The organism is Curtobacterium sp. YC1 (assembly GCF_016267665.1).
Lineage (GTDB): Bacteria > Actinomycetota > Actinomycetes > Actinomycetales > Microbacteriaceae > Curtobacterium.
The window spans coordinates 225,113-281,351 of the sequence record NZ_CP066341.1; the positions used below are offsets into that span (position 1 = coordinate 225,113).

The following is a 56,239-nucleotide window of genomic DNA, read 5'->3' on the forward strand; positions in this document are numbered from 1 at the left end:
GTGGGGCGCGTTCGCCGACAGCAGCGACGTGCTGAAGCGCTACCCGTGGGCCTCGACCATCGGCAACCACGACGTGGGCGGCAAGGCCTACGAGCAGCACAACCAGGTGCCGAACTCGCTCAAGGTGCCGGACTTCTACCCGGGCGGCAACAGCACCGCGAACTCGGGCGGTGACTACTGGTACATGTACAAGGGCGTCCTGTTCATCGACATCAACTCGAACGCCTACACCGCCGGTTCGGACGGCTCGCACGTCAACTACGTGCGCGACGTGATCAACCGCCACGGCGACGACGCGAAGTGGACGACGCTGGTCTACCACCACTCGATCTACTCGCCGGCCGACCACGCGAACGACCGTGACAACCAGCAGCGCCGGTTCGACTTCACGCGGGCGTTCTCGGACATGGGCGTCGACCTCGTCCTGCAGGGCCACGACCACTCCTACTCGCGCAGCTACGCGATCAAGAACGGCAAGAAGGCCAACGTCAACGAGCAGCCCGCTGCTCCCGAGGTCTTCTCCGGCCCCGGCGGCGTCATCTACATGACCGCGAACTCGGCCTCCGGCTCGAAGTACTACGACCTCACCACCCCGGACGCCACCCAGGGCGGCTACGGCGCGGACCCGCTCGACCCCACCGGTCAGCGTCACTTCGCCAACTCGGTCGAGAACCAGGAGCACGTCCGCACCTTCGTGAAGGTGTCGGTCACCGACGAGAAGCTGGCCATCGAGAACATCCGCGCCAGCGACTGCGCCACGCTCAACTCGGCCGTCCAGCACGGCAAGGTCGACAGCTGCGGTGTGACGCTGCAGCCGACGGCCTCGGCCGACCCGGCGCCGATCGGTTCGACGGTCGACCAGTTCGACCTGCACGCCACGCTGCCCGCCACCACGACGACCCTGTCGTCGTCGGCCGACGAGCAGACCTACCGCACCGCGAAGCCGGTCACGGTCACCGCGACCATCGCCGGCGGCATCGGCGTCCAGCAGGGCACCGTGACGTTCAAGGACGGCGCGAAGGTGCTCGGCACCGCTCCGGTGAAGGACGGCGCGGCGAGCATGACGCTGCCGAGCACGCTCGCCATCGGCAAGCACGCCCTGACCGCGCAGTTCGTCAACGCGGACTCGACGTACTCGGGGACCGACTCCACGGCGAAGGCCATGACGGTCACCGTCGAGAAGGCCCCGTCCCGCACCGCCATCAAGTACAGCGGCGGCAAGGCGACGGTCCAGGTGAAGGCCACCGGCTTCAGCGTCGACGGCACCGCCCGGATCTACCAGGGCTCGAAGCGCCTCGCCACCGTCACGGTCAAGGACGGCGTCGTCACCGCGAAGCTCCCGCTGAAGAAGGGCCCGCACAAGCTGCACGCCGTCTTCGCCGGGACCTCGGAGCTCACGACGAGCACCAGCCCGACCATCTCGGTCGTCATCAAGTAGCACCGCACACAGCGAGGGCCCTGCGACTCCGGTCGTGGGGCCCTCGTCGTGTCGGAGCCGGCCGGCGGACCCGGCGGGGTACGTGCGCACCGACCGACTGCCAGGTTCGCCCCGATGTCCGCGGATCCCTAGGTGGCTGCGGGATCCGGGCGCATACTTCGAGTCACCGAGAATGCGCGCTCGTCTCCGACGAACCCTCGCCTCTCCCAGCAGGCAGAGGCACACCGTGCACACACCCCGCTCCGTCCGAGCACCCTTCCTCGCCGTCTCGATCGCCGCCGTCGCCGCGGTGATCACGTTCGGCAGCGCCGGCGCGGCATCGGCCGAGACCGTGATCGACGGACCCGTCGACCTGGGCACCGCGTCGACCTACGGCGTCCTCGGCGCGAGCGCGGTCACGAACACCGGCCCCTCCGTGATCAACGGCGACCTCGGGTTGTCGCCGGGCACGTCCATCACCGGCTTCGGCGGCGCACCGAACGGCGTCGTCAACGGCACCACGCACCAGACCGACGCAGCAGCCGCACAGGCCCAGCGCGACACCACCACCGCGTACGACGTCGCCGCGTCGCTCTCCCCGACCCAGACCGGTCTGACCGAGCTGAACGGCCTCTCGCTCTCGCCCGGCGTGTACTCCGGCGGCGCCCTCGCCCTGGCGGACAACGGTGCGCTGACCCTGGCCGGCAGCGCGGACTCCGTGTGGGTGTTCCAGGCCGCGTCGACCCTGACCATCGGGTCCGGCAGCCAGATCGTGATCACCGGCGGTGCGAGCTCGTGCAACGTGTTCTGGCAGGTCGGCAGCTCCGCCACCGTCGGCACCGGCGCCGCGTTCCAGGGCACCGTCCTGGCGCAGCAGTCCGTGACCGCCACCACCGGCGCGACCGTGCAGGGCCGACTGCTGGCCCGCACCGGCGCGGTCACCCTCGACACGAACACGATCACGGCCTCCGACGGCTGCCCCGCGCCGGGCACGCCGTCCGAGTCGCCGACCATCACCTCGGGGACCCCGTCCGACGGCACCGTGGACGTGCCGTACTCGTCCACCGTCACCGCGACCGGCACCCCGAACCCGACCTTCACCGCCACGGGCCTGCCCGACGGCCTGACGATCGACAGCACCACCGGCGTCATCTCGGGCACCCCGACCACCCCGGGCACCTCGACCGTGACGATCACCGCATCGAACGGCACCAGCCCGGACGACACCAGCGTCGTCACGATCACCGTCCGCGCCCCGGCTCCGGTGCCCACCGCGACGCCCACCCCGACCGCACCCGCAGTGGTGCCCACCGACACCCCGAGCGGCCCCGCGACCGCGGTCGCCGGTGGCGGCACCGGCACCGGGAGCGGCACCGCCCAGCCCACGGGCGAGCTCGCGTTCACCGGTTCGGACCCGACCGTCCCGCTGAGCATCGCCGCCGCGCTCCTGGCAGCGGGAGCCACGCTCCTCGTCCTGCTCCGTCGCCGCCGCACGGCCGGCCGGATCTGACCGACCAGCACGTCCGACGGCCCCGCGACCCCGGTCGCGGGGCCGTCGTCGTGCGCGCTCCCCGGTCGCCGTTCCGGTGAGGACCCTCAGGGTCGGCGGGCCGACCTCATCCTCCAGGGTGATCCGCCCCGCCGTCGGCGCTCCCTACTGTGGCGACGGAGCGTGCGGGGCGCACGACCGCAGCACCAGGGGAGACCACCGTGAACCGTTCGCCGAGACGACGATCCACCACCGCACTGCAGATCGCGTGTTCGACACTCGTGGCCGGGGCGCTGGTCGTCTCCGGCGCGATCGCCGCGGTGCCCGCCAGTGCGGCACCGGGCAACGCTCCGGCCGCGACGACGATCACCACCGCCGGGACGCCCGTCGCGCAGGGCGACGGCTGGACGGTCACGCCGACCGACGGCGGGTTCACCGTCGTGCTCGACCTCGACGAGCCCCTGCCCCTCCGTGCGGCGGCCCCGGTGCTGCTCGTCGACGGCACGGACATCGGCGCCGCGCAGACGAGCCTGGACCGGCGACAGCTGACGGTCACGACGGCCGACCCCGCGGTCGCCGACGCCCGGAGCGTCGAACTCGGGTGGTCGGGCGACGCCGACCTGCGGGGCAACCGGCAGGCGCCGACCGCGCCGCAGACGACGGCTCCGAGCGACGAGGCCGCGCCGCTGACCGAGGACCCCGCCGCGGCCGGACAGTACCGGGTCGCGCGCGCCGACTACGACCTGGGTGCCGAGGCCGTCGCGCTGAAGGGCTTCGGCCGCAAGGGCGAGATGCGTGCCGCGGTCTTCGTGCCGGAGGACGCACCCGGCGAACGGCCGGTCGTGGTCTTCCTGCACGGCCGCCACGAGGCGTGCTACGGCGGGACGCCCAACCCGCGGGCCTGGCCGTGCGGTCCGGGGCAGACCGACATCCCGAGCCACCGCGGCTACGACGCCGCGGCGACCGCACTCGCCAGCCACGGCAACGTCGTCGTGTCGATCTCGGCGAACGCGATCAACGCCCTGGACGGCAGCTACGCCGACGACGGCGGGGCGGTCGCCCGCGGACAGCTCGTGCTCGACCACCTCGCCCTGCTGCAGCGCGCCGACGCCGGCCAGGAGCCGCGCCTGTCCCCGCTGCTCACCGGCAAGCTCGACCTGCAGGACGTCGGGCTCATGGGCCACTCGCGCGGTGGCGACGGTGTCGTCCGCGCCGCCCTGCTCAACATGCAGCGGACGAGCCCGTTCGGCATCCACGCGGTGCTGCCGCTCGCCCCGACCGACTTCGGCCGCATGACCCTGCCGGACACGAACACGGCGGTCGTGCTGCCGTACTGCGACGGCGACGTGTCCGACCTGCAGGGCCAGCACTTCTTCGACGACTCCCGCACGGCCTTCGGTGACGACGTCCTGCGGTCGTCGGTGCTGGTGATGGGGGCGAACCACAACTTCTTCAACACCACGTGGACCCCCGGCAAGTACGCCAAGGCGTCGTCCGACGACTGGTGGGACCAGTCCGATGCGGTCTGCGGGGCGAAGGGGAAGCGGACCACCCGGCTCTCCGCCGACGCGCAGGACGCCGTCGGCACACGCCTGATCAGCGGGTTCTTCCGCCTGACGCTCGACGGCGACCAGCAGTTCCTGCCGATGTTCGACGGCACGAACCGCCAGCCCGCGGCGCTCGCCGACGCCGACGTCCGCGTCAGCGCGTCGCAGCCCGGGGCCGCTCGTCGCGACCTCGCCCGGTTCGACACCGCCGACCGCGCGATCACCACGACCGGTGCCCTCCGCGCGACGAACTGTGCGAGCACCGACTTCCTGCCGGCCAAGCAGTCCCTGCCCGCGTGCGTCTCGATGATGTCGAACGCGCCGGACTTCACGCCGTCCTGGTTCGCCGCGTCCGTCCCGGCGACCCCCTCGCTGCACGTCACCCCGACCGCTGCGGCGACCGGCGGTCAGGTGCACGTGCCGGTCGCGGCCGCCGCCGGTGACCTCTCCGGGTTCCAGGCGCTCTCGCTCCGGCTGACCCCGGACGACACCGCGACGAAGAACGTCGACCTGTCGATCACGCTCCGAGACGCCTCCGGCGCGACCGCCACCCGACGCATCGCCGACGTCAGCCGTGCCGGGCAGGTCATGCCGGGCACCCGTGACGCCCCGCGCAAGACCCTGCTGCAGCAGGCCCGCCTGCCGCTCGCCTCGTTCACCGGCGTCGACCTGGCAACCGTGCGCGAGGTGACGATCGACGTGCCCGCGAAGACCGGCGGCGTGCTGCTGAGCGACCTGTCGGCGCTCCCCGCCGCGACGCTGGGCAGCCCGACGGTCACGGACCGTCCCACTGCCCGCATCGCCGACCGCTTCGTCGACGAGGGCCGTGGCCGCACGGTGGTCCGCGCCGCGGTCGTGCTGTCCCGCCCGGCCGAGCAGGCCACCACGGTGTTCTTCGACCTCGACCAGGCCTACGACGAGCGCATCCGACCGGCCGTCAAGCCGATCACGTTCCAGCCCGGCGAGGTCTGCAAGGCGGTCGCCGTGTCGGTGAACGGCGACCGCACGCCCTCGTCCTCCCGGCTCGTCGACTACCCGATGACCGTCAGCAACACGCAGGGCGGCTCGGTCATCGGCGACTCGATCGGCACGATGCGCATCCGCGAGGACGACGGCGTGCGGAACGAGTGGGATCGGGCCGTCGCGTCGGCGCCGGCCGTCGGGACCCCGGGTGACGCCTGCGCCGAGGCCCAGGCGACGAGCACGACCATCGCGGTCACCCCGACGAGCGTCCGGAAGGGCGGCAAGGTCGCGATCTCGGCGACCGGCTTCCGTGCCGGCGAGTCGGTCACGGTGAGCGTCGACGGCCGACGAGCCACCCGCACCACGGCGAACGCCGACGGCAAGGTCCGGCTGAAGATCACGGGGACCGTGGCGTCGCTCGGCACCGGCACGCACGTCGTGCACGCCCGCGGGTACGGCTCCGACCAGCGAGCGAGGGGCGCCTTCACGACGACACGGTGACCGGGGTCGGTCGAAGTGCGGACTGGTGCGACCCCGGAACGGGGGGTGAAGATGACCCATCAGTTGCACAGAGCAACTGGCAGGTGCTTCACCGACAGAGGAGTCGTCATGAAGAAGTCCATCGCAGCCGCGTTCGCCGCGGTCGCCGTCGTCACCGCCGGCGTGTTCGCCGCCTCGCCCGCCTCCGCGCTGCCCGTCAGCACGAAGGTCGTCGGCGGCGAGAAGGCCCCCACCACGTCGTGGGCCGTGCAGCTCGAGGCATCCGGCGGTTCCATCCCGTCCGGCTACGTCAGCACCTGCACCGGCGAGCAGCTGAACGCCTCGTGGATCCTCACGGCCCGGCACTGCATCGACGGCATCGGCGCGATGAACGTCTACCACTCGAACTCCACGGTCAACCGCGGCTCCGCCGTCGCGGTCGACCGCGTGAGCACCTCGCCCGCCGGCGACATCGCACTCGTGCACCTGCGCAGCTCGTACGCGCTGTCCAGCTACGCACCCCTCGACCTGACCGCGACCGCGAAGTCGAGCGGCACCGGCACCATCCAGGGCTACGGCCTCCGCGCGAACGCGACACAGTCCGACGGCCTGTACCAGGCCACGGTCTCGCTCACCGGTGCCAGCACCGACGCCTTCGGCGGTCGCGCCCAGCACCTCACCGGGGTGACCGGCGCGTCCAACCACGGTGACTCCGGTGGCCCGCTGCTCGTCAACGGCAAGGTCGTCGCGGTGTGCTCGACCGGCGACAGCGCCGACCCCGGCGCGAACACCCGGGCCGGCTCGAACTACGCCCTGCTGTCGCAGGCGTCGTCCTGGATCCGCACCACGGCAGGCGTCTGAACCAGCTGACGGACGGGAGGCGCGGTGCGGGCCCGCACCGTGCCTCCCGTCCGTCGTCCAGCCGTCTTCAGGGACCCGGCTCGCCCACCTGGGGCGGGTCGCAGACGACGCTGGCGGCTCCCACCTTGTCGAGGGTGCCGGGGAAGTTGGAACGGGCGAACGTGCCCTCCGGGTCGTGGCGACTCGACGGCCGGGTGATCGGCGAACCGGCGATCAGGGCGAGCAGCGCCGCTCGGCGCTCGCCGGTGATCGCGGCTTCCCGGCCCTCGCGGACGAGCAGGGAGATCTTGCGTCCGCGACGCCTGCCGAACCGCAGCGAGAGCATGTCCGGTTCGTTGTTCGTGATCGGGTCGAGCTCGGCCACGTCCACGTCGGAGAACGCGAGCGTCCGTCCGCGGATCCGGACCCGCTGTCGCCCGACGTCGATCGCGAAGGGACGCGTCTGGAGCAGCACGAGGCCCCACAGCGCCGCGAGGAACAGACCGGTCCCGGCGAACCAGATCGGCACGGCGATCCACCCCCACGTCTGGAAGGGGGTCTCGCCGCCCCGCGAGAGGAACGCGCTCGCCGTGCCGATGACCAGGACGAGCGGAACCGCACGGCGGAAGCGTGCGCGGAAGACCCGACGCTTCGGCTCGTCGTCGAACTCGACCCACTGCGCCTCCGTCACGCCCTGCACCGTACCCCGGTGTGCCAGTGGATGAGGAGTCCTCGTGGGTACGGTCCGGGTCATGATCGCCCTCGTCGTCGTCGGTGCCGTCCTGCTCGTCTCGATCGTCGTGATCGTCATCGAGGCCCGTGTCATGCGCAAACCACAGGCCGAGCGGTCCGAGCGGGAGCAGCGGTTCCTGCGCGCCGACCGAGCCGTCGCTCGTGGGTACCAGACGTACGGGCGCTCCGTGGCCCCGTGGGTCGCGGTCGGCGGTGCCGTGCTGGGCCTGCTCGTCACCATCCCGTTCTGGCTCGAGGGCCGGGTCGGTCCGGCACTGGGACTGACGGTGCTCTTCGTCGTCCTCGGTGGCGGCATGCTCCTGTTCTGGGCGACCGTGCTCCGCCACCGAGGGCCCGGCAGTGCCTGGCGCCAGCGCGAGGACGAGCGCACCGCCGAAGCCGACGCCGCCGGCCGGCCGCGCTGGTTCGTCAGTGTCAAGGCCGGGTGGTGGCTGTCCGGTGCGATGACCGCGTTCGGCCTCGTGTTCCTCGTCACGCCGATGGCCACCGGCGGCGAGGCCCCCGTCGCCGGGATCATCGTCACCGCCGTCGGGCTCCTGTTCCTCGTGCTCACCGTCGTCCAGCAGCGCGCCGAAGCGCGACGCTGAACACGCGTTCACGAACGACGACGACAGTGGCCCCATGAGCCAGTACGACAAGCGCGATCCGAACACCCTCTACCCCGCACCGCCGTACCCGAAGCAGGAGCAGTCGCTGCCGGGTGCCGCGTGGAAGATGGACCCGAAGCCCGACCACGGTGAGGACAGCTACGTCGGCAAGGAGCGGCTGACCGGCTACCGCGGCATCGTGACCGGCGCCGACTCCGGCATCGGCCGTGCCGCCGCGATCGCCCTGTCGCGCGAAGGTGCCGACCTGGTGCTGTCGTACCTGCCCGACGAGCAGGAGGACGCCGAGCAGGTCCGCGACCTGCTCGAGTCCGAGGGCCGTCGCGCCGTGCTGTTCCCCGGTGACATCGCCGACGAGCAGTACTGCAAGGACCTCGTGCAGAAGGGCGTCGACGAGCTCGGCGGTCTCGACACGCTCGTCATGGTCGCCGGCCGCATGGACAGCAACGACGACATCCTGACGCTCGACACCTCGATGTTCGACTCCACCTTCAAGACGAACATCTACTCGCTGTTCTGGCTGACCAAGGCCGCCGTGCCGCACCTGGAGCCCGGCTCGACCATCGTCACCACCGGCTCGATCCAGGCGTCGACCCCGTCCGCTGACAAGATCGACTACGCCGTCTCGAAGGGCGCGATCAAGCTCTTCACCGAGGCCGTCGCCCAGCAGCTCGCCCCCAAGGGCATCCGCGTGAACTCGGTCGCCCCCGGCCCCGTGTGGACCCCGCTGCAGCCCGGCTCGGACGACGCCCAGACCGTGGCGCACTTCGGCGAGGGTTCGCCGTTCGGCCGCCCCGGCCAGCCCGCCGAGCTCGGTGCCGCCTACGTGCACCTGGTCAGCCCGGAGTCGAGCTACCAGTCCGGCTCCACCATCACGATCGCCGGCGGCACCCCCGCCTTCTGATCTGGTCGGTCGGCCGGGCGCTCGTCCGGCCGACCGTCCGTCGCCGGTTCCTTCGTCCGTTCATCGTCTGTCAGAGGAGATCACGTGTCCGCAGTGACGCACGTCGTGCTGGTCGAGTGGGACGGCGAGGACCGCTCGTCCGAGGCCTCGGCGCTCGCCCGAGACCACCTGACGCGCATCGACGGTGTCGACTCGGTGCAGGCCGGGCCCAGCGTGAGCACCGAGGGCAAGGAGGGCGGCTTCCACTGGATGCTCGTTGTCCGGTTCCTGGACCACGCGGCGCTCGACGCCTACCTGCCGCACCCGGAGCACCGGCCGGTCGCGGAGTTCATCGGTGGGGCCAGTGCGCGGGTCGTGGTCTTCGACGTGCAGGACGCGAGCGGCGCCCCGACCCTGCCGTGACCGATCGACCGTCTCCTGACGCTCGTCCTCGCCGGCCCGGCAGCCCGGGCGGAGGAGACGTGCACAGGATCGACGCTCCCGTGCAGCTGCGGGTGCTGCTCTCGGTCATCACCGGGATCTGCTGTGTCGCGATGCTCGTCGTCGCAGCCGTCCCGCCGCTCGACGGCCTCCGGATCGGGATCGGTCTCCTCGCTGCCGTTCCGTGCGGCATCGCCTCGTGGCGGGCAGCACGTCTCCGGTACGAACTGCGCGCAGACTCGATCTCCAGCGTCGGACTGATCGCGACCCGGAAGGTCCACCGCAGTGCGGTCGCCCGTATCGAGGCACCTGCGGCGATCGAGCTCCGCTCGGGCGAGGTGGTCGTCAACTGGGGCTTCCACGCAGATCGCCTCGTCGACGAGGCGGTGTCCGCGCAGACCTTGCACGTCCTGCGGAAGTGGCTCGAGGACGACGCCGTCAGGAGCGCGGAGTGAGGAGCGAGTCGGGACGGGGACCGTGACGCGACCACTGCTGCTCGGGTCTCGGTGGAGGTCGAGCCGACGAGTCGCATCCGGTCCTGACGGCTACGTCGTCCGGGCAGTCGCCGTGTCGTCCTCAGCGGCCAGGAGACCGAGGAGCGCCAGCGCATCGGCATCCGGAGATCCCGGTGGTGCCGTGTAGAGCACGAGGTACTGGTCGCGGTCGGTCAGCGCCAGACTGTCGCAGTCGACCGTCACCGACCCGACGGTCGGGTGCCGGAACGTCTTCGTCAGGACCGGGGCGACCTGTACGTCGTGCCGGTCCCACAGCCGAGCGAACTCCGCGTTGCCGGTGCGGAGCTCCTCGACGAGCTCGGAGACCTGCTGGTCGTTGGGGTACCGGGTCCGGCTCGTCCGCAGCTGCATCACGACGTGTCGGCGGAACTCGGCACCGTCCGAGATGCCGTACGGCGGCGGTGCCTCGTCGACCGTGTCCGGCGGGAACGCTCGACGTGCCAGGTTCCGTTCCGCTGGGGCGAGCCGGGCGAAGTCCTCCATGAGCGCCGATGCCAGCGCGTTCCAGGCGAGCACCTCGAACGCGGCCGACAGCACGATCGCCGCGGTCTGCGGCAGCCGCTCGACGAGCGCGAGGATGCTCGGCCGGACCGCTCGCTCGACCCGGCCCGTCTGCAGCGGGGCCGTACCGGCCAAGGCGTGCAGGTGGTCCGACTCCGCCGGGGTCAGCAGGAGTGACCCGGCGATGCCCGCCAGGACCTCCGCCGACGGCCGGGGCGCACGGCCCTGCTCGAGTCGGACGTAGTACTCGGTGGAGATGTGGGCGAGCACCGCGACCTCTTCACGGCGCAGGCCCGGCGTGCGGCGGCGGGGTCCGGCTGGCAGGCCGACGTCCTCGGGGCGCAGCCGTTCCCGTCGCGAGCGCAGGAAGGCGGCGAGTTCCGGCTTGTCCATGCCACGAGTCTCCACCGCCTGCCGTCGCGCACCCTGGTACCGCTCGTACCTGTATCCGTCGCGAGGTGCGGCCCGACGCTGTCGTCATGACCAACCAAACCGCATCCACCCCCATCGGCCTGCTCTCCGACAAGGTCGTGCTCATCACCGGCGCGAGCCGCGGCATCGGCGCGGCCGCAGCACGGCTCTTCGCCCGGGAAGGCGCCCGGGTCGTCCTCGCCGCCCGCAGTACCGAGGCACTCGAGGCGGTCGTCGCCGACGTCCGCGGCTCCGGCGGCACGGCGGACGCCGTCGCGCTCGACCTGGCCGACCCGGACAGCATCCGCGCCGCGGTGGCGCGGGTCGACGAGCTGCACGGTCGACTCGATGCCGCCTTCAACAACGGCGCCACCATCCAGCAGCCCGGACCGCTCGACACCACCAGCGACGAGGACATCGACACCCAGTTCGCCGTGAACTTCCGCGGCCACTGGGTCGCGATGACCGCCGAGGCGGCGCTGATGCGTCGCTCCGGAGGAGGGGCGATCGTGAACACGTCGAGCATCGGGAGCCGTCGGGCGAATCCGGCACTGCCCGCGTACGGCGCGATGAAGCGGGCGCTGAACAGCATCACCGAGACGGCGGCCGTCACCTGGGCGCCCGAGCGGATCCGGGTGAACGGCATCGCCCCGGGCGGCACGGCGACGGAGATGATCGAGGCGTGGGAGGCGGCGACCCCGGGCGTCACCGAGCAGATCAACGCGTCGGTACCGCTGGGCCGGATGGCCGAACCGGTCGAGGTGGCCGAGGTCGCGGCGTGGCTGCTCAGTGACCGGGCCGATCGTCCCCGTCGACGGGGGCGCGGGGGCCTGACGCCGGCGCTGCGCACAACCGAAGTGCAACGGAACCGGACGAGCGCGCGGTTCCGCGTCACTTCGATTGGGCGAAGCGCAAGCCCGCCACGACCGCGCGACCGCACGACAGCAGCCACCCGCCCTCACCCCACCAACGCCTGCGTCCCCACGACCACCGCGAGGGCGAGCCGCTCCGCGTCCGCCGTCCCCGGCTCGGCCGTGTAGGCGAGGATCCGCAGGTCCTCCGGCCCGACGACCAGGGTGTCGCAGTCCAGCGTGATCAGGCCGACGTCCGGGTGGTCGATCACCTTGCGGCGGGCGGTCTCGCCCAGGGCGGTCGCGCCCGAGTCCCACAGCTCGATGAACCGGGGGCTGGCCGCACGCAGGTCGCGCACGAGCTGCTGCAGCTGGCGGTCGAGCGGGTAGCGGGCCGCGGTCATCCGGAGGCCGGCGACCAGGGTCTCCTCGAACGCGGCCTGCTCGTCGGGCGTGTGCACGGCGCGGCTGCCGGAGCCGACCAGGTGCCGCCAGGTGGTGTTCCGCTCGTGGCCGCGGAGCGCGGCGATCGGTCCCATGAGGGCGTCGTAGGGGGCGTTCGCGACGAGCAGGTTGCCGGCGGCGTCGAGGACCGCGACGGGGGTGTCCGCCAGCCGGTCGAGCAGCCGCTGCACGCTCGGCGGGATCCGCGTCGGCACGACGTCGGCGCCGGGGACGGCGTGGCCGGCCAGGCGGTAGAGCAGCTCGCGGTCGGCGTCGGTGACGCGGAGCGCCCGGACGAGCGCCTCGACGACCTGCGCCGACGGCGAGGTCGCCCGCCCCTGCTCGAGCCGGGTCAGGTAGTCGGCGGAGATCCCTGCCAGTCCCGCGAGCTCTTCCCGCCGGAGCCCCGCCGCTCGTCGACGCGGTCCGACGACGACGCCCGCAGCGGCCGGGGAGACGTGGTCGCGCAGCCGCCGCAGGGTGTGCCCGAAGTCCGTGTCCGCCATGTCCCCAGTCTGCGCGCGCGGCGGCCCGCGAGTCCTGGCCCCGCCAGTCCTACGACAACCGGGCGACTCCCTGCCCGACGGCACGAGGGCGACGCTGGGGCCATGACAACGACACTCATCACCGGGGCCACCCGCGGCCTCGGCAAGGAAACCGCCCGCCAGCTCGTCGAGGCCGGTCACACGGTCTGGATCGGCGCCCGCGACGCCGAGCAGGGAGCGGCGGTCGCCGCCGAGATCGGCGCCCGCTCCGTGCAGCTCGACGTCCGCGACGACGCCTCGGTCGCCGCCGCCTTCGCGCACGTCGCGGCGAACGGCGGACTCGACGTCCTCGTGAACAACGCCGGCATCGCCGTGTGGGGGCAGGACGGCCCCCAGGCGCTCGCCGTGTTCGACACGAACGCCGTCGGCACGATCCGCGCGACCGAGGCCGCGTTGCCGCTCCTGCGCCGCTCCGCGAACCCGATCGTGGTGAACCTCTCGAGTGCGCTCGGCTCGTTCACCGCCACCCACGACCCGTCGAAGCCCGCGTTCACCGTGCCGGCCGTGGTCTACGGCGCATCGAAGGCAGCCGTCTCGATGCTGACGGTGCAGTACGCGAAGATCGCACCCGAGGTGCACTTCGTCGCGGTCGAGCCCGGCTACACGGCCACCGAGTTCGGGGGCAAGCCGAACCCGCACGGTCGCCCCGTCGAGGTGAGCGCCGCGACGATCGCGGCCGCCGCGAGCGCCGGCCCGGAGGGCCCGACCGGCGTGTTCCTGGAGGACGGCCAGCCGCTCGGGTGGTGACGCCGTGACGGACGGGAGGCCCGTGGCGGCGTCGCCACGGGCCTCCCGTCCGTCATCCGGTCGCGTCTACAGCAGCTGGCGCGCGTTGGTCGACGCGAGGTCCAGCAGCTCGTCGCCGCGACCCGACAGCACCGTGCGGATGGCGTAGAGCGTGAAGCCCTTTGCCTGCTCGAGCGTGACGGCCGGGGGCATGGAGAGCTCCTGCCGGTTCGCGCGGACCGACACGAGCGCGGGGCCGTCGTGCGCGAGCGCGGCGGCCATCGCGTCCTCGAAGTCGTCGGACACGTCGACCCGGAAGCCCTTGATGCCCATCGCCTCGGCGACGGCGGCGAAGTCCGGGTTCGTCAGCTCGGTGCCGTAGTTCACGAAGCCGGCGGCCTTCATCTCGAGCTCGACGAAGTTGAGCGACGAGTTGTCGAACACGACGATCTTCACCGGCAGTTCGTTCTGCACGATCGTGACGAGCTCGCCGAGCAGCATCGTGAGGCCGCCGTCACCCGCCATGGCGATGACCTGCCGGTCCGGGAACGCCGTCTGCGCGCCGATCGCCTGCGAGACCGCGTTCGCCATCGACCCGTGCCAGAACGACCCGATCAGTCGACGCTTGCCGTTCATGGTGAGGTACCGCGACGCCCACACGACCGGGGAGCCGACGTCGGGGATGAACACGGCGTCCTCCGCGGCGAGCCGGTCGAGCACCCGGGTGACGTACTGCGGGTGCAGCGGCTTGTGTCGGCCAGCGGGGACGGCGAGGTCGTCGAGCTTCTCGCGGGTCTTCCGGTAGTGCTGCAGGGAGTCCTGCAGGTGCTTCGACGGGTGCGACCCCGTGAGCAGCGGGATGAGCGCGAGCGCGGTGTCCTTCACTGTGCCGACCAGCCCGATGTCGACGGGGTGCCGGCGTCCGAGCTGTGACCCGCGGATGTCGACCTGCACGTGCTTCGCCTGCTCGGGGAAGAACTGCGGGTACGGGAAGTCGGTGCCGAGCATGAGCACGACGTCGGCGTCCTCCATGGCGCGGTAGCCGGACGAGAAGCCGAGCAGCCCGGTCATGCCGACGTCGTACGGGTTGTCGTACTCGATGTACTCCTTACCGCGCAGGGCGTGCACGATGGGGGCCTGCAGGCGCTCGGCAAGCGCGACGACCTCGTCGTGGGCGTCGACGACACCGGCGCCGGCCAGGATCGTGACCTTGTCCGCCCCGTTCAGCAGGTCGGCCGTCTTCTGCAACTCGGCGTCGCTCGGCACGATGCGCGGCGTGGTGCGCTCGATGCGGGAGACGCGGTCGCTCTTCGCCTCGGCGAGCAGCACGTCGCCGGGGATGACGAGCACAGCGACCCCGCGCTTCTCGACCGCCTCGCGCATCGCGATCTCGAGCAGGCGGGGCATCTGCACCGGGTCGGCGACGTACTCGACGTACACCGAGCACTCGCGGAACAACTCCTGCGGGTGGGTCTCCTGGAAGTAGCCGGTACCGATCTCCGCCGTCGGGATGTGCGCCGCGATCGCCAGCACCGGCACGCGGGAGCGGTTCGCGTCGTACAGGCCGTTGATCAGGTGCAGGTTGCCGGGGCCACAGCTGCCCGCGCAGACGGCCAGCTCCCCGGTCAGGCCGGCCTCGGCACTCGCGGCGAAGGCAGCAGCCTCCTCGTGCCGGACGTGCTCCCACCGGATCGTGCCGTCCCGGCGCAGGGCGTCCGTGAAGCCGTTGAGGGAGTCACCCGGCAGGCCGTAGACGCGCTCGACGTCGTTGGCGCGGAGGGTGGCGACGATGTTCTCAGCGACAGTTGGCATGCATCCTGTCTACTCCCGCGCGCCTGCGCTGAGTGCTTTCAGAGGCTCGTGGCGGACCCGACCGCAGGCGGCCCTGGGACGATGGTCGGATGACCGCCGACGCGCCGCTCCTCCGCTCCCGCCGCCCGGAACCCGCCGGGTACGGGATCCTCGAGCGCTCGCCGTACCCGCTGGTCTCGGTCGTGGCGGCCGTCGTCGCGGTCGTGGTCATCACCCTGGTCGGGTTCACCCTGGGCACCGTGGACCTCGGACTGTCGAAGGTCCTCAACGCGCTGCACACCGGCGTCGTCGGCGGCTTCAGCGACGCCGTCTACCACGTCATCAGTCCCGCGCCGGCGATCGGGATCACGGTCGTCGTCGTGGCGGTCGTCTGGTGGCGGACCCGCGACCTGCGGCCGGCCATGGCGTTCGGCGGCACGATCGCGATCACGTGGGTGCCGTCTGCCGTCGTCAAGGAGATCGTGCACCGTGCACGACCGGACGTGTCCGTGCTGCCGCACCCGTTCCCGGTGCAGCCCGACCCCGGGTACCCGAGCGGGCACACGGTCTACATCACGGCGTTCGTCATCGCCCTGATCTGGCTGCTCCGCGAGACCCGGTGGCACCGCCTGGCGCTGACCCTGGGGGTCGTCGCGATCGTGGTCGTGTTCTTCGCGGTGTCCGTCGCCGCGGTGCACTACCCGACGGACGCCGCCGCCTCGATCCTGTGGGCGCTCGCCGTGGCGCCGGGCGTCCGGGTGGTGTGGGTGGACTGGGTCATGCCGCGGGTGCCGTTCCTGCGGCCGCGGCGGTGACGCGGGGCGGGCGGGCCGGGCTGACGCGGAACGACACTGTCGATGTCGTGCGACGTCGACAATGTCGTGTGGCGTCAGCCGCCGGTGTCGTCCGGCGTCGTCCGGGTCAGCGGCGCGTGCTGGTCCGGCCCCGCGCAGCGAGCAGCGCCACGACGGCCACCACGGCTGCCGCGAGCATCACGATCGCCAGCGGCGCCGCGGTGTCCGACCCGCCGATGCTGACCAGCGGGGACACGAGCGCCGCGAGGCCGAACTGCAGCGCACCGAGCACGGCCGAGGCGCTGCCGGCAGCCGACGGCACGGCACCGAGGGCGAGCGCCGTGGCGTTGCCGAGCACCAGACCGAGCGAGCCGACCGCGGTGAACAGCGGCACGGCGAGCCAGACGACCGGTGCTCCGGAGGCGACGAGCAGCGCGAACGCGACGGTCGACGCGAGCACCAGCACGATGCCGAGCGACAGCACGCCCGTGACCGAACGGGTCGCGGTGAGCTTGGCGGACAGGATGCTGACGCCCATCAGCGCCAGGGCGTTCAGCCCGAAGGCCAGGCCGTAGCCGACCGTGCCGAAGCCGATCATGTCCTGGTACAGGAACGGCGACGCGGAGATGTAGGCCATCATCACGGCGAACGCGAAGCCGAACACCGCGGTGTAGCCGAGGAAGGTGCGGGAGCGCAGGGCACGCAGGGCAGATCCCGACCCACGGCGTTCCTCGCGCAGGGCGTCGCGGTGTTCCCGCAGGTGGGTCTCTCGGATCACGGCGAGGACCGCGATGAGCATGACGACCGACAGGCCGAGCACGATCGACAGCAGGCCACGCCAGCCGATCGGACCCGTGAGCAGACCGCCGAGCAGCGGTGCGACGACCGGGGCGACCCCGCCGACGATCATCATGAGCGAGAACGCGCGGGCGGCGGACCGGCCGGTCGCCAGGTCGGAGATGACCGCACGGCTGATCACCATGCCGGCCGCACCGCCGAGTCCCTGCAGCAGGCGGGCGGCGATGAGCACGCCGATGTTCGGCGCGAGCACCGCGGCGATGCTGGCGAGCACGCACAGCGCGGCGCCGGCGATGAGTGGGGGCACGCGGCCGAACCGGTCGGACAGCGGGCCGAACACGAGCTGGCCCGCGGTCACGCCTACCAGGAACGCGGTGAGGGTGAGCTGCACGGCGGTGGCGCTCGCCCCGAGCTCGGTGGTCATCTGCGGGAACGCCGGCAGGTACAGGTCGGTGGCGAAGGGGGCGACGGCGCTGAGCAGGCCGAGCACCAGGAGCAGAGCGGTCGTGATGCCCTGTCGGTCGGTCGTGGGTGTCGCGGTCGTCGCGCGGATGGTTCCGGTGTCCGTGGTCATTGTTATGAAAGCATAACTCATTGCCCGAGGTCGGTACAGTACGGTCATGCCCTCCGCCGTGTCCGACAGCGTCCTCGCCGAGTTCGCGGACGTCCTGCTCCGGATCGCACGCGACATCGACCCACACGGCTCCGAGACCCTCGACATCGTCCCACTCACCGGCACCGAGGCGCTCGTGATGCGCTGGATCAACCGCAACCCGGGCACCTCGCCGAGCGCCACCGCCGAGGCCACGGCCCTGCAGCGCAGCAACCTCAGCGTCGCGGTCCGGTCGCTCGTGGCGAAGGGCATGGTCGAGCGACGCCAGGACCCGGCCGACGCCAGGACCGTGCAGCTGCACTCGACCGCCCTGGCCCAGGAGAGCGTCGACCGGCTCTACCGGCACTGGTCCGGCAGGCTCCGCGCCGCGCTCGGTGGCGACGAGCGGGGTGCGGCCGAGGCGCTGGAGCTGCTGCAGCGGATCGACGACGGACTCCGCGGCAGCCCCGCCTAGGCGACGGCGTCGTCGTCGGCTGCGTCGTCCTCGATCGGCAGCAGCCGCCTGGCACCGTGCCCCTCGTCGCCCAGGGTGTCGCCCGGGTTGACGACCGAGCACGCGCCGAGCGAGACGCACCCGCAGCCGATGCACTGCGTCATCTCCTGCTGCAGGCGCTCGAGCTCGAGCTGACGGGCCCGCAGCCGTGCGCGCCACCGCTCGTGCAACCGGCTCCAGTCGCGCAGCGAGGGCATGCGGTCGGCAGGCAGGGCCTCGAACTGCTCGGCGACCTCGCTGAGCGGGATGCCGAGGCGTCTGGCCACCTGGATGATCGCGATCCGTCGCTCGACGTGCCTCGGGTACATGCGCGTGCCGCCGACGGTGCGCTCCGGGTGGATCAGGCCCTTGCGTTCGTAGAAGTGCAGCGCCGAGGCCGCGACACCGGTGCGTCGCACGACCTCCCCGATGGGCAGCAGGTCCGTCGGTCGCGGCGGCTGGATCTCGACCATGGTGGAGATCCTAGGACGCCGTCCTACCGCTGCTGCAACGACTCCCACAGCAGGAACCCGGTGAACAGCACGAACGGCGTGCACGCCAGCACGTTGAGCCAGCGGTGCTCCACGACGACCGCCACGAACTCCCGCAGGAACGCACTCGGCACGTAGTAGGCGGCCGTCCGCGCCCCGACGACCTGCGCCGGCAGGTCGAGTCGGCGGGCCAGGGTCGCGGCGCGGAGCACGTGGTAGTTGTTCGTGACGACCACGATCTGCCCGTCACGGCCGGCCGCGGTCTGCACGTCGCGCGACAGGCGCAGGTTCTCACGGGTGTTCCGCGACGCGGTCTCCGGTGCGACGTCGTCGGGGTCGGCACCGTTCGCCACCAGGTACTCCGCCATCGCGGTGCCCTCGGGACGGGGCTCGTCGTCGCCCTGGCCGCCCGAGGGGATCAGCAGGGGACGGCGCCCGGCGTCGCGTTCGGCGCGGTACACGGTGAGTGCGCGGTCGAGGCGGCTCCGCAGCAGGGGCGGGACCTCGCCGTGCACGAGCCCGGAGCCGAGCACCACGATCGCGTCCGGCACGACGCCGTGCCGGGTCCGGCCGTACACCACGGAGTAGACGGCGAAGGCGAGCAGGGACAGTGCGAAGTACCCGCAGACGAAGACCAGCAGGACGGCGAGTGCGATCCGGGTGCCGTCCCACAGCGTGAAGCCCGTGCCGCTGCCGGAGACGAACAGGGCGATGGCGACCGCGGGCAGCACGAACACGGCCACGCCCGCGGCGAGCGACAGCAGGTTGCCGAGACTGCGGCCCTCGGCACGCAGCATCTGGAACCCGTTGGCGATCAGGGCGACGCCGAGCACGACCACGGCCAGCGGCACGAGCAGCAGCACCACGGCCACGAGCACACCGAAGCCGGGCACCACCGCCGTCAGCAGCGCCGCGACCGTCGCGAGCCCGAACAGCAGGGCCGCCGTCAGGAACACCCCGTTGCGGAGCATCCGCGGATCGCGCCGCCGCCCCACCAGGTACAGCACCAGGAAGAGCAGGGCGAACAGGGGCGCGGCGCCGAGAGCGGTCACCGTCCGGCCGATCGGTGCGCAGTCACGCCACCACGGTACCGGCGGACCGGTCGGCCCGGCCGAGGGCGACCGTGCGTACCGGGGTCAGCCGACCGCGCGGCGGATCAGTTCGGCGACCCGTGCCTCGTCGGCCTCCGAGAACTCCGGGGTGATCGCCCACGACGTCGGCCAGAGCGTGCCGTCGTCGAGCGCAGCCGAGTCCTGGAACCCGAGCGTCGCGTACCGGGCCCCGAACTTCGCGGCATCCTGGAAGAAGAACACCGTCTTGCCGTCGCGGGCGTAGGCGGGCATGCCGTACCAGAGCTTGGGCGCCAGGTCGGGGGCGACCTCGAGCGCGATGCGGTGGATGCGCTCCGCCAGGCCGCGGTCCGCCTGGGGCATCTCGGCGATCTTCGCCTCGACCGCCGCGGCCGCCGCCGCCGCCTTCTCGGTCCTGGTGCCCCTCGTGCCGCGGGCGCGCTTGACCTCGGCGGCGTGCTCCTGCATCGCCGCGCGCTCCTCGTCGGTGAAGGTGGTCTCGGGCTTCGTCGTCCGTGCCATGGCCGGCTCCTTCCGTGTCTGCTGCTCCCATGATGGGACCGCGAAGCGGACGATGCCAGGCCGCAGGAAGTCCGGGGTGCCAGGCTCGGTGCATGACCTACATCGCCAGCGACGACCGCTACGACTCGATGACGTACCGACGGACCGGCCGCTCCGGCCTCGACCTGCCGTTGCTCTCCCTGGGGTACTGGCACAACTTCGGGGACGACGTGCCCTTCGAGAACCAGCGTGCGATCAGCCGCCGGGCCTTCGACCTCGGCATCACCCACCACGACCTCGCGAACAACTACGGCCCGCCCTACGGCGCTGCGGAGGTCAACTTCGGCCGCCTCATGCGCGAGGACTTCCGGCCGTACCGCGACGAGATGGTCATCTCGACCAAGGCCGGCTGGGACATGTGGCCGGGGCCGTACGGGCAGGGCGGTGGCTCGCGCAAGTACGTGCTCGCCTCGCTCGACCAGTCGCTGCAGCGCACGGGCCTGGACTACGTCGACGTGTTCTACTCGCACCGCCTCGACGCCTCGACCCCGCTCGAGGAGACCATGGGCGCCCTGCACACCGCCGTCCAGCAGGGCAAGGCGCTGTACGTCGGGATCTCGTCCTACGACGCCGAGCGCACCCGGCAGGCGGCGGAGATCCTCCGCGACCTCGGCACCCCGCTGCTCATCCACCAGCCCTCGTACTCGATGCTCAACCGGTGGATCGAGACCGAGGGTCTGCTCGACGCCGCCGGCGAGCTCGGCTTCGGCGTGATCGGCTTCACCGCGCTGGCGCAGGGGCTGCTGACCGGCAAGTACCTGGACGGTGTCCCCGAGGACTCCCGTGCGGCAGCGGGCAAGTCCCTCGACGCGTCGAGCATCACGCCCGAGGTCGTCGAGCACCTCCGTGCCCTGAACGAGGTCGCGGCCGCCCGCGGGCAGTCCCTCGCGCAGCTCGCCCTGGCGTGGGCGCTCCGTGACGAGCGGGTCACCTCGCTCGTGATCGGTGCCTCGCGGGTGTCGCAGCTCGAGGACAACGTCGCCGCGCTGGCGAACACGTCGTTCACCGACGAGGAGCTCCGCGCGATCGACGAGCACTCGGTCGGCATCGCCGACGTCGACCTGTGGGCGGGAGCCCGCGCGGGCGAGGTCTCCTGACCCGACCCCCGCGCCGCAGCAGGCGGCCCCCCCCCCCCCCCCCCGCCGACCGGTCACGACACGTCGCGGCTCGCTCGCCGATCGGTCAGGAACCGTCGGTCGGCGACGCCGCAGGCGACGACGTGTGACCGCTCGCTGCCGGCGGGCGGTGTGTCGCGACCGGTGCAACGGCCCCGGCCGGCGGGATGTCGCGACCGCTGCGGGCACTGGGCGCGCGACGCGGCGGACGGGAGGCACGGGACACGCCGTCCCGAGCCTCCCGTCCGTCGTCCGGTCGCCCCGCGTCGCGTGGCCGCCCCTCGACGGCCGGCCACGACACGTCGCGGCTCGCCCGCCGACCGGTCACGGACCGTCGGCGAGCGGCGCCGCAGGCGACGACCTGTGACCACTCGCCGACGGCGGGCGGGGCGTCGCGACCGGCGGGACGACCCGCGGACCCGGGCGGTACGATGGACGCCGTTCAGAACACGCAGTGTGTATCTACCGGCCGCCGGCACCCCGGCGGACAGCGGCGGCACCCGATGGGTCCGCCCCCACCGAACCGGGCCGGGCCGAGAAGGCACACCCCCATGCTCCACGACCGTCCCACCCGCGACGCCTCGCTCCTGTCCCTCGCCGGACGCTGGTACTTCCCCGTCGCGTTCATCGCCCGGCTGCCGTTCGCCATGATGGTCGTCGGCGTCCTGACCCTCGTCGTCGCGGCCCGTGACTCCGTCGCCCTCGGCGGCGTCAACTCCGCCGCCGTCGGCATCGGCTCCGCGATCTTCGGCCCGATGGTCGGCGCCGCGGCGGACCGCTTCGGCCAGCGGGCGGTGCTCGTCCCCGTCGGACTGGTGAACGCGGCGCTGCTCGGGTTCTTCCCGTTCGTCGTCAGCGGCCCCGCGCCCGACCTCGCGGTCCTCGCGGTCGCCTTCTGCATCGGCGCGTCGGCCCCCCAGGTCGCCCCGATGTCCCGCACGCGGCTCGTCGCGATCATCCAGCAGCGCATGGCCCCGGCGCGGCGGGAGAAGACCCTCAGCGGCACCATGGCCTACGAGTCCGCCGCCGACGAGACCGTGTTCATCATCGGCCCGTTCCTGGTCGGCATCCTGGCCAGCGCGATCGCCCCGTGGGTGGCCGTCGCCGGCGCCTCGGTCCTGACGTTCGTGTTCGTCACGGCGTTCGCGCTGCACCCGACCGGCAAGCTCGTGGTCGGCCAGCACGCGGAGCTGACGCAGGCACCCGCCCGGCAGCTCCTGCGCCCGCGGCTCGTCGTCGTGGTGATCGGCATCCTCGGCATCGGCCTGTTCTTCGGCTCGACGCTCACCTCGCTGACCGCGTTCATGGAGACCCACGGCGAGGCGTCGCAGGCCGGCCTGCTCTACGGCCTGATGGGCATCGGCTCGGCCGGGCTCGCGCTCGGCTCGGCGGCGTTCCCGCGTTCCTTCGGCCTCGGCTGGCGCTGGCTGGTCTTCGGGGTCGTGCTGCTCGGCGGCGCGATCGCGTTCGCCCGTGCCGACTCCGTCGTCGCCGCGGGCATCGTCCTCGCGATCATGGGCATCGGGATCGGCCCCACCCTGGTCGCCCAGTACAGCCTCGGCTCGGACCGCTCACCCGTCGGCCGGTCCGCCACCACCATGACGATCCTCGGGTCCGCCGTCATCGTCGGCCAGTCGATCGCCTCCGCCGTCACGGGGGACGTCGCCGAGCACCACGGCACGGCAGCAGCGATGCTGCTGCCGGCGGTCTCCGCCGCCGTCGTCGTGGTCGCCGCGGTGTGCAACCTGCTGCTGCCCCGCCGGGTCGCGACCGCCTGACCGCGAACGTGACGACCTGACGGACGGGAGGCCCGTGGCGGCGTCGCCACGGGCCTCCCGTCCGCACCGGGTCGGGTCAGGACTCGGTGTCGTCGACCAGCAGGTCCTCGTGCCGGTAGTCACCGGCGCGCAGGCCGGCGCGGGCGATCATGTGCGTCGACACCGGCACCAGGAACAGCTGGAACACGAGGATCGGCAGGACGACCCACAGCGCCGTCCACGTCCAGACGGCCACGACGACGGCCGCCAGCGCCAGGGCGAGCCCGAGCACCTGCGGCTTCGCCATCGCGTGCAGGCGCACGAGCGGGTCGGGGAACCGGACGATGCCGACCCCGGCACCGAGGGACAGCAGCGAGCCGACGAGCAGCAGGCCGATCGCGATCCACGCGCGGACCCCCGCGCCCTCGACGAAGGTCTCGATGATCTCGATCACGACTGCTCCTCCTCGTCGACCCGGTGTTCCGGGGTCGTTGCGGTCAGCCCCTCGTCGGACGGGTCCGACGACGGGGTGACGGCCCGCGCCACGGCGATGGTGGCGAACACGCTCGTCGCGGCGATGACCACGAGCACGGGGATGCCCGTCAGGTCGCGACGGAGCACCATGGCCGCGGCGATCACCACGAGCACGGTGGTCAGCACCATGTCGGAGCCGATCATCCGGTCCAGGATGGTCGGCCCGCGCACGATGCGGAACACCGCGAGGGCCAACGACGCCCCCAGGAGCGCCAGGACCAGCACGACGGCGATCCCCATGACGACGACCGCGGGGCTCACCGGGTCACCTCCGGCAGCGGTTCGGACAGCTCGGAGACGTCCTGCTCCGATCCGAGAGCCCGGATCACCATGGCCTCGATCGTCAGCGCCTCGCGCACGGCGGCGTCCACCTGCTCGGACCGCTCGGTGTCGAGCACGTGCAGCAGCAGGCGGCGTCGACGCAGGTCCACGTCGCCCACGTACGAGCCGGGCACCAGCGAGATCGCCAGGGTCGCCAGGGTGAAGGTCATCTCGGACGTGGTGTGCAGCTGCACGACCTTGATCGAGCTGCGCTGCACCCCCCTGGGACGGAGGGCGACCCACGCGACCCGGAACGACGCCACCACGACGAGCCCGGACCACACGACCAGGAACCGCAGGGCGTGGAGCACCGAGAACCGTGTCGACAGCGGCACCGGCGGGAGCGGCAGCGCCTGGGTGACGAGCAGCGCGACGACCACGCCGCACAGCAGCGTGAGCGGGCTCCACGACCCCCAGAGCAGCGCCCACAGGACGGTGAGCCCGGCGGCGAGCGGCACGTCGTAGCGCCACGCCACGACGATGCGTCGGGCGTTCGAGATGCGGCGGACGTCGGTCATCGCTCACCTCCGAGCACGGCTTGCACGTAGCGGTCGGGGGACTCCAGGGACTCCGCCGCGCGGGTCGCGTAGCCGTAGAGCGGTCCGGCGACGACGGTCAGGGCGACGGATCCGAGCACGGCGACCGTCGTCACGCCGACGAGCATGCGCGGCAGGCGCGCCCGCTCGGGCGCCTCGCCGACCGTCTCGGTCGCGCCCGTCGCCGGACTGGAGGCGCTGCTCGCGTGCGGTGCGTCGGTGACGGTGGTCGAGCCTCCCGGGTGGTACGCCTCGCCCGTCTCCTCGGAGACGGTCAGCGGTGCCGGTTCCGGCGACCGCAGGTGCGCGTGCGGCTCGGCGGTGGTGGCGTGCGGGGCGGCGGCCTCGGCCGCCGGCTTCGGCCGCCAGAAGGCGGCGTCCCACACCCGCATCAGCGCGTACAGCGTGAGCAGTGAGGTGACCACCCCGGCACCGATCGTGACGTAGGCCATCGGGGAGCCGTCCTCGGCGGCGGCGCGGAACAGGCCGAGCTTGCCGATGAAGCCGGAGAACGGCGGGATGCCACCGAGGTTGAACGCGGGGACCAGGTACAGCGCCGCCAGCAGCGGTGCGGCCTTCAGCAACCCGCCGAGCGACCGGGTCGACGTCGTCCCGCCCACGCGCTCCATCAGGCCGGACACCAGGAACAGCGTCGTCTGCACGACGATGTGGTGCACCGTGTAGAACACCGCGGCCGCCGTGCCCGCGACGGTGCCGAGGCCCACACCCATCACCATGAAGCCGATGTGGCTGATGAGCGTGAAGGACAGCAGCCGTTTCACGTCGGTCTGCGACACCGCGCCGAGCACCCCGACCACCATCGTCAGTGCCGCGACGACGAGCAGGACCTCGTTGAGCTGCGGGCGGGGGAAGATCACCGTCTCGAGGCGGATGATCGCGTAGATGCCGACCTTCGTGAGCAGGCCCGCGAAGACCGCGGTGACCGGTGCGGGGGCCGTCGGGTACGAGTCCGGCAGCCAGAACGCCAGCGGGAACACGGCCGCCTTGATGCCGAACCCGATGAGCAGCATCGTGTGCAGGAGCAGCTGGACGTGCTCCGGCAGGTCGGCGACGCGCTCGCTGATCTGGGCGATGTTCACCGTGCCGGTCGCGCCGTACACCAGGCCGATCGCGGCGAGGAAGATCGCCGACGCGATCAGGCTCGTCACGATGTACGTCGTGCCGGCGCGCACGCGTTGCTCGCTGCCGCCCAGGGTGATGAGCACGTAGCTCGCCACGAGCAGCATCTCGAACGCGACGTACAGGTTGAACAGGTCGCCGGCGATGAACGAGTCGAGCACGCCCGCGGCGAGCACCAGGTAGGTCGGGTAGAAGATCGTGACCGGGGCGTCCTCGTCGTCGGCAGCCAGGTTCTGCCCGACCGAGAACAGCAGGACGAGCAGCAGCACGCTCGCGCTCACGGTCAGCAGCAGGGCGCTCAGCCGGTCGACCACGAGCGAGATGCCGTACGGGGCGTCCCAGCCGCCGACCTGCACCACGATCGTGCCGTGCCGGTCGACGAGCACCATGAGCGTCGCGGCGACGGCCAGGGCGACGACGAGCACCGCGATGGTGATCGCCCGCTGGAGCTTCTGGTGGCGGAGGAGTCCGAGCGCGACCGCGGCGCCGAGCAGCGGGACGAGGACGAGGAGCGGGGCGAGCCAGGTCATCGGGTCGCCTCCTGTTCTGCGTCGGTGGTGGTCTCCGGGTCCTCGTCGGCCGGCTCGTCGCGGTCACGGCCGATGGCGGCGTCGGCCTCGTCGACCTCGACCTCGTCGGCGCGGGACAGCTGCCACGACCGGTGGATGAGGGCGAGCAGGAACGCGCTGACGGCGAAGGTGATGACGATCGCGGTCAGGGCGAACGCCTGGGGGAGCGGGTCGGTGATGCCGTCCGCGCCCTTGCCGATGGGCGGGTCGCCCGCGGCACCGGACATCACCAGCAGGAGCAGGTTGAGCGAGTTGCCGAGCAGCAGGAAGCCGAGCAGCATCCGGGTCAGGGAGCGTTCGAGCAGCAGGTAGACGCCGCACGAGAACAGGACGGCCATCGCGATCACGAGGACGAGGGTGACGGTCACGTGGCGCTCCCTTCCGGGGTGGGGGCATCGAGGGTGTCGGGGACGGACCCCTCCGTGGTGTCACGGGACGGCGAGGCGTCCTCCAGGCGCTGCCGGTCGACCTCTGCGCCGAGGCTGCGCAGGACGTCGAGCACCAGGCCGACGACGACCAGGTACACGCCGATGTCGAAGAACGTCGCGGTGACGAACTCGACGTGCCCGAGGACCGGGACGGTGGCCTCGAAGAACTCGGAGTACAGGGCCTCGCGGCCGAAGAACAGCGGCACGATCGCCGTGATGGCGGCGGTGGCGACGCCGAGGCCGAGCAGGCGGCCGGCACGGACCGGGGCGGCGGCGCCGAGTTCCGCCGGACCACCGGCCAGGTACCGCGCCGCGAGGGCGATGCCGGCGACCAGGCCGCCGGCGAACCCGCCACCGGCCGCGTTGTGTCCGGCGAACAGCAGGTACAGCGACAGCACGATCAGGCCGTGGAACAGCAGCCGGACGACCACGTCGAGCAGGGCCGAGCGGCCGGTGGGGATCGCGGCGCTCGTCGGCAGCCAGGCGCGGGGTTCGCCGTCGGTGCGCTCGCCGTTCGCGGTCAGGGTCTCCGGCAGGTCACGCAGTCGGGGCAGGGTGTCCTCGCGCGAGTTCACGAAGATCAGGCTCGCGACGCCGGTGGCCGCGGCGACCACGACCGTCAGTTCGCCGAGCGTGTCCCAGCCGCGCAGGTCGACGAGCGCGACGTTCACGACGTTCAGGCCGTGCCCGAACGAGCTGGTGAGTGCCGGCAGGTCGGGCCAGAGCGGTCGCGCCGTGCGGGCGGACGCGGCCACGACGACGACGATCGCCAGCGTGAGTCCGGCCAGTCCGGCGAACAGCGCCCGCACCACCCGGAACCGCGACGGGTTCGTCGTGGCGATGCGCGGGGGCAGCCGACGCAGCACCAGGACGAACGCGATGAGGGTGACCGTCTCGACGACGAGCTGGGTCAGCGCGAGGTCGACCGCGCCGTGCAGGACGAACAGGACGGACAGCCCGTACCCGGTGACGCCGACCAGGACCGCCGCGGCGAACCGGGTCTTCGCGGTCAGGACGGCGATCGCGGCGATCGACATCACGATCATCACCGGGACCTGGCCCCACGAGTCGGCGAACCGGACGTGGAACTCCCACGGTCCACCGAGCACCAGGTTCGCGATCGCCCCGGCGACGAAGACCGACAGGATGACCGTCAGGTAGTAGGGGAGCGAGCCGCGCTGCAGGCTGGCGGTGAGCCAGGTGGCGGCCCGGTCGAGCCCCCGCATGCCGCGTCGGTAGGTGCCGGCGGCGCTGGGTGACCCGGCGAGCCGGTGCTGCAGCGCCTCGACCGGACGGCGCAGGGCGAACAGCGTGACACCGCCCACCAGGGTGAGGGCGGAGAGCGCGAGCGCGGGCTCCAGGCCGTGCCAGAGCGCGAGGTGCGGGACCTCCTGGCCGGCGAGGGCGGCCGTCGCCGCCGCGGGCTCGATGCCGTGCGCGACCACGGGGGTCAGGAGTCCCAGCGCGAGCCCGGTCAGCGCGAGCACGGACGGCACGACACCCAGGCCGTGCAGGGCGTGCGGCTCGGTCGTCGCGACCCCGGGCTTCCGGGCGAAGGCGCCCCAGAAGAAGCGCAGCGAGTACGCCACGGTGAGCACGGAACCGATCGTCACGCCGATCAGCGCGAACCAGGCCCAGCCGGCGTTCGGACCGTGCAGCGACTCGGTGAAGCCGGTGAGCACGGCCTCCTTGGCGACGAACCCGACGGTCGGCGGGATGCCGGCCATCGACAGCAGGGCCAGCGCGGCGACGACCGCGAGCCACGGACGGGACCGGCCGAGTCCGCTGAGCCGGGCGAGGTCGCGGGTGCCGGTCACGTGGTCGATCGCGCCGACGACCAGGAAGAGCGTGGACTTGAAGGCCGCGTGCGCCACGAGCAGCGCGACGCCGCCGAGCGCGACGGCCGGGGCACCCCACCCGGCCGCGAGCACGAGGAACCCGAGCTGCGCCACCGTGCCGTACGCGAGCAGGAGCTTCAGGTCGGTCTGCCGCAGGGCGCGGTAGCCACCGACGAGCATGCCGAGCACACCGAGCACGGTGATGGTCTCGCGCCACCCCTCGAGCAACGCGAAGGCGGGTGCGAGCCGGGCCACCAGGTAGATGCCGGCCTTCACCATCGCGGCGGCGTGCAGGTAGGCGCTGACCGGCGTGGGGGCCGCCATCGCCGCGGGCAGCCAGAAGTGGAACGGCACGATGGCGGACTTCGTGAGCGCGCCGAGCAGGACCAGCACGACCGACACCGAGACCACGGTGCCGCTCGGCGGGTCGGCGACGATCCCGGACAACGAGGTCGTGCCCGCCGCGACGGAGAGCATGACGAGGCCGGCCAGCATCGCCAGGCCGCCCGCGGTGGTGACGACGAGCGCCTGCATCGCGGCGGCCCGGCTCGCCCGCTTGTCGGCGTCGTGCCCGATGAGCAGGTACGAGAAGACCGTCGTGGCCTCCCACAGCACGAACAGCACGATCACGTCGTCGGCGATCACGAGCCCGTACATCGACCCGGCGAACGCCGTCAGGACACCCGCGAACCGTCCCGTCCCCGGTTCGTCGCGACCGAAGTACGACGCGCAGTAGACGAGCACGAGCGCACCGACCACCGACACCACGAGGGCGAGCACCCACGACAGGGCGTCCATCCGCAGCGTGACGTCGAGGTCGAGCTGCGGGACCCACTGGTGCCGTTCGACCACGCTGCCGTGCAGGGCTCGGTCGGTCTGCGCGATCGTCAGCACGGCCGCCGCGGCGGGAGCGAGGGCGGCGACGTAGTACACACGGCGTCCGAGGACGGGCGTCAGGGCGGGGACGATCAGGGCGACGATCGCGAACGCGACGAGGACGAGGACCATCGGGCACCTCCTCGGGGTCGGGCTGCAGTCCGGCTCACTGGGCACTCACAGACTACGGATCGAGCCATGTGGAGAACCTGTGCGGGCGGACAGCCGACCGCTCAGGTCCGGCCGTGCGCGCGGGCGGGGATCTGGGTCGCGAGCTTGCCGCCGGAGACGTCGAGCAGGGTGCCGGTGATGTAGGCCGCGGCGTCGCTCGCGACGAAGACGAGCAGGTCGGCGACGTCGTCGGCCGTCTCCCACCGGCGCAGCGACAGCGTGTCGAGCAACCGGTCCTGCGCCTCGGCCGGCATGGTGGCGAAGCCGTTCATCGCGGTCGGCACCATGCCGGGCGCGTAGGCGTTCACGGTGATGCCCCACGGCCCGAGCTCGGACGCGAGCACCCGGGTGAACGAGACGACGGCGGCCTTCGACGCCGCGTAGGCCGCGCTCCCGACGCTGGGCACGATCGCCGCGAACGAGGCCGCGTTGATGATCCGACCGCGTCCGGCCGCCTGCATCACGGGTGCGACGGCCTGGCTCATCAGGAAGGTGCCGCCCAGGTTGACGTCCATGCAGCGGCGCCAGGCGTCCCACTCCAGCTCGGCGACGGTGCCCTCGACGTTGATCCCGGCGTTGTTCACGAGCACGTCGATCCTGCCGTGTCGCTCGACGACGTCGTCCACGGCGTCGCGCACCGACCGCGGATCGGCGACGTTGCACACGACGTGGTCGAGCGGGAACCCCGCCTCGAAGGCCAGGTCGAGCGCGACGACGCGGCAGCCCTCGGCGGCGAACCGTTCGGCGAGCGTGCGACCGATGCCGCGCGCCGCTCCGGTGACGACCACCACGCGGTCGGTCAGGTCCAGGTGCATCGTCGCTCCCGTCGTCGGTGGTGGGACGCCGCCCTGGCGTCCCACAGGACGGCCGGCGGGCGCCGGTGCCTGCAATGGTCATACTATTCGAGCATGACGGCGAAGGTGCTCTGGATCACGGGTGGCGGCAGCGGCATGGGGGCGGCGACCGCGGTCGCCGCGGCCCGCGACGGATGGGCGGTGGTGCTGAGCGGTCGGCGCGCGGACCGGCTCGAGCAGGTCGCCGCCGCGGTCCGGGCGGAAGGCGGGACGGTGACGGTGGAGCCGCTCGACGTCACCGACGCCGCCGCGGTCGCCGACACCCGAGACCGTGTGCTCGACCAGTACGGACGGATCGACGGCCTCGTCCTGGCCGCCGGCCTGAACACCCCGGCGCGACGGTGGGCCGACCAGTCGCTCGCCGACGTCCGTGCGGTGCTCGACACGAACACCACCGCCGTCGTGACGGTCGTCGACGCCGCCCTCCCGGCTCTCCGCGCCTCCGGTGGAGTGGTCGTCGTGGTGTCGTCCTACGCCGGCTGGTCCTTCCAACCGGGTGCGGGCGTCGCGTACTCGGCGAGCAAGACGGCGCTCGGGTCGATCGTCCGGACGCTCAACCAGCAGGAGGCCGAGCACGGCGTCCGCGCCACGCACCTGTGCCCGGGCGACGTCGCCACCGACTTCCTCGACCAGCGCCCGGAGGTCCCCGACGCGGCCGCGCGGCGCCGCATGCTCCAGCCGGAGGACGTCGCCGGGACGGTCGCATTCGTGCTCGGCGCCCCGGCGCACGTGCGGGTCGACGAGCTCGTGCTCTCGCCGGTCGCCCAGCGGTGACGAGCGCCTTCGACCGCGTCCTCGACCAGATCGGCGCCGCGGTCGTCTCCGGCGCGTTCGCGGCGGGCAGCCGCCGGAGCACCGACGACCTGGTGATCCGGACGGGGGCCAGTCGCAGCATCGTCCGCGAGGCCGTCCGCGTCCTCGTCGCCCTCGGCCTGCTCAGTGCGCGGCCCCGTGTCGGCGTCACCGTCCTCGGGGTGCGCGACTGGGACGTCCTGGACCCGCGCGTGGTGCGGTGGCGCCTGCAGGGGCCCGACGGTGAGCAGGTGGCCGCCGAGCTCCGTGCGCTGCGCGCCGCCGTCGAACCCGCCGCAGCGGCCGCAGCGGCCCTGCGGGCACGGCTCGACGAGTGCGCCGACCGACGGGAGGCACTGCGCACCACCGCGGACGAGCTCGCCGCCGCCGCGGCGCGCGACCACCGCCCCGACTTCGTGGCAGCGGACGTGCGGCTCCACCAGCTCGTGCTCGACCTGTCCGGCAACGCGCTGTACCGACGGCTGCACCGGGTCGTGGGTCAGGTCCTGCTGGAGCGCGGGAGCATCCGCCCCGACCGGCACGACGTCGGGCTCCACCGCGCGCTCGCACAGGCCGTCGTCGACGGTCGCGCGGACGACGCAGCCGAGGCGATGCGGGCGATCGTCGACCGGACGTGACCGGTGCGCCGCCGACCTGGGATGATGGGGGCGGCGCGTCGCCCGGACGCCCGTGGAGGGTGAGTCGTGGACGCAGCACAGGACCTCGTGGTCCAGCTCGTCGGCACCCCGTGGGCGTTCCTCGTCGTCGGTCTCGTGCTCGCCGTCGGCAGCGTCGCGGTGTTCCTGCCCAGCCAGGCGCTGGTCGTCGCGATCGGCACGCTGCTGGTGGGCGGTGACGGCGGGCTCCTGCCGGTGCTCCTCCTCGTGGTCGCGGCGACGGTCGGCATGGTCCTCGGCGACCTCGGGCTCTACCACCTCGCACGCTCGGTCGACCTCGGCTCCCGGTCGTGGTTCTCGCGTCCGAAGGTCCGCAAGGCCCGGGACGCCATCGACGGTCGCTACCGCGCCGCCCCCGGACGCATCGCGGTGCTCGGCCGCTTCATCCCGATGGGCCGTCTGACCACGAACCTGGTCGGCGCGGACAGCGGACTCGACCTCCGGCGGTTCCTGGTCAGCTGTGCGCTCGCCGACGTCGTCTGGGCCGCGTACTGCGTCGGCATCGCCGCGGCGACCGGGCACTGGAGCCGCGAGCAGCCCTTCCTCGTGACGGCGCTCGCGGTGGTCGCGTCGATCCTGCTCGGCTTCGTGATCTCGGCGATCGAGAAGGCCGTGCGACGACGCGGCGAGGCGACGGCCGCCGCCTGACGTCGTAGCGTGGGCACCCCGTTCGAAGGAGAACCCGTGCAGCTGGACGACCTGGTGCCCGACCCCGACGCGCTCGAGCGCATCGCCACCGGCAGCACCTGGGCCGAGGGGCCCTGCTGGATCCCGTCGACCCGGACGCTCCGCTGGTCCGACATCCCGGGCGACCGGATCCTGCAGTGGCACGCCGGGTCCGGGGAGACCTCGGTGTACGCCGACTCTGTCGAGTTCACGAACGGCCGCACGCTCGACCGGGACGGCAGCGTCGTCCAGTGCTCGCACGGGATGCGCCGCGTCGAGCGGGACCGCGACGGGGTCGTCACGCCCATCGTCGACACGTCGAACGGCGTGCGGTTCAACTCGCCGAACGACGTCGTGGTCGCGCGGGACGGTGGTGTCTGGTTCACCGACCCCGCCTACGGCATCACGCAGCCGCGCGAGGGGCACCCGGGTGTCCGGGAGTACGGCGACCACTGGGTGTTCCGGTGCGGACCCGAGGGCGAGGACCTGCGTCCGGTGGCCACCGACCTGGACGAGCCGAACGGGTTGGCGTTCGACCCGGACGAACGGGTGCTGTACGTCGCGAGCTCCTCGGGCGACGAACCCGTCATCCGTGCCTACGACCGGCGGGGCGACCTGCTCAAGAACGGCCGGGTGTTCGCTCGTCTCGAGTCCGGCGAGGGGGCGCCGGACGGCATCCGGGTCGACGTGCACGGCAACGTGTGGTCGTCCTCGCACCGTGGTGTCGTCGTGTTCGCGCCCACGGGCGGACGGATCGGCACGGTCGCCGTCCCCGAGGTCGTGTCGAACCTGTGCTTCGGCGGTGACGACGGCACGACGCTCTTCCTCACCGCGACGACCTCGGTGTACCGCATCGCCACGACGACCCGGGACGCTGCCGTATCCTGACCCGGCCATGCAGTGCGACTACTTCGACCGCGGGGTGTGCCGGTCGTGCACGCTCATGGGTCAGCCCTACGCCGACCAGGTGCTCGACAAGGAGCTCCGGACGCGCGAGCTCCTGCACGACGCCGTCGAGGCAGCCGGTGGACCCGGGGCCGTGGCCTGGGAGCCGGCCGTCACGAGCCCCGAGTCCGGCTACCGCAACAAGGCGAAGATGGTCGTCGGCGGGTCCGTCCAGCACCCCACCGTCGGCATCCTCGACCACCGGCAGCGCGGGGTCGACCTGCGGCACTGCGGCATCTGCACGCCGGGGATCCGGCGGGCGCTCCCCGTCCTGGCCGACTTCGTGTCGTCCGCCGGGCTCATCCCGTACGACGTCGCCGCACGTCGTGGTGAGCTGAAGTTCGTCCTGGTCACCGAGTCGCCCGACGGCGAGCTGATGATCCGGTTCGTGCTGCGGTCCGAGGGGCAGCTGCCGCGGCTCCGACAGCACCTCGACGCCCTGCGCACCGTGCTGCCCGACGCGGTGGTGGTCACGGCGAACCTGCTGCCCGAGCACAAGGCCGTCACCGAGGGCGACCGCGAGATCGTGCTCACCGAGCAGGAGACGCTGCCGATGCGGCTCGGCGGCATCACCATGCACCTGCGGCCGCAGAGCTTCTTCCAGACGAACACCGGCGTCGCCGCCGAGCTGTACGGGCAGGCGACGGCGTGGATCGACGAGCTGGACCCGGCGTCGATGTGGGACCTGTACTGCGGCGTCGGCGGCTTCGCGCTGCACGCGGCACGGCCCGGCCGAGCCGTGACGGGGATCGAGACGAGTGCCGAGGCGATCCGGTCGGCCAAGCAGTCCGCTCGTGAGGCCGGCCTCGAGGGGCTCCGGTTCGCCGCCGACGACGCCACCGAGCACGCGATCCGGGCACGACCGGACGCGGTGCCGGAGCTCGTGCTGGTCAATCCGCCGCGACGGGGGATCGGAGCGACCCTGTCGACCTGGCTCGAGGAGTCCGACGTGCAGCACGTCGTGTACTCGAGCTGCAACCCGATCACCCTGGCGAAGGACCTGGCGCGGATGCCGAGCTTCCGCCTGCGTCGCGCGCGGGTACTCGACATGTTCCCGCAGACCGGTCACCTGGAGGCCGTGACGCTGCTCTCCAGGGTCTGATCTGGGCGGATGCATCAGCATTGCCAGGGAATTGCCAAGGTCCTGTACCCGGGTACGGCGGATGACCATGGGCATGGGGATCGGGACGTTCAGGTCGCAGGAGGGGTACATAGCACGAACGGGTAGAACCGACGGTCTCGGTTTGATAACGGTGACGAGACACCTATGGTTGCCGACCGAGGTGCCGCCGGCCCGATGACCACTGCCCCCGGTGGCGCACCCCACAACTGACCGCGATCGGTCGGGGTGGGCAGTGGATCCCGCAGCAGATGCGGCTCGTGACCCCGGTGGAGCAATCACATGAAGAAGCTTTCCCGTACCCGCACCATCGTCGGCGGCCTCGCGTTCGCCGGCATCGCCGCGACCGGTGTCGGCCTCGCGGCGTCCCCCGCGAACGCCGCGTCCGGTTCGACCTGGGACCAGCTCGCGCAGTGCGAGTCCGGCGGCAACTGGGCCATCAACACCGGCAACGGCTACTACGGCGGCCTGCAGTTCAACCTCGGCACCTGGCAGGCGAACGGTGGCACGGGCAACCCCGCCGCTGCCAGCCGCGAGGCACAGATCGCCGTCGCCGAGCGCGTCCTCGCCTCGCAGGGCTGGGGTGCCTGGCCCGCCTGCTCCGCCCAGCTCGGGCTGAGCGGCACGAGTGGTGCGGCCCCGGCCGCCGCTGCTCCCGCGCCGGCACCGGCACCGGCACCCGCGCCCGCCGAGCAGGCCGCACCGCAGCCCGCCGCCCCGGCTGCTCCCGCCCCCGCCGAGCAGGCGGCGCCGCAGCCGGCCGCGCCGAGCACCACCGAGTCGGCCCCGGCCGCGCCGAGCAAGCCCGCTCCGGTCAAGACGAGCGGCAAGACGTACACGATCGCCTCGGGTGACACGCTCGACACGATCGCGACGAAGCTGCAGATCGAGGGCGGCTGGAAGCAGCTGTGGGCCGCGAACACGTCGACCATCGACGACGCGAACCTGATCTACGCCGGCCAGGAGCTCCAGCTCCCCGCCTGATCGCTCCGGAGATCGACCACGACGACGCCCCACGACCTCGAGTCGTGGGGCGTCGTCGTGCGTCCGGGCCGGGCGGGCCTACTGCGGGTGGTCGGTGAGCCAGGCGGCGACGTCGTCGGAGCGGAGCGCCTGGGACAGCGACGTGACCTCCAGGTCGTTCAGCGTGACGATCGACTGTCCGTCCGGCAAGGTGCCCGAACCCGCGGTGGGCACGGTGAAGGTGACGAGGTCGTCGGCCCGCACGTTCCGCAGCGACCAGCCGAGCTCGACGAGTCGTGCGAACGACAGACCGGCATCGACCGACAGGTACTCGCTCGTCGCCGCGACGAAGTCCTGGATGCGCTCGGGGTCCGTGGTCGTGCCGCGGGACAGCAGCCCGTCCACGACGCCGTGCATGAACGCCTGCTGGTTGCGCACGCGGGTGTGGTCGGCGTCGGCGAAGGCGTACCGCTCCCGCACGAACACGAGCGCCGCGTCGCCGTCCAGCCGGTTGGCGCCGGCCGTGAACTCGTGGCCCCGGGCGGAGAACGCCTGTGACGAGTCGACGGTGACGCCGCCGAGGGCGTTCGTCATGTCGCGGAACCCCGCGAAGTCGATCTCGGCGACGTGGTCGACGCGCACGTCCAGCAGGTGTTCGACCGTCTGCACGGTCAGGGGGACGCCGCCCCACGAGTACGCGGCGTTGATCTTGGCGCGGCCGTGCCCGGGGACGTCGACCCACGAGTCCCGCATGATCGACATGAGGTAGACCGCCCGGTGGTCCGCGGGGACGTGCGCCAGCATCAGGGTGTCGGAGCGCCCGTCGGTCCTGGTCGGGCCGCCGTCGGGATCGCCCTGCGCGCGGGAGTCCGAGCCGATGAGCAGGATGTTCTCGCCGTCGGAGTCGACGGGACGGGTACCGGCGGGGAACGGCTCGCGGATGACCTCCCGCCCGGCGTCGAAGCTGCGGGCGAGGCCACCGACGAACACGCTCGCCACGACGGCGATGACGGTGGCGATGCCGACCAGGGAGCCGAGCGTCGCGACCAGGGCGACGAGGAACGGACGGCGTCGACGCAGCGGCGGGCGGGCGGCTCGTTCGGCCTGTTCGGCGGCGGCGCGTGCCGCCCGACGTTCGGACATGCGGGGCTCCAGCTGGTTCCGGGTCGGCGGACGTCCGACTCCACCAGCCTACCGCATGTGGTATTTCAGATCGAAACGGTCATGTACCAGGGGGTCCGGCCAGCACCGCGCGCAGGGCCGAGCGGAGCGCTGCGTCCTCGGGCAGGACCTCGCGCTCGATGTGCCGCGCGGTCTCCCAGGCCGCCCGCCCGGTCGCCGTCACGGTGACGATGCGGCGGCGTCGGTCGGCCGGGTGCGGTGATCGTTCGACCAGACCGTCCCGCTCCATCCGCTCCAGGGTGCGCGACATCGTCTGCGGTTGGACGCGCGCCGTCCGTGCCAGGGTGTCGGCGCCTGTCGGGCCCGTCCGGATCAGGATGTCCACCGCGACGACGGCGGCGTGGGACAACCCGACGGCCCGGAGTCGTTCGTCCCAGTCGCGTTCGACCGAGCGGGCCGCGGCCGCGAGCAGTCGACCGAGGGGCCACTGGTCGGTCGTGTCCTGCATGGTGCGATCCTACGGTCGCCACCTCGGCCGTCCGGTCAAGTAGTCAGCATGCTGACGACCGGTGTACGCTCACCGACGTGTCCCGCTTCCTCCGCTCCGTCCTGCCGGCACTGGTCATCGTGGTCTGGCTCGCCGTCGCCGCCGTCGGCGGTCCGTTCTTCGGCAAGATCTCCGAGGTGTCCACGAACGATCAGACCTCGTTCCTGCCGGCCTCCGCCGACGCCACGAAGGTGCAGGAGCGGTCCGCCGAGTTCCGAGAGGAGTCCGGCGCCCCGGCGATCATCGTGGTCGAGCGCGACGGTGGACTGACGCCGGCCGACCTCGGCGACGCGGAGGCACTCGCCGCGACCCTGTCCGACCGCGCCGACGTCCAGGCAGTGAGCCCCGTGATCCCGAGCGAGGACGGTGACGCGGCAGAGATCGTCGCCACCCTCACGCAGGACGCCGAGACCGGGGATGCGGTCGAGGCCATCCGGGCGGATGTCGCCGATGCGCTCCCGTCGGGTGTGCGCGGCTTCGTCACCGGTCCCGCCGGGTTCACCGCGGACCTGACCGAGGCCTTCGCCGGTATCGACGGACTGCTGCTCGGGGTAGCGCTCGCCGCGGTGTTCGTGATCCTGATCGTCGTCTACCGGTCGCCACTCCTGCCGGTCCTGGTGCTCGGCACCGCCACCTTCGCCCTGTGCGCCTCGATCCTCGTGGTGTGGTGGCTCGCGAAGGCCGACGTCGTGACGGTCAACGGCCAGGTGCAGGGCATCCTGTCCATCCTCGTCATCGGCGCCGCGACCGACTACGCGCTCCTCTACACGTCCCGGTACCGCGAGGCGCTGCGCGACCACCGCACCGGATGGGACGCGACGAAGGCTGCGCTGCGGGGGAGTCTCGAGCCGGTCCTGGCCTCCGGCGGCACGGTCGTCGTCGGTGTCCTCTGCCTGCTGCTCTCCGACCTCAACTCGAACAAGGCCCTCGGCCCCGTGGCGGCGATCGGCATCGTGTTCAGTGTCCTCGCCGCGCTGACGCTCCTGCCCGCCCTGCTCCTGGCGTTCCGCCGTGCGGCGTTCTGGCCGTTGCGCCCCGCCTTCGGCAGCGCCCATCCCGTGCTCACCGGCCCGGACGCCCGCGGCACCTGGGCGCGCGTCGGTCGGCTCGTCGCGCGTCGCTCCCGGGTCGTGTGGATCGTCTGCACGGTCGGCCTGCTCGCGATGGGGGCCGGCCTGGTCGGGCTCGAGGCCGACGGCGTGCCGCAGAGCGACCTGGTCCTCGGGTCGTCGCAGGCCCGTGACGGACAGGACGTGCTGGCCGACCACTTCCCGGGCGGCTCCGGCAGCCCGGCGCAGGTCATCGGCGCGGAGCGCGACCTCGACCAGCTCGTCGACGCGGTCACCGCGGTGGACGGCGTCGACGGTGTGGTCGCCGCAGCGAAGGACAGCCCCGCCGGCACCGTCCCGGTGACCGGGGATGCCGGCGGCAGTGGCGCGCCGACCGTCTCCCGCGGTGACGTCCTGCTCGAGGCGACGCTGTCCGACCCTGCCGACTCGGACGCCGCCGAGCAGACCGTGCGCGACCTCCGCACCGCCGTCGAGCGGATCGACCCGGGAGCCATCGTCGGCGGCGTCACCGCGACGGCGGTCGACACGAACGACACCGGGATCCGGGACCGCACGCTCATCATCCCCGTGGTGCTCGTCGTCATCCTGCTGATCCTGATGCTCCTGCTGCGCAGCGTCGTCGCGCCGCTCGTGCTCATCGGGAGCGTGATCGTGTCGTTCGCGGCGGCCCTCGGCGTCGGCGCGCTCGTCTTCGACCACGTGTTCCACTTCCCCGGCGCCGACCCGAGCGTCCCGCTCTACTCGTTCGTGTTCCTGGTCGCACTCGGCGTCGACTACAACATCTTCCTCATGACCCGGGTGCGCGAGGAAGCGCTGCGGCACGGTCCGCGCGAGGGCGTCCTGCGCGGCCTCGGGGTGACCGGCGGGGTGATCACGTCGGCCGGGATCGTGCTCGCAGCGACCTTCGCGGCCCTCGGCGTGATCCCGATCCTGTTCCTGGCGCAGATCGCCTTCGTCGTCGCGTTCGGCGTGCTGCTCGACACGATCGTGGTGCGTTCGCTGCTCGTGCCGGCGCTCGTGTACGACCTCGACCGTCGGGCCTGGTGGCCGTCGCGCCTGTCGCGCTCGAGCCCTGACATGTGACACGCTGGTTCCATGCCAGTTCCCTCGACGCAGCCCGCCGCCGAGCGCAAGCTCCTCCGCGACACCGTGCAGGACAAGATCCGCGACGCCATCATGGACGGCACGCTCGAGCCGGGGGAGCGGCTGAACGACGACGACCTGATCGCGTGGCTCGGGGTCTCCCGCACGCCGATCCGCGAAGCCCTCGCCGAGCTGGCCCGGGCCGGCCTCATCGAGATGGCACCGAACCGCTACACCCGGGTCGCGGCCCCGACGAATGACGAGCTCCTCGACGCCTACCGCACCTTGGGCGTCATCTACGGCGGTGTGGTGCGGCTCGCGGTGCCCCGGTTCTCGGACGCGCAGCGCAAGAAGATCGTGAAGATGCTCGACGACGTCGTGGCGCGCATCGGTTCGGACGGCCAGGACCAGGTCGCCCGCGAAGGCTCGGACATCTACGCGCAGTGGGCCGACGCCTGCGGGAACCCGTCGCTCGTCCAGCTGTGCCGCTCCACCACCGACGGACTGTCCTTCAAGCTCCGGGTGCCCGAACTCGCCGAACTCGTGCCGGCGGACGTCGTCCTGCCCGAGCTCGCGAAGCTCAAGGACGCCGTCCTGGCGAAGGACCCCATCGCGGCTGAGCTCGCGATGGAGGCGATCCACCTGCTCCCGACGCGCGACTGACGCGACGAGCGCGACCCCGCGACGGACGGGAGGCCCGTGGCGGCGCCGCCACGGGCCTCCGGTCCGACCGGGTGACGGCGAGTACGGGGTGACCTTCCAGGCGCATCCCATGTCCGTTCCGCGCGTGCCGGTTATGGTTTCCCGGTGAGCAACGAACCCGAGCAGACGACCGAGCCCGCACACCGCGGCGCCGTGGCGCCGCGCCACGGTCGCCAGAAGCGTCGGGCAGGCGTCGTCTTCCCGGCACTGGCGGGCGTGCTCACCATGGCCCTGGTGCTGAGCGGCGGGTACGCGGTGTTCGCCGTCAACCGCCTGCAGAGCGGGGTGACCCGGATCGACGCGATCGCCGGGGGCAAGGACCAGAAGGACGACGTCGACGGCAAGGCGCAGAACATCCTGCTCGTCGGCGACGACCACCGCCCGGACAACGCCACCCCCGAGCAGCTCGCCGAGCTGAGCACCGAGGACGACGGCGGCGCGACGAACACCGACACGATGATCGTCCTGCACATCAACGCCGACGGCAGCCAGGCGACGATGATCTCGTTCCCCCGCGACTCGTACGTCGACATCCCGAACGTCGGCAAGGGCAAGCTCAACAGCGCCTTCTACTACGGCACGCTCAACGGCGGTGGCGACACCGGTGGTGCGAAGTTGCTCATCAAGACGATCGAGAACCTGAGCGGGCTGTCGATCGACCACTACGTCCGCGTCTCGCTGCTCGGCTTCTACCAGGTGGTCAAGGAGCTCGGGCCGGTGCAGGTCTGCCTGAAGCAGGCGACGAACGACCCGTTCTCCGGGCTCGACCTGCCCGCGGGCAAGTCCTCGCTCGACGCGAAGCAGGCGCTGTCCTTCGTGCGGCAGCGGCACGGTCTGCCGAACGGCGACCTCGACCGCAACGTGCGCCAGCAGTACTTCCTGTCGCAGGAGGCCAAGAAGGTCCTGTCGGCCGGCACGCTCCTGAACCCGGTGAAGATGAACAACATCCTCGGGGCGGTCGGCGACTCGATCCAGACCGACACCGACCTGCTGTCGCTCGCCGGTCAGATGCGGAACCTGCGGCCGGCCAACATCCAGTCCGCCACCATCCCGACCCTCGGCACCCCGACCATCTACGTGAACGGATCGGCGCTGTCCATCGTCGAGGTCGACACCGTCGGCCTGCCCGCCTTCGTGCAGGGCCTGGTCGGCCAGCCCGAGGCGTACGAGAAGGCCGGTCGGTCGCAGCCCGCGAACACCGCGGTCACCGTGCTGAACGGCAGCGGCGTCGAGGGTGCGGCCACGGCGGCGGGTCAGGTGCTCACCGCGCGCGGCTTCCAGGTGGCCCCCGCCGGGTCGTCGTCGGTCACGAAGACCACGCAGGTGCAGTACCCGGCCGGTCAGGAGTCGCAGGCCAAGGCAGTCGTGTCCGCCGTGCCCGGTGCGGTCGCGGTCCGCACGGGTGCGGTCACCGGCGTCACCCTCGTCCTCGGCACGGACGGCAAGACCGCGAAGGCGCCGGCCGCGCCGAGTGCGACGGCCTCCGAGCCGGCGGCCGGTGGCTCGGACTCGGGATCGACGTCGTCGAAGCCGGCGAAGAAGCCCGCGAAGGAACCGTCGCCGAAGTCGACCGACGTGCACAACTACGGCACGGACAGCACCTGCATCTACTGATGCGAACGCCCCGGGGGCGTCGTCGGTAGGTTCGTGGGGTGACCAGCGCCGCACGCCCGATCGTCCTGATGACCTACAACATCAAGAACCCGGACCCCGCGCACGACTGGCCGGCTCGCCTGCCCGTGGTGCTCGACGTCATCCGCCGACACGACCCGGACGTGCTCTGCGTGCAGGAGGCGTTCGCCCACCAGATGGACGACCTGCGTGCCGGGCTGCCGGACCACGCCGACGTGGGGCAGGGCCGTGAGGGTGGTGTCGCCGGGGAGCATGCGGCCGTGTTCTACCGCCGCGACCGGTTCCGCCCGGCCGACGAGGGCTCGTTCTGGCTGTCGGACACCCCCGACGAGCCGGTGTCGAACACGTGGCGCAGCCTGTACCCCCGGATCGCCAACCACGCCCGGTTCCTGGACGCCGACGGGCCGGCGTTCACGCTGCTCACCACGCACCTGGACCACGAGCAGGGGCCGCACGGCGACGAGGTGCGCGGACGGAGCGCCGCGCTCATCGTCGAACGTCTGGCCGGCACCACCGGGCCGGTCGTCTTCGCCGGGGACTGCAACGAGCCGTCCGGCTCCGGTGCGGCGTCGCGGGTGTTCGCGGAGGCCGGGTTCACCGACGCCTGGACGGTCGCCGGCGACCCCGGGGACCGCACGGCCTCGTTCAACGGTTGGCAGCCGCCCGTCGACACGGGGGAGCGGATCGACTGGGTGCTGACGCGTGACGTCGAGGGGGTCGACCGTGTGGTCATCGACCACGACGGGCCGGAGACCTGGTTCGCGAGCGACCACTTCCCGGTCGTGGCGACCCTGCGCATCTGAGCAGAGCGGGCCCGGCGGTCCGGTCGGTGGCTGCAGGGTCCGGCCGGGAGCTGCGCGGTCCGGTCAGCAGGTGCGCTGTGCGTGCACGGGCATCGGCGACCCGATCACCGTGACCGTGGTGTCGTTCGTCAACGCGGACACCCCGTTCGTGCCGTTCCCGTTCCCGTCGCTGTCGCCGTCGCCGTTCCCGTCGCCGCCGTCATCGCCGTCGGCACCGTGGCGGTCCGCGGCATCGGCGTCACGGCGCTCGTCCGGGTCACTGCGCGCGTCGCGGTCGTCCCCGGCGCGCATGTCGCCCCACCCCTCGTCCAGCAGCAGCTGCCAGGCGCGGGAGTCGTCGGAACCGTACGAGACCCGTTCGGAGCGGGGTGCGTCGGCGATCTCGTCCGCGATGTCGTCGCCCACCTGGACGCCGTGCGGACCGGTCAGCTCGATGTCGTCGCCGAGTCGGCTGCGCACCGAGTCGCGCAGCACCCGGACCTCGACCGCGTTGCCCGCCCGGGCATCGGTCAGCAGCGCCGCCACGCGCAGTGCGCCGCCCCACGTGGAGGTCGTGCCGGCCGGGAAGCACGCGCCCCCATCGCCCTCGGCCGTGCGGGTGCGCGTCGGGGTGCCGAGCAGCCGGTCGAGCAGGGTCACCGTGAGGTCGGAGTCGCGCATCGACGACTCGACGACGGTCCGGCGGCCGTCACGGAGCACCAGCGCCTCGGCGTCGAGCTCGATCGAGTCCACGCGGCGCAGCTCCGACGCCGAGACGTGGACCGGTGCGGCGTCGTGCACGGTCTCGGCGGCTGCGGCTGCGGCGGTGTCGGCGCCGGACCCGGTCGCACCACCGGTGGTCAGCGCGCTGGCCGAACCGACCAGCACGGCGGCGCCGAGCGCCAGCAGGGTCCGAGGAGTCACCGTAGAACGGTACGACCGTCACGCGACCACAACGACAGGTGTTACCGAATCGGAGCCGGGCCGTCACCGGACCGTGACATTCGCGGACACCGGGGGACAGCCTCCTGGACGGCCCGGGGCGACCCCCTGCGTACCGTCGGCGGCATGACGGACCAGCAGAACGACCAGACCGGGCCTGCCCAGGGTGCGCTCGACCAGTACTCCATGCAGGACCCCACGAAGCTGTACGCCGACAAGAAGCCCGACGAGCAGTACCTCGAGGGTGCCGGCACGGACGAGGAGATGGCGAAGAACGTCCCCGCCGACCACGGCGAGGACACCTACCGCGGCTCCGGGCGCCTGACCGGCCGCAAGGCCCTCGTCACCGGCGGTGACTCCGGCATCGGCGCCGCCGTCGCCATCGCCTACGCCCGCGAGGGCGCCGACGTGGCGATCTCGTACCTGCCCGAGGAGCAGGAGGACGCCGACCGCATCGTCGGGCTCATCGAGGCCGCCGGTCGCAAGGCCGTCGCGCTGCCCGGTGACATCACCTCGCTCGAGTTCTGCGAGCAGCTCGTCGCCGACGCGGTCGAGCAGCTCGGTGGTCTGGACATCCTGGTGAACAACGCCGGCAAGCAGCAGAACGTCGACGACATCACGAAGATCTCCGACGAGGAGTTCGACGAGACCTTCAAGACGAACGCCTACGCGACGTTCCGGATCACGAAGGCCGCCGTGCCGCACCTGCAGCCGGGCTCGACGATCATCAACACGACGTCGATCCAGGCGTACGCGCCGTCGCCGCACCTGGTGCACTACGCGGCCACCAAGGCGACCGTGAACAACATGGCGAAGGGCCTCGCCGCGCAGCTCGCACCGAAGGGCATCCGCGTCAACGCCGTCGCCCCGGGTCCGATCTGGACGCCGCTGCAGCCCGCAGGCGGCCAGCCGCCGGAGGCGCTGCCCTCCGCCGGTGAGCAGACCTACCTGGGCCGCTGGGGTCAGCCGGCCGAGCTCGCGCCCGCCTTCGTCTTCCTGGCGAGCGGCGAGTCGTCGTACGTCGTCGGTGAGACCCTGCACGTGGACGGCGGGATGCCGACGCCGTAGGGCGCGTTCCACGAGCGAGCGAGCGATCGCACGGGAGGCGCGGTGCCGGTGGGCACCGCGCCTCCCGTCGTGCTCCGGGTCGCGTCTGTCGCCCCGCCGGGGTCAGCAGGTGACCGAGCGTGCCAGCCGTTCGAGCAGCTCGCGGGCGGAGAGTGCGGCGGCGAGCTCGACCTCGACCGGGTTGATCCCGATCGCGTGCTCGAGGGCCCGGCGTCGGGCCTGCTCGGCGATCGGCACCTCGGGGCGCTGCGGCAGCACGGCGATGGCCTGAGCCGCTGCCTCGAACGCACCGGCCGGGCGACCGAGTTGCTCCCACATCGTGCGGACGTCGTGCGCCACCTGGTCCGGATCGCCACCGAACTCGAACCCGGCCGAGGCCATGGTCGCCAGGCCCTGCGCGGTCGGATCGTTCGGCGTCATGTCCGACATCGTCACACGCGAGGCCGCGGACCCGCTGGGCACCGGGAGGTCTGTCCCCCCTTGTGCCGACACCCGTACCGGGGATTCTGGTGTCCCCCGTTCTGCGTTTGGATGGACGTGCCCCGGACCCGGGGTGACACGGACAGGACGTCCGGGGACGACGGAGGGCACGATGCTCGAACACACCAGCGCCGACACGCACGCTGCGGCTGCCGCGGCGGCGACCCTGCACCTCCGGATCACCATCGTGGGTGCCACCGTCGACCTGCTCCGCGACGTCCCGTTCCACGAGGCACGGCCCGTGCAGGTCGCCGAGCGGATGGGCATCTCCGTCGCCGAGCTCGAGCAGCACTTCCCGTCGTGGGACGGCTTGGTGCTCGCCGCGGTGGACCGCTGGAGCGGTGCCCGGATGGACGAGGTCACCCACGAGGTGGCGGACGGCTCGACCGTCGACCTGCTCCGCGCGATCGTCGCCTCGAACGCCGAGGACCCCGCGCTGATGCGGCTGTTGGTCGCCCTGCTGTCGGTCGCGGGCAACCCGGCGCACCCGATGGCGCCCTACCTGCGGTCGCGGTACCAGCTGTTCTGGGCGCAGATCACGCGCGGTCTCGAACGCGACATCGCGACGGGCCGCGCGCCGCACACGATGGACCCGCGGCGCGGCGCCGAGCAGCTCATCGCCCTGTACGAGGGGCTGCAGCTGCAGTCCCTGCTCCGTGCGGAGCTCGACCTCGTGCCGGCGTTCGACCGCGCGGTCGCCCGACTCGAGCGCGGCTGGATGGAGCGGTACGAGCCGTCGGCCGCCCGTCGGCACGCGACCTGGGACGACGACGACTCGGGCAGCTGGCAGCTCTGAGGCGCTTCGTCCGCGGAACGCATCGCTCCGTCGGCTCCGAGCACCGACCGGGTACTCGGTTGATGTCGACGGAAGGAACCGACATGGCAGCACCGAACCCCATCCAGGTCCAGAAGTACCTGAGCGGCATCGACTACCCGGCATCGAAGGACGACGTCGTCTCGACGGCGGAGCAGGAGGGCGCGCCGGACGACGTGCTCGAGGCGCTCCGGGCGATCCCGGACGGCGAGTACGACGCCCCGACCGCGGTGTCGAGCGCCGTCTCCGACGCCGGCTGAGCGCGGACGCGCGGGCTCGTGCTCGCGTGGGCTCGTGCCCGAGTGGGCTCGTGCCCGAGCGGGCTCGTGCCCATCGAGTGAGCAGAAGACGTCGGGTGGCGCGACCGCATCCGACGTCTTCTGCTCACTCAGCGGCGCCGGGGCCGCTCAGGGCGTGTCGGAGCGCGTGCCGCGCGGCACCGAGCCGTTGCCGGGGTCGTACCCGGAGTCCCGGATGACCCGGAGCGCGGTGGTGTCGCTGTGCACCGAGTGCACGACGACCCGGCGGGTGCGGCGGAGGGCGCGGCGGGCGCCCGGCGTGGCGAAGAGGCCGCCGAGCACCAGGCCCGCGCCGATCCCGAGCGCCACCGACACCGCCGCGACGAAGTCGAGCGCCGCGCTGGACGACCCCGACATGACGTTGAGCAGGGCGTTCGACACGGCGACACCGGGCAGCAGCGCCCCGCAGAACGCCGGCACCGCGATCGCCGCGACCGCCGTCCGCATCCGTACCGCGGCGTAGGTGGACAGGACGCCGAGCAGGACCGCGGCCAGGAACGTCGCCCCGAGCAGCGGGAGTCCGAGCTGGCGCAGTCCCCACAGCGCCGCACCGGCCGCCACCGAGAACACGACCGCGACGGGGATCACCCGGGCACTGGCCTGCTGCACGAAGCAGTTCGCGGCGGCCGAGACCACGGTGAGCGACAGCGACGCCCAGAGCGGCAGGGTCCGCGTGACGATGCCGGTCGGGTCGACCTCGATCGACAGCCAGTGGGTCAGGGCGATCCCCGCGGGCACCCCCACCACGATGGCGGCGATGATCAGCCCGATGTAGAACGCCCGTGCGACGGCCATCGCTCGGAAGCCGGAGATCGCGTCCTGCGCCCACGTCACCAACGACGGGTGCGGCAGCAGGAGCACGACGAGGGCGGCGACCATGGTGGCCGCTCCACCCGGGTCGAGGACCCCGGCCCAGATGGCGAGGGTGCCGATCGCCGAGGCCACGGCGCCCTGCGCCCCGGACACGAAGAACTGCGGGTAGCCGCGGCCGGTCAGCCAGCGTCCGGACACGATGATGCCGAGCATCAGCACGAACGCGCCCAGACCGGCGCGCACGCCACCACCGGCCTGCATGGCGATCGAGATGCCGAGGACGGACAGGCCGACGTCGGAGAGCCACATCGGCCACCGCGGGGGCAGGCGCAGCACGGCGACCAGGGCGTTGACCGCCGAGGTCATGTCGCGGTCGTCGTGGATCAGGTCGTCGACGATCTGGTTCGCCCGCGCCAGCTTGTCGAGGTCGGACCCGTCGGAGCGCACGGTGCGGACCTTCACGAGCGGTGGGACGTCGGCGGGGGCGTACTGGATCGTCACCGAGCTGCCGGAGAAGTCGAGGTCGAGCGGCGCGAGGTTCCACTTGGTCGAGACGGCGACGACGGCGGTCTCGACGCTGCGGGTGTCCGCGCCCGAGGCGAGCATCACCTCGGCCAGGTCGAGGCAGAAGTCGACGATCTGCTGCGCCGTGTACTGGTCGCGCCCCTTGGCGTCGGGTTCGACGTGCTCGTAGATCGTGCCGCGCAGGCGGGCACGGGCGTCGCGCAGGTCGTGCTGCGCCAGGTTGCGGCGGCGTGGCCGGGGCGGACGGCCCGGCTTGTGCGGGCCAGGGGGGTGCTGCTCGGCCATCAGGCCATCGTGCCAGCCGAGGCGGCCCGAGTCCGGACGTCCGCTGAGCGACGGACGGGAGGCCCGGTGCCAGCTGGCACCGGGCCTCCCGTCCGTCACGTGGTGACGCTGGCCGCCGCGTCTACTGCTCGAGCGTCGCGTGCAGCGTGATCTCGACGCCGGTGAGCGCCTTGCTGACGGGGCAGGTGGCCTTGGCGTCCTCGGCGGCCTTGAGGAAGGTGGCCTCGTCGATGCCGGAGACCTCGCCGCTGACCGTCAGGGCGATGCCGGTGAGCTGGAAGCCGCCCGCCGGGTCCGGGCCGAGCGAGACGTCTGCCTTGACGTCGAGGGCCTCGACGGTGCCGCCGGCCTCGCCGAGGACGGCGGAGAACTGCATGGCGTAGCAGGCCGAGTGCGCGGCGGCGATGAGCTCCTCGGGGCTCGTGGTGCCACCGGCCTCGTCAGCGGCGCGCTTCGGGAACGAGACGTCGTACGTGCCGACCTTGGAGCTCGAGAGCTCGACCTGACCGGAACCGTCGTTGAGACCGCCGTTCCAGGCGGTGCGTGCGGTGCGAGTGGGCATGCCCGCTCCTTTCGTGTGGGGTGCGGCCCCGAGCGGGACCGCCGCAGCCGAGTCAATCGGAGAACGACCGTTCTCGCAACCGGCTCACGGGGAAGACGCAGGTCTGCCCTACGATCGGGCGCATGGGGGACAGCAACACGACCGGCTTCCGCGCGTCCGTGCTCCGGCAGGGTCCGGTGGACGTGACGAACCCGGTGGTCGCCTGGCTCCGGTTCTGGACGCAGGGGTGGCGGTTCCACGGGCGGGCGAGCCGCTCGGAGTTCTGGTGGGTCATCGCGCTCGAGTTCGCCGTGACCACCGCACTCCTGGCCTGGCTGACGACGGACGGAACCGGGCGCTGGCAGTTCTTCGCGGACCCGTTCGGCATCGTGCCCTCGCCGCAGGTCGCCCTGCACCTGCTCGGTGGTGACCGAGGATGGTCCTTCGGCTACGGCAGCGGCCGCTCGGTGGTGCCGGAGGCCCGCGACGTCGTGGTCGTCGTGGGGCTGCTCGTCACCGCGGTCCCGCGTTGGTCGCTGCTCGTGCGGCGACTGCACGACCGTGACCACACCGGCCTGTGGATCCTGCTCCTCGTCTTCACCGGGCCGATCGGGTGGCTCGTGGTGACGATCATGGTGGCGCTGTCGTCGCGTCCTGGTGGTGCGCGGTTCGACCGCGGTCTGTTCGCCGGGCGGCGAGGCTCGGAGGAGCCTGCGCAACAGGCGTTGCCCTCAACAACAGGTGTAGCGTGAGGGGCGATCAAAGGAGAACCCCATGCGCGCCGTCGTGTTCGAGCAGTACCAGACCTTCCCGTCCCTGACGGACGTCCCGAAGCCGACACCCGGGCCGGGTGAGGTCCTGCTGAAGGTCGCCGGAGCCGGAGCGTGCCACTCCGACGTCGCCGTGTACCGCGAGTTCCAGCAGGGGCAGCCGGGTGCACAGGCGCCCGCGTTCGTGCTCGGCCACGAGAACTCCGGGTGGGTCGAGGCCGTCGGCGACGGGGTCACCGGGTTCACCGTGGGGGACGCCTACCTGGTGTACGGCCCGGTGGGTTGCGGGCACTGCTCGTACTGCTCCAAGGGGCAGGACACCTACTGCGAGAACGCGGCGACGAACCCCTACATGGGCATCGGCCTCGGGCGCGACGGCGGCATGGCGGAGTACGTGACCGTGCCCGCGCGGAACCTGGTGCCGCTCGGCGACGCCGACCCGATCGCCGCCGCACCGCTCAGCGACGCCGCCCTCACGCCGTACCACGCCATCAAGAACTCCCTGCCGAACCTGGCCGGTGGTGGTCGCTTCGCGCTCGTCGTCGGGCTCGGCGGCCTCGGGCAGATCGCCGTGCAGATCCTCACCGCGCTCACCGGCGCGACGGTCATCGCGACGGACATGAAGCAGGACGCGATGGACCGCGCCGCCGCCCGCGGGGCGATCACCGTCCCCGGCGGACCGGACCAGGCGGAGCGCATCCGCGAGATCACCGGCGGACGCGGTGTCGACGCGGCCTTCGACTTCGTCGGTGCCACCCCCACCATCAAGGTCGCGCAGGCGTCGATGGCGGTCGGCGGCCGCTTCACCGTCGTCGGGATCGCCGGCGGCACCACCGAGTGGAACTTCTTCTCGACGCCGTACGAGTCGACGATCACGAACACGTACTGGGGCACCATCGAGGACCTGCACGAGGTCGTCGCGATGTACCGCGCGGGGCAGATCGTCCCCGACGTCGAGCGGTACGCACTGTCCGACGCGCTCGAGGCGTACCGGAAGCTCGAGGCGGGCGAGCTCTCGGGCCGCGCGGTGGTCGTCCCGACGCTCTGACGGGCAGCGCCCGCCGCACCCTTGACGGGTGTCGCGGGCGGGGCGATCCTTGCCCGCATGAGCCTGTTCATCAGCTGCCCGGTCGAGAGCGTCGAACGCGCGACCGCCTTCTACAGCGCACTCGGCTGGACGAAGGACACCACGATGTCCGGCGACGACGTGTCGTGCTTCGCGATCACGCCCGGCCAGTTCGTCATGCTCGCCAGCCGTGCGGTGTACGCGAGCGTCGGCGGGACCGAGGACCTCGTCGGCGGCCCGGACACCCCCTCGAAGGTGACGGTCTCGTTCGACCTGGACAGCCGCGAGGCGGTCGACGACCTGGTGGAGCGAGCCGCCGCTGCCGGGGGCCGGGTCGGGGACACCGACGACCTGCCGTTCATGTACCAGCGCCAGTTCGACGACCCCGACGGGTACCACTACTCGCCGTTCTGGATGAAGCCGGGAACGGGACCGACGCCCTGACGGCGACCGCGACCGTCCCCCGGCGCCCCCGCCCCGGGCGTCAGCGCCCCGCGGCGTAGCCCTGCGCGCCCCGCGGGTTCGCGGCGGCACCGAGGACGCCGGTCGACGGGTCGCGGGTGACGCAGGAGAGGCGACCCAGTGACCAGTCGCCGGCGCGCGTGACGACGTGACCACGGGCCTCCAGACCGGCGATCACCGCGTCGCCGAGCCGGTCCTCGACCACGAGCCCCGCCGGCTCCCACGTGCGGGGCCAGAACGACCCCGGGAACGACGTGGTGTGCAGTGCCGGGGCGTCGACGGCCTGCTGCGGGGAGTACCCGCCCACGATCCAGCGCAGCAGGAACAGCAGCTGCCACTGGTCCTGCTGGTCACCGCCGGGAGAACCGAGCGCAGCGACCGGCTGCCCGTCGCGGAGCACCAGGGTCGGGGTTAGCGTCGTGCGGGGGCGCTCGCCGGGCCGCAGTGTCGAGGCCGTGCCCGGTTCGAGCCACGTCATCTGCAGGCGCGTGCCGAGGCAGAACCCGAGTTCGGGGATCGTCGGTGAGGACTGCAGCCAGCCGCCGGACGGTGTCGCGCTGACGATGTTGCCCCAGCGGTCGACGACGTCGATGTGGCACGTGTCCCCGCGGGTCTCCCCGTCCGGGGCCACGAACGGCTCGCCGCGGTCCTCGACCGGGGCGGCCGGCGGGACCTCGGTGTCGGCTCCGGCAGCACGGGTGACCTGCACGGTCGGCTCACCCACGCCCACCGACCCGGCGGCGTCGTACGCGGTGCGGACGGGCGGCATCGCGTGCTCGACCCCGGGGATCGTTCCGGGGCGGAGGTCCGCGGACGCCCGCTCGCCGATCAGCGTGCGGCGCTCGTCGGCGTAGGTGTCGGAGAGCAGCACGTCCATCGGGACCGCGCCGTCGCCGTAGAACGCCTCGCGGTCGGCGAGGGCGAGCTTCTGCGCCTCGACGATCGTGTGGGCCCCGACCTCGGTCGACGGGTCGAGCAGGGCGTCGTCGAACGGTTCGAGCAGCCGGAGGGTCTGCAGCAGTGCCGGCCCCTGTCCCCACGGCCCGGTCTTGGCGATCGTGCAGCCGCGGAACTCGACGGTCGTCGCCGGCTCGTACGACGCGCGGAACGCCGCCAGGTCCGATGCCCGGAGGACCCCCGCGTGGTCGGTCCCGGACGCGTGCCGGTGCGGTTCTCGGACGAACCGGTCGATCGCCTCGGCGACGAACCCCTCCGCCCACTCGGACCGGGCCGCGTCGATGCGGGCGGTCCGGCTGGCGGCACCGCCACCGGCCTCGACCAGCCGGTCCAGCACGGAGGCGAGCGCCTCGTTGCGCACCAGGTCCCCGGGGACCGGCACCGTGCCTCCCGGCAGCCACCGCGTGGCGGAGGTGGGCCAGTGCAGCCGGAACAGGTCCTGCACGGCGGTGATCGTCCGGACCACCGCGGGGGCGACCGGATGACCGTCGCGGGCGTACCCGACGGCGGGCGCGAGGACGTCGGCCAGTTCCCACGTGCCGTGGTCGCGGAGCAGGAGCAGCCAGGCGTCGACCGCGCCCGGGACGGTCGCGGCGAGGGCGCCGGAGCCGGGGACGAGGTCGAGGCCCTCGGCGCGGTAGTGCTCGGGGGTCGCGCCGGCGGGGGCCGGACCCTGCCCGACCAGCACCGTCGGCGACGGGTTCGAGGCCGTCGCGAAGACCGCCGTCAGGTCGCCTCCCGGGCCGTTGAGGTGTGGCTCCACCACGTGCAGCACGAAGGCCCCGGCGACGGCCGCGTCGAACGCGTTGCCGCCGCGCTCGAGCACCGACTGCGCGGTCGCCGTGGCGATCCAGTGCGTGGACGCCGCCATGCCGAACGTCCCCTGCAGGTCGGGCCGCGAGGTGTGGTGTGCGGGCGGGACGAAGGCGGGGTTCGGCGTCGGCATGGCCCCATCCTGTCCCCGGGCGGCGTGCCGGCACCAGGCACCCCCCTGTCAAGGGGTTGTGCGCCCCGCGCAGAAAAGCGAACATCGTTCGGCGACTCGTACAGGGCGAGCGCCGAACGCCCGTGCGCTCGCACGGTCGGTTCCAGGGCAGGGGATCCATGACCACCACTCCGTCGACCGTCGCACGCGCGCGCCGACTCCCACGCATCGCCGGTGCCGTCACGGCACTGGCCCTGGCGGCGGGGGCGCTCGTCGCGACCGCAGAGCCGGCCGCGGCCTCGGCCGTCTGGGTCGGTTCGGCCCCGGCCGGCACGAAGCTCGTCCCCGGCGACCAGGTGACGTCGCCGAACGGCCAGTTCAAGCTCATCATGCAGGGCGACGGCAACCTGGTGGAGTACGGCATCGGCAACCGCGTGCTGTGGGCGTCGAACACGGCCGGCAACTCCGGTGCGATCGCCGTGGTCGGCAAGAACCGTGCCCTCGACATCACCAAGAACGGCAAGCGCATCGCCCGCTGGGCCTCGGCAGGGTCGGTGAACTCGACCGCGCTGAAGGTCCGCGCCGACGGCACGATGGCGCTCCTGGCCGGCAAGACCGTCGTCGTGAGCTGGACCGGGTACCAGGACCGTGTCGCCTCGGGCAACACCATCCTGGGCGGCACCGTCCTGCGCTCGGACGAGGGCTCGTCGCGCACGCTGAACATGCGCACCGACGGCAACCTCGTGCAGAAGCAGAACGGCAAGGTCGTCTGGCAGTCGCGCACCGGTGGCCACCGCGGCGCCTGGGCGGAGCTGCAGACCAAGGGCAACTTCGTCATCTGGACGCGCGACGCCTCGCGCAAGAAGGTGGCGCTCTGGAGCTCGCGCACGAGCACGGCCGGTTCGGGCAACCTGCTCGTGCAGGTCGACGGCAACGTCGTGCTCTACGGCGCGAAGGACACCCGCGTGTGGTCGAGCCGTCCGGTCACCGGCCTGGCCTGGCCCGTCAACGGCACGAAGATCACCGGCCGCTACGGCGACGACCGCGGCGCCGGGCACGTCCCGCGCTACCACCAGGGTGCGGACGCGCCGGTGCCCGTCGGGACCCCGGTGTACGGGTCCGGCACGGGGACGGTGACCAGGACCGTCTCGAACGACGGCGCCTACGGCAACTACGTCGTCGTGACCTACGGGATGACGGCGGTGCTCATTGCGCACCTGAGCAAGATTCAGGTGAAGCAGGGGCAGATCGTGAAGCTCGGCACCGAGATCGCGAAGTCCGGCAACACCGGGCAGTCGACCGGGCCGCACATCCACGTGGAGACGCGGCGGAACGGCACGCTGGTCGACCCGCTGAAGAACATGCACTTCCGCTGACGCGGGGTGGGCGCGCGGGGTGCGTGCGTGCGGGTGCGTGCGCGACGTTCGCTTCGTGAGCAGGAATGGTCGGGTCGCCGTCGAGCACCCGACCATTCCTGCTCACCGAGTGCGGGCGATCCCGCACCATGCGCGGGCGCGCGGCACGACGCCACGGCTAGCCTTGTCGGGATGAGGGAGCGCGGCGGACCACGGGCGGCGGCGAGCGACGGGGAGACCGCGTGACGGGCCCCCCGACAGGGCCCGACGCCGAAGCCGTCCTGGCCGCGTTCGCTCGCACCACCGGCGACGTCGCCGCGGCCCGCAGGGTCGCACGGCAGTTCTCCGACCTGGACGAGGGGGAGCGCTCGGCGCTGCTCTGGAGCGAGGACGACGGCGCGAAGCTCGTGGCCGTCCTGCTGCTCGTCCAGGCGATGCGGGCGCACCCCGACCCGGAGCTGACCGACGAGTACCTGTCGGCGGCGAAGGCCGAGCGCTTCGCGGACCCGGTGCTCGTCGACCTGGCTGCCGAGGAACTCGTCGGCGCCCCGCTCGTGGGCGGGTCGACCGGGCCGTTGTTCGCGCTCGTGAAGTCCGACGTGGCGATGGTCCGGCGGATCGCGATCGTGGCGACGCTGGCGTTCGCGAAGCAGGGCGACGCCGAGGTGCCGCTCGGCATCGCCGGCCGGCTGGTGCGGGAACGGGGCGAGACGGTGCAGTCGGCCCTCGGGTGGGTCCTGCGCGAGACCGGCAAGCGGGCGTCCGAGGGGGCACTCGTGGCGTTCCTCGAGAAGAACGGTCGGTTCCTGAGCGTGGCGGCCCGGCGGACGGCGACCGAGCACCTGCCACCGGCGGACCGCGACCGCCTGCGCGGCTGACCGTCCGGCACATCGGCACATCGGCACACCGGCGCACCGGCACCGCACCTTCACCGCCACGTCGACACGCCGACACGCCGCGCCGAGGTCGCAACCGCCATCTCGCGACCCTGCGCTGGGAACCGACTGCGCAGTCCGCCCAACCGACCACATGGTCGGTTACGGTCGGATCGTGACCCAGACCAGCACCACCCCGACCCACCGCGCCTCCGTCCGTGAGTGGGCATCCCTCGGCGTCCTCACCCTGGCCGTCGTGCTCCTGGCGATCGACGGCACCGTGCTGGCGCTGGCGGTGCCGTCGCTCACCGCCGACCTCGACCCGACCGCCACCCAGGTGCTCTGGATCGGCGACGTCTACTCCTTCGCGCTCGCCGGGCTGCTCGTCACGATGGGCAACGTCGCCGACCGGATCGGCCGCAAGCGGCTGCTGCTCATCGGCTCGGTCGCCTTCGGGCTGGCATCGGCCGCCGCGGCGTTCGCGTCGAGCCCCGAGCTGCTCATCGCCGCGCGGGCGCTCCTCGGCATCGCGGGTGCCACCCTGATGCCCTCGACGCTGTCGCTGGTGCGGACCATCTTCCGCGACCCCCGGCAGCGCACCACCGCCATCGCGGTCTGGTCGGCCGGCGCGACCGGTGGGGCCGCCGCCGGACCGCTCGTCGGCGGGGCACTGCTCGAGCACTTCTGGTGGGGGTCGGTGTTCCTCATCAACATCCCGGTCATCGCCGTGATCGTCGTCGCCGGGGCGTTCCTGCTGCCCGAGTCGCGCGGCGGCGCCCGGACTCCGATCGACCTGCTCTCCGCCGTGCTCTCGGTGCTGGCGATCGTGCCGCTGGTGTACGCCGTCAAGCACCTCGCCGGGCACGGGTTCGACTGGACGGTGCCGGTCGCCGCGATGGTCGGCCTCGGTGCGGGCTGGTGGTTCGTCCGACGGCAGGCGCGCCTGACCACGCCGCTCATCGACCTGCAGCTGTTCCGGATCCCGGCGTTCTCGGGCGCGGTGATCGCGAACTCGCTGTCCGTCTTCGCGCTGAGCGGTCTGCTGTTCTTCTTCTCGCAGTACCTGCAGCTGGTGCGCGGGTTCACCCCGCTGCTGGCCGGTGCGGCGGAGCTCCCGGCGGCCCTGGCGTCCATCGCGGTCATCGCCGTGATCGGCCTGCTCACCCGGTACGTCGGTCCGGGGCGGTCCATCGGCCTCGGGCTCGCGGTGGCCGCGGTCGGCATGGCCGGACTCGCGTTCGCCGAGGGCCTGCCGACGTACTGGGGGATCGCGATCGCGCTCGCCGTGGTGGGCATCGGTGTCGGGGTGTCGATGACGCTGGCGACCGACGCGGTTGTCGCCGCGGCACCACGGGAACGCGCAGGCGCCGCGTCGGCGATCTCGGAGACCGGTTACGAGCTCGGCGTCGCGCTCGGCATCGCGGTGCTCGGGTCGCTGCAGACCGCGTTCTACCGGTCGTCGCTGGACCTGTCGGGCGAAGGCCTGGGCGCCGGGATCACCGACCGGGTGCGGGAGTCGCTGGCGTCGGCGACGCAGGCGCTGCAGCCGGGCTCGCCCGTGCTCGAGCACGCCCGCGACGCGTTCACCGGCGGCATGCAGCTCGCCTCGGTCGGCGCCGCCGTGCTGCTCGCCGTCGCGGCCGTCGTCGCACTCCGGGTGATCCCGAACCGGCAGGATGGACCGCATGACCTCTGACCGCCCCACGGGGACCACGAGCACGGGTGTCGTCCGCGCCGGTACCGACGGTTCCCGTGACCGGGACCGCACCCGGCAGGCGGTGCTCGAGTCGGCGCACCGGCTGCTCGCCGAACGGGGTACCC

General features: G+C 72.4%; 56 protein-coding genes (2 of these 56 cut by a window edge). 34 read left to right on the forward strand and 22 right to left on the reverse strand.

The annotated features are described in order from the left end of the window. From I8920_RS01170 to I8920_RS01185, 4 genes are all read left to right on the forward strand, one after another. Positions 1–1,438: the 3' portion of an Ig-like domain repeat protein gene (locus I8920_RS01170; protein WP_198657386.1), read on the forward strand. It extends 695 nt beyond the left edge of the window; 1,438 of the gene's 2,133 nt are visible here — the last part of the coding sequence; its start codon lies off the left edge, out of view; it ends in the stop codon at positions 1,436–1,438. A gap of 226 nt (positions 1,439–1,664) precedes the next feature. Next, positions 1,665–2,927 carry an ice-binding family protein gene (locus tag I8920_RS01175; protein ID WP_232832779.1) on the forward strand — a complete coding sequence of 421 codons (1,263 nt, stop codon included), beginning with the start codon at positions 1,665–1,667 and terminating at the stop codon, positions 2,925–2,927. A gap of 200 nt (positions 2,928–3,127) precedes the next feature. After that, a complete protein-coding gene (locus I8920_RS01180; RefSeq protein ID WP_198657388.1) occupies positions 3,128–5,917 on the forward strand; it encodes a hypothetical protein in 2,790 nt (929 codons plus the stop codon). Positions 5,918–6,025: 108 nt separating this feature from the next. Beyond that, a complete protein-coding gene (locus tag I8920_RS01185) occupies positions 6,026–6,757 on the forward strand; it encodes a S1 family peptidase (protein ID WP_198657389.1) in 732 nt (243 codons plus the stop codon). A 67-nt stretch (positions 6,758–6,824) separates the two neighbouring features. Here I8920_RS01185 and I8920_RS01190 read toward each other — a convergent pair whose 3' ends face one another. Beyond that, positions 6,825–7,427, reverse strand: a complete 603-nt coding sequence (locus I8920_RS01190) for a hypothetical protein (protein WP_198657390.1) — start codon at positions 7,425–7,427, stop codon at positions 6,825–6,827. 61 nt (positions 7,428–7,488) lie between these two features. Between I8920_RS01190 and I8920_RS01195 the strand changes: the two genes are divergently transcribed. The 4 genes from I8920_RS01195 to I8920_RS01210 all read left to right on the forward strand — a co-directional run bounded on the left by I8920_RS01195 (position 7,489) and on the right by I8920_RS01210 (position 9,873). Beyond that, positions 7,489–8,076 carry a hypothetical protein gene (locus I8920_RS01195; RefSeq protein WP_198657391.1) on the forward strand — a complete coding sequence of 196 codons (588 nt, stop codon included), beginning with the start codon at positions 7,489–7,491 and terminating at the stop codon, positions 8,074–8,076. 34 nt (positions 8,077–8,110) lie between these two features. Then, positions 8,111–8,998 (forward strand): SDR family oxidoreductase, encoded by an 888-nt coding sequence (locus I8920_RS01200; RefSeq protein WP_198657392.1) that lies wholly within the window; start codon positions 8,111–8,113, stop codon positions 8,996–8,998. Positions 8,999–9,082: 84 nt separating this feature from the next. After that, a complete protein-coding gene (locus I8920_RS01205; protein ID WP_198657393.1) occupies positions 9,083–9,400 on the forward strand; it encodes a Dabb family protein in 318 nt (105 codons plus the stop codon). Positions 9,401–9,459: 59 nt separating this feature from the next. Further along, a complete protein-coding gene (locus I8920_RS01210; protein WP_198657394.1) occupies positions 9,460–9,873 on the forward strand; it encodes a hypothetical protein in 414 nt (137 codons plus the stop codon). A 90-nt stretch (positions 9,874–9,963) separates the two neighbouring features. Here the strand turns inward: I8920_RS01210 and I8920_RS01215 are convergent, their stop codons facing one another. Beyond that, positions 9,964–10,827 (reverse strand): helix-turn-helix transcriptional regulator, encoded by an 864-nt coding sequence (locus tag I8920_RS01215; RefSeq protein WP_198657395.1) that lies wholly within the window; start codon positions 10,825–10,827, stop codon positions 9,964–9,966. An 86-nt stretch (positions 10,828–10,913) separates the two neighbouring features. Between I8920_RS01215 and I8920_RS01220 the strand changes: the two genes are divergently transcribed. After that, positions 10,914–11,885, forward strand: a complete 972-nt coding sequence (locus I8920_RS01220) for an SDR family NAD(P)-dependent oxidoreductase (RefSeq protein WP_198657396.1) — start codon at positions 10,914–10,916, stop codon at positions 11,883–11,885. Here the strand turns inward: I8920_RS01220 and I8920_RS01225 are convergent. After that, positions 11,804–12,646 (reverse strand): helix-turn-helix transcriptional regulator, encoded by an 843-nt coding sequence (locus I8920_RS01225; protein ID WP_198657397.1) that lies wholly within the window; start codon positions 12,644–12,646, stop codon positions 11,804–11,806. The genes I8920_RS01220 and I8920_RS01225 overlap by 82 nt on opposite strands. A 102-nt stretch (positions 12,647–12,748) precedes the next feature. Here I8920_RS01225 and I8920_RS01230 point away from each other — a divergent pair, with 102 nt between their 5' ends. Beyond that, a complete protein-coding gene (locus tag I8920_RS01230; protein ID WP_198657398.1) occupies positions 12,749–13,432 on the forward strand; it encodes an SDR family NAD(P)-dependent oxidoreductase in 684 nt (227 codons plus the stop codon). Between the two features lie 66 nt (positions 13,433–13,498). Here the strand turns inward: I8920_RS01230 and poxB are convergent, their stop codons facing one another. Next, positions 13,499–15,223: a ubiquinone-dependent pyruvate dehydrogenase gene (gene poxB / locus I8920_RS01235; RefSeq protein WP_198657399.1), complete on the reverse strand. Its 1,725-nt coding sequence runs from the start codon at positions 15,221–15,223 to the stop codon at positions 13,499–13,501. A gap of 89 nt (positions 15,224–15,312) precedes the next feature. On the opposite strand from poxB, the gene I8920_RS01240 reads away from it, so the two are divergent. Next, complete coding sequence (locus tag I8920_RS01240) at positions 15,313–16,017, forward strand: phosphatase PAP2 family protein (protein ID WP_198657400.1); 705 nt, start codon at positions 15,313–15,315, stop codon at positions 16,015–16,017. A 106-nt stretch (positions 16,018–16,123) separates the two neighbouring features. On the opposite strand, the gene I8920_RS01245 is transcribed toward I8920_RS01240, so the two are convergent. Then, positions 16,124–17,368: a multidrug effflux MFS transporter gene (locus I8920_RS01245; RefSeq protein WP_198657401.1), complete on the reverse strand. Its 1,245-nt coding sequence runs from the start codon at positions 17,366–17,368 to the stop codon at positions 16,124–16,126. Positions 17,369–17,414: 46 nt separating this feature from the next. Here I8920_RS01245 and I8920_RS01250 point away from each other — a divergent pair, with 46 nt between their 5' ends. After that, the gene (locus I8920_RS01250; RefSeq protein WP_225559515.1) at positions 17,415–17,861 is read left to right on the forward strand and encodes a MarR family winged helix-turn-helix transcriptional regulator; all 447 of its coding nucleotides are present in this window, start codon (positions 17,415–17,417) and stop codon (positions 17,859–17,861) included. Here the strand turns inward: I8920_RS01250 and soxR are convergent. The 3 genes from soxR to I8920_RS01265 form a co-directional block, all read right to left on the reverse strand. Continuing rightward, positions 17,858–18,352: a redox-sensitive transcriptional activator SoxR gene (gene soxR, locus I8920_RS01255; protein ID WP_198657402.1), complete on the reverse strand. Its 495-nt coding sequence runs from the start codon at positions 18,350–18,352 to the stop codon at positions 17,858–17,860. The genes I8920_RS01250 and soxR overlap by 4 nt on opposite strands. A gap of 23 nt (positions 18,353–18,375) precedes the next feature. Continuing rightward, the gene (locus I8920_RS01260) at positions 18,376–19,422 is read right to left on the reverse strand and encodes a YdcF family protein (RefSeq protein WP_232832780.1); all 1,047 of its coding nucleotides are present in this window, start codon (positions 19,420–19,422) and stop codon (positions 18,376–18,378) included. A gap of 84 nt (positions 19,423–19,506) precedes the next feature. Next, complete coding sequence (locus tag I8920_RS01265) at positions 19,507–19,962, reverse strand: iron chaperone (protein ID WP_198657403.1); 456 nt, start codon at positions 19,960–19,962, stop codon at positions 19,507–19,509. Positions 19,963–20,054: 92 nt separating this feature from the next. On the opposite strand from I8920_RS01265, the gene mgrA reads away from it, so the two are divergent. Continuing rightward, the gene (gene mgrA / locus I8920_RS01270) at positions 20,055–21,098 is read left to right on the forward strand and encodes an L-glyceraldehyde 3-phosphate reductase (RefSeq protein ID WP_198657404.1); all 1,044 of its coding nucleotides are present in this window, start codon (positions 20,055–20,057) and stop codon (positions 21,096–21,098) included. A 569-nt stretch (positions 21,099–21,667) separates the two neighbouring features. Continuing rightward, positions 21,668–22,894 (forward strand): MFS transporter, encoded by a 1,227-nt coding sequence (locus tag I8920_RS01275; protein WP_198657405.1) that lies wholly within the window; start codon positions 21,668–21,670, stop codon positions 22,892–22,894. A gap of 76 nt (positions 22,895–22,970) precedes the next feature. Here the strand turns inward: I8920_RS01275 and mnhG are convergent, their stop codons facing one another. The 7 genes from mnhG to I8920_RS01310 form a co-directional block, all read right to left on the reverse strand. Then, positions 22,971–23,327, reverse strand: coding sequence for a monovalent cation/H(+) antiporter subunit G (gene mnhG / locus I8920_RS01280; protein ID WP_198657406.1), 357 nt, complete (start codon positions 23,325–23,327; stop codon positions 22,971–22,973). Next, positions 23,324–23,668, reverse strand: coding sequence for a sodium:proton antiporter (locus I8920_RS01285; protein ID WP_198657407.1), 345 nt, complete (start codon positions 23,666–23,668; stop codon positions 23,324–23,326). The genes mnhG and I8920_RS01285 overlap by 4 nt, the downstream gene beginning before the upstream one ends. Further along, the gene (locus I8920_RS01290) at positions 23,665–24,246 is read right to left on the reverse strand and encodes a Na+/H+ antiporter subunit E (RefSeq protein WP_198657408.1); all 582 of its coding nucleotides are present in this window, start codon (positions 24,244–24,246) and stop codon (positions 23,665–23,667) included. Before I8920_RS01290 ends, I8920_RS01285 begins: the two co-directional genes overlap by 4 nt. Then, positions 24,243–25,934 carry a Na+/H+ antiporter subunit D gene (locus I8920_RS01295; protein WP_198657409.1) on the reverse strand — a complete coding sequence of 564 codons (1,692 nt, stop codon included), beginning with the start codon at positions 25,932–25,934 and terminating at the stop codon, positions 24,243–24,245. The genes I8920_RS01290 and I8920_RS01295 overlap by 4 nt, the downstream gene beginning before the upstream one ends. Then, on the reverse strand, positions 25,931–26,341 hold the full coding sequence (locus tag I8920_RS01300; protein WP_198657410.1) for a Na(+)/H(+) antiporter subunit C: 411 nt from the start codon (positions 26,339–26,341) through the stop codon (positions 25,931–25,933). The genes I8920_RS01295 and I8920_RS01300 overlap by 4 nt, the downstream gene beginning before the upstream one ends. Further along, positions 26,338–29,247 (reverse strand): Na+/H+ antiporter subunit A, encoded by a 2,910-nt coding sequence (locus tag I8920_RS01305; protein WP_198657411.1) that lies wholly within the window; start codon positions 29,245–29,247, stop codon positions 26,338–26,340. The genes I8920_RS01300 and I8920_RS01305 overlap by 4 nt, the downstream gene beginning before the upstream one ends. 101 nt (positions 29,248–29,348) lie before the next feature. Next, positions 29,349–30,101 carry an SDR family NAD(P)-dependent oxidoreductase gene (locus I8920_RS01310; protein WP_198657412.1) on the reverse strand — a complete coding sequence of 251 codons (753 nt, stop codon included), beginning with the start codon at positions 30,099–30,101 and terminating at the stop codon, positions 29,349–29,351. 93 nt (positions 30,102–30,194) lie between these two features. On the opposite strand from I8920_RS01310, the gene I8920_RS01315 reads away from it, so the two are divergent. The 6 genes from I8920_RS01315 (at position 30,195) to I8920_RS16260 (ending at position 35,324) form a co-directional block, all read left to right on the forward strand. Then, entirely contained in the window at positions 30,195–30,914 is a 720-nt protein-coding gene (locus tag I8920_RS01315; protein ID WP_198657413.1) for an SDR family oxidoreductase, read from the forward strand. Further along, the gene (locus tag I8920_RS01320; RefSeq protein ID WP_198657414.1) at positions 30,911–31,570 is read left to right on the forward strand and encodes a FadR/GntR family transcriptional regulator; all 660 of its coding nucleotides are present in this window, start codon (positions 30,911–30,913) and stop codon (positions 31,568–31,570) included. The genes I8920_RS01315 and I8920_RS01320 overlap by 4 nt, the downstream gene beginning before the upstream one ends. Positions 31,571–31,636: 66 nt before the next feature. Further along, a complete protein-coding gene (locus I8920_RS01325; RefSeq protein ID WP_198657415.1) occupies positions 31,637–32,257 on the forward strand; it encodes a DedA family protein in 621 nt (206 codons plus the stop codon). Between the two features lie 42 nt (positions 32,258–32,299). Next, on the forward strand, positions 32,300–33,163 hold the full coding sequence (locus I8920_RS01330) for an SMP-30/gluconolactonase/LRE family protein (RefSeq protein ID WP_198658567.1): 864 nt from the start codon (positions 32,300–32,302) through the stop codon (positions 33,161–33,163). 7 nt (positions 33,164–33,170) lie between these two features. Continuing rightward, positions 33,171–34,322 (forward strand): 23S rRNA (uracil(747)-C(5))-methyltransferase RlmC, encoded by a 1,152-nt coding sequence (rlmC, locus tag I8920_RS01335; protein WP_198657416.1) that lies wholly within the window; start codon positions 33,171–33,173, stop codon positions 34,320–34,322. 300 nt (positions 34,323–34,622) lie between these two features. Continuing rightward, a complete protein-coding gene (locus I8920_RS16260; protein WP_198657417.1) occupies positions 34,623–35,324 on the forward strand; it encodes a LysM peptidoglycan-binding domain-containing protein in 702 nt (233 codons plus the stop codon). A gap of 78 nt (positions 35,325–35,402) precedes the next feature. Here I8920_RS16260 and I8920_RS01345 read toward each other — a convergent pair whose 3' ends face one another. Together I8920_RS01345 and I8920_RS01350 are read right to left on the reverse strand one after the other, a co-directional pair. After that, positions 35,403–36,446: an LCP family protein gene (locus I8920_RS01345; RefSeq protein WP_198657418.1), complete on the reverse strand. Its 1,044-nt coding sequence runs from the start codon at positions 36,444–36,446 to the stop codon at positions 35,403–35,405. Between the two features lie 79 nt (positions 36,447–36,525). After that, a complete protein-coding gene (locus I8920_RS01350) occupies positions 36,526–36,933 on the reverse strand; it encodes a MarR family winged helix-turn-helix transcriptional regulator (RefSeq protein ID WP_198657419.1) in 408 nt (135 codons plus the stop codon). A gap of 77 nt (positions 36,934–37,010) precedes the next feature. Here I8920_RS01350 and I8920_RS01355 point away from each other — a divergent pair, with 77 nt between their 5' ends. The 4 genes from I8920_RS01355 (at position 37,011) to I8920_RS01370 (ending at position 42,262) form a co-directional block, all read left to right on the forward strand. Beyond that, entirely contained in the window at positions 37,011–39,125 is a 2,115-nt protein-coding gene (locus I8920_RS01355; RefSeq protein WP_198657420.1) for an MMPL family transporter, read from the forward strand. 12 nt (positions 39,126–39,137) lie between these two features. Beyond that, positions 39,138–39,788: a GntR family transcriptional regulator gene (locus tag I8920_RS01360; protein WP_198657421.1), complete on the forward strand. Its 651-nt coding sequence runs from the start codon at positions 39,138–39,140 to the stop codon at positions 39,786–39,788. A 144-nt stretch (positions 39,789–39,932) separates the two neighbouring features. After that, the gene (locus tag I8920_RS01365) at positions 39,933–41,441 is read left to right on the forward strand and encodes an LCP family protein (RefSeq protein WP_198657422.1); all 1,509 of its coding nucleotides are present in this window, start codon (positions 39,933–39,935) and stop codon (positions 41,439–41,441) included. 38 nt (positions 41,442–41,479) lie between these two features. Further along, positions 41,480–42,262: an endonuclease/exonuclease/phosphatase family protein gene (locus tag I8920_RS01370; RefSeq protein WP_198657423.1), complete on the forward strand. Its 783-nt coding sequence runs from the start codon at positions 41,480–41,482 to the stop codon at positions 42,260–42,262. Positions 42,263–42,325: 63 nt separating this feature from the next. Here I8920_RS01370 and I8920_RS01375 read toward each other — a convergent pair whose 3' ends face one another. Next, positions 42,326–43,165, reverse strand: a complete 840-nt coding sequence (locus tag I8920_RS01375) for a hypothetical protein (RefSeq protein WP_198657424.1) — start codon at positions 43,163–43,165, stop codon at positions 42,326–42,328. A 144-nt stretch (positions 43,166–43,309) separates the two neighbouring features. Here I8920_RS01375 and I8920_RS01380 point away from each other — a divergent pair, with 144 nt between their 5' ends. Then, positions 43,310–44,251: an SDR family oxidoreductase gene (locus tag I8920_RS01380; RefSeq protein ID WP_198657425.1), complete on the forward strand. Its 942-nt coding sequence runs from the start codon at positions 43,310–43,312 to the stop codon at positions 44,249–44,251. 102 nt (positions 44,252–44,353) lie between these two features. Here the strand turns inward: I8920_RS01380 and I8920_RS01385 are convergent, their stop codons facing one another. Beyond that, positions 44,354–44,671: a hypothetical protein gene (locus I8920_RS01385; RefSeq protein WP_198657426.1), complete on the reverse strand. Its 318-nt coding sequence runs from the start codon at positions 44,669–44,671 to the stop codon at positions 44,354–44,356. 172 nt (positions 44,672–44,843) lie between these two features. Between I8920_RS01385 and I8920_RS01390 the strand changes: the two genes are divergently transcribed. Further along, positions 44,844–45,527: a TetR/AcrR family transcriptional regulator gene (locus I8920_RS01390; protein WP_198657427.1), complete on the forward strand. Its 684-nt coding sequence runs from the start codon at positions 44,844–44,846 to the stop codon at positions 45,525–45,527. 83 nt (positions 45,528–45,610) lie between these two features. Further along, the gene (locus I8920_RS01395) at positions 45,611–45,805 is read left to right on the forward strand and encodes a DUF2795 domain-containing protein (RefSeq protein WP_027467172.1); all 195 of its coding nucleotides are present in this window, start codon (positions 45,611–45,613) and stop codon (positions 45,803–45,805) included. Positions 45,806–45,952: 147 nt separating this feature from the next. On the opposite strand, the gene I8920_RS01400 is transcribed toward I8920_RS01395, so the two are convergent. Both I8920_RS01400 and I8920_RS01405 read right to left on the reverse strand, forming a co-directional pair. Then, complete coding sequence (locus tag I8920_RS01400) at positions 45,953–47,467, reverse strand: threonine/serine ThrE exporter family protein (RefSeq protein ID WP_198657428.1); 1,515 nt, start codon at positions 47,465–47,467, stop codon at positions 45,953–45,955. Between the two features lie 121 nt (positions 47,468–47,588). After that, positions 47,589–48,029: an OsmC family protein gene (locus I8920_RS01405; protein ID WP_198657429.1), complete on the reverse strand. Its 441-nt coding sequence runs from the start codon at positions 48,027–48,029 to the stop codon at positions 47,589–47,591. A 122-nt stretch (positions 48,030–48,151) separates the two neighbouring features. Between I8920_RS01405 and I8920_RS01410 the strand changes: the two genes are divergently transcribed. From I8920_RS01410 to I8920_RS01420, 3 genes are read left to right on the forward strand one after another with little or no spacing between them, the layout of a single operon-like run. After that, positions 48,152–48,760, forward strand: coding sequence for a DUF805 domain-containing protein (locus I8920_RS01410; protein ID WP_198657430.1), 609 nt, complete (start codon positions 48,152–48,154; stop codon positions 48,758–48,760). A gap of 22 nt (positions 48,761–48,782) precedes the next feature. Next, positions 48,783–49,826, forward strand: coding sequence for an NAD(P)-dependent alcohol dehydrogenase (locus I8920_RS01415; protein WP_198657431.1), 1,044 nt, complete (start codon positions 48,783–48,785; stop codon positions 49,824–49,826). Between the two features lie 57 nt (positions 49,827–49,883). Further along, positions 49,884–50,288 (forward strand): VOC family protein, encoded by a 405-nt coding sequence (locus tag I8920_RS01420; protein WP_198657432.1) that lies wholly within the window; start codon positions 49,884–49,886, stop codon positions 50,286–50,288. A gap of 40 nt (positions 50,289–50,328) precedes the next feature. Here I8920_RS01420 and I8920_RS01425 read toward each other — a convergent pair whose 3' ends face one another. Then, positions 50,329–52,209: a gamma-glutamyltransferase family protein gene (locus I8920_RS01425; RefSeq protein ID WP_442873570.1), complete on the reverse strand. Its 1,881-nt coding sequence runs from the start codon at positions 52,207–52,209 to the stop codon at positions 50,329–50,331. Between the two features lie 158 nt (positions 52,210–52,367). Between I8920_RS01425 and I8920_RS16265 the strand changes: the two genes are divergently transcribed. The 4 genes from I8920_RS16265 to I8920_RS01445 all read left to right on the forward strand — a co-directional run. After that, positions 52,368–53,564 carry a peptidoglycan DD-metalloendopeptidase family protein gene (locus tag I8920_RS16265; RefSeq protein ID WP_198657433.1) on the forward strand — a complete coding sequence of 399 codons (1,197 nt, stop codon included), beginning with the start codon at positions 52,368–52,370 and terminating at the stop codon, positions 53,562–53,564. A 221-nt stretch (positions 53,565–53,785) separates the two neighbouring features. Next, positions 53,786–54,421, forward strand: coding sequence for a DNA alkylation repair protein (locus I8920_RS01435; protein WP_198657434.1), 636 nt, complete (start codon positions 53,786–53,788; stop codon positions 54,419–54,421). 172 nt (positions 54,422–54,593) lie between these two features. Then, positions 54,594–56,114, forward strand: coding sequence for an MFS transporter (locus tag I8920_RS01440; protein ID WP_232832781.1), 1,521 nt, complete (start codon positions 54,594–54,596; stop codon positions 56,112–56,114). Further along, on the forward strand, positions 56,104–56,239 hold the beginning of the coding sequence (locus I8920_RS01445; protein ID WP_198657436.1) for a TetR/AcrR family transcriptional regulator. 470 nt of this gene lie beyond the right edge of the window; the window shows 136 of its 606 coding nt (coding positions 1–136); its start codon is at positions 56,104–56,106; its stop codon lies beyond the right edge, outside the window. The genes I8920_RS01440 and I8920_RS01445 overlap by 11 nt, the downstream gene beginning before the upstream one ends.

Bases quoted from the DNA above. Each gene is read 5' to 3' on its own strand.
- I8920_RS01185 (WP_198657389.1), top strand. From the start codon at position 6,026: ATGAAGAAGTCCATCGCAGCCGCGTTCGCCGCGGTCGCCGTCGTCACC.
- I8920_RS01195 (WP_198657391.1), top strand. From the start codon at position 7,489: ATGATCGCCCTCGTCGTCGTCGGTGCCGTCCTGCTCGTCTCGATCGTC.
- I8920_RS01200 (WP_198657392.1), top strand. From the start codon at position 8,111: ATGAGCCAGTACGACAAGCGCGATCCGAACACCCTCTACCCCGCACCG.
- I8920_RS01215 (WP_198657395.1), bottom strand. From the start codon at position 10,827: ATGGACAAGCCGGAACTCGCCGCCTTCCTGCGCTCGCGACGGGAACGG.
- I8920_RS01220 (WP_198657396.1), top strand. From the start codon at position 10,914: ATGACCAACCAAACCGCATCCACCCCCATCGGCCTGCTCTCCGACAAG.
- I8920_RS01225 (WP_198657397.1), bottom strand. From the start codon at position 12,646: ATGGCGGACACGGACTTCGGGCACACCCTGCGGCGGCTGCGCGACCAC.
- I8920_RS01230 (WP_198657398.1), top strand. From the start codon at position 12,749: ATGACAACGACACTCATCACCGGGGCCACCCGCGGCCTCGGCAAGGAA.
- poxB (WP_198657399.1), bottom strand. From the start codon at position 15,223: ATGCCAACTGTCGCTGAGAACATCGTCGCCACCCTCCGCGCCAACGAC.
- I8920_RS01240 (WP_198657400.1), top strand. From the start codon at position 15,313: ATGACCGCCGACGCGCCGCTCCTCCGCTCCCGCCGCCCGGAACCCGCC.
- I8920_RS01245 (WP_198657401.1), bottom strand. From the start codon at position 17,368: ATGACCACGGACACCGGAACCATCCGCGCGACGACCGCGACACCCACG.
- I8920_RS01250 (WP_225559515.1), top strand. From the start codon at position 17,415: ATGCCCTCCGCCGTGTCCGACAGCGTCCTCGCCGAGTTCGCGGACGTC.
- soxR (WP_198657402.1), bottom strand. From the start codon at position 18,352: ATGGTCGAGATCCAGCCGCCGCGACCGACGGACCTGCTGCCCATCGGG.
- I8920_RS01265 (WP_198657403.1), bottom strand. From the start codon at position 19,962: ATGGCACGGACGACGAAGCCCGAGACCACCTTCACCGACGAGGAGCGC.
- mgrA (WP_198657404.1), top strand. From the start codon at position 20,055: ATGACCTACATCGCCAGCGACGACCGCTACGACTCGATGACGTACCGA.
- I8920_RS01275 (WP_198657405.1), top strand. From the start codon at position 21,668: ATGCTCCACGACCGTCCCACCCGCGACGCCTCGCTCCTGTCCCTCGCC.
- I8920_RS01290 (WP_198657408.1), bottom strand. From the start codon at position 24,246: ATGACCGACGTCCGCCGCATCTCGAACGCCCGACGCATCGTCGTGGCG.
- I8920_RS01295 (WP_198657409.1), bottom strand. From the start codon at position 25,934: ATGACCTGGCTCGCCCCGCTCCTCGTCCTCGTCCCGCTGCTCGGCGCC.
- I8920_RS01305 (WP_198657411.1), bottom strand. From the start codon at position 29,247: ATGGTCCTCGTCCTCGTCGCGTTCGCGATCGTCGCCCTGATCGTCCCC.
- I8920_RS01310 (WP_198657412.1), bottom strand. From the start codon at position 30,101: ATGCACCTGGACCTGACCGACCGCGTGGTGGTCGTCACCGGAGCGGCG.
- I8920_RS01315 (WP_198657413.1), top strand. From the start codon at position 30,195: ATGACGGCGAAGGTGCTCTGGATCACGGGTGGCGGCAGCGGCATGGGG.
- rlmC (WP_198657416.1), top strand. From the start codon at position 33,171: ATGCAGTGCGACTACTTCGACCGCGGGGTGTGCCGGTCGTGCACGCTC.
- I8920_RS16260 (WP_198657417.1), top strand. From the start codon at position 34,623: ATGAAGAAGCTTTCCCGTACCCGCACCATCGTCGGCGGCCTCGCGTTC.
- I8920_RS01345 (WP_198657418.1), bottom strand. From the start codon at position 36,446: ATGTCCGAACGTCGGGCGGCACGCGCCGCCGCCGAACAGGCCGAACGA.
- I8920_RS01350 (WP_198657419.1), bottom strand. From the start codon at position 36,933: ATGCAGGACACGACCGACCAGTGGCCCCTCGGTCGACTGCTCGCGGCC.
- I8920_RS01360 (WP_198657421.1), top strand. From the start codon at position 39,138: ATGCCAGTTCCCTCGACGCAGCCCGCCGCCGAGCGCAAGCTCCTCCGC.
- I8920_RS01380 (WP_198657425.1), top strand. From the start codon at position 43,310: ATGACGGACCAGCAGAACGACCAGACCGGGCCTGCCCAGGGTGCGCTC.
- I8920_RS01385 (WP_198657426.1), bottom strand. From the start codon at position 44,671: ATGACGCCGAACGATCCGACCGCGCAGGGCCTGGCGACCATGGCCTCG.
- I8920_RS01390 (WP_198657427.1), top strand. From the start codon at position 44,844: ATGCTCGAACACACCAGCGCCGACACGCACGCTGCGGCTGCCGCGGCG.
- I8920_RS01395 (WP_027467172.1), top strand. From the start codon at position 45,611: ATGGCAGCACCGAACCCCATCCAGGTCCAGAAGTACCTGAGCGGCATC.
- I8920_RS01400 (WP_198657428.1), bottom strand. From the start codon at position 47,467: ATGGCCGAGCAGCACCCCCCTGGCCCGCACAAGCCGGGCCGTCCGCCC.
- I8920_RS01405 (WP_198657429.1), bottom strand. From the start codon at position 48,029: ATGCCCACTCGCACCGCACGCACCGCCTGGAACGGCGGTCTCAACGAC.
- I8920_RS01410 (WP_198657430.1), top strand. From the start codon at position 48,152: ATGGGGGACAGCAACACGACCGGCTTCCGCGCGTCCGTGCTCCGGCAG.
- I8920_RS01415 (WP_198657431.1), top strand. From the start codon at position 48,783: ATGCGCGCCGTCGTGTTCGAGCAGTACCAGACCTTCCCGTCCCTGACG.
- I8920_RS01420 (WP_198657432.1), top strand. From the start codon at position 49,884: ATGAGCCTGTTCATCAGCTGCCCGGTCGAGAGCGTCGAACGCGCGACC.
- I8920_RS01425 (WP_442873570.1), bottom strand. From the start codon at position 52,209: ATGCCGACGCCGAACCCCGCCTTCGTCCCGCCCGCACACCACACCTCG.
- I8920_RS16265 (WP_198657433.1), top strand. From the start codon at position 52,368: ATGACCACCACTCCGTCGACCGTCGCACGCGCGCGCCGACTCCCACGC.